At 40.0% G+C, this 57,671-nt stretch carries 46 protein-coding genes and 2 tRNA genes (1 of these 48 running past the window's edge); 17 read left to right on the plus strand and 31 right to left on the minus strand.

The genetic code is table 11. The features are described from left to right. Window positions 1-174 precede the first annotated feature (174 nt). Complete coding sequence (locus tag H0W62_08835) at window positions 175-354, minus strand: hypothetical protein (GenBank protein MBA3648643.1); 180 nt, start codon at window positions 352-354, stop codon at window positions 175-177. A gap of 218 nt (window positions 355-572) precedes the next feature. Between H0W62_08835 and H0W62_08840 the strand changes: the two genes are divergently transcribed. Further along, window positions 573-1,406 carry a flap endonuclease gene (locus H0W62_08840; GenBank protein MBA3648644.1) on the plus strand — a complete coding sequence of 278 codons (834 nt, stop codon included), beginning with the start codon at window positions 573-575 and terminating at the stop codon, window positions 1,404-1,406. 8 nt (window positions 1,407-1,414) lie between these two features. On the opposite strand, the gene H0W62_08845 is transcribed toward H0W62_08840, so the two are convergent. The 8 genes from H0W62_08845 to H0W62_08880 all read right to left on the minus strand — a co-directional run bounded on the left by H0W62_08845 (window position 1,415) and on the right by H0W62_08880 (window position 13,849). Further along, on the minus strand, window positions 1,415-2,614 hold the full coding sequence (locus H0W62_08845; GenBank protein MBA3648645.1) for a restriction endonuclease subunit S: 1,200 nt from the start codon (window positions 2,612-2,614) through the stop codon (window positions 1,415-1,417). Between the two features lie 12 nt (window positions 2,615-2,626). After that, window positions 2,627-3,097, minus strand: coding sequence for a DUF4411 family protein (locus tag H0W62_08850; GenBank protein ID MBA3648646.1), 471 nt, complete (start codon window positions 3,095-3,097; stop codon window positions 2,627-2,629). Window position 3,098: 1 nt separating this feature from the next. Further along, window positions 3,099-4,283, minus strand: a complete 1,185-nt coding sequence (locus H0W62_08855; GenBank protein MBA3648647.1) for an ImmA/IrrE family metallo-endopeptidase — start codon at window positions 4,281-4,283, stop codon at window positions 3,099-3,101. A 90-nt stretch (window positions 4,284-4,373) separates the two neighbouring features. Further along, complete coding sequence (locus tag H0W62_08860) at window positions 4,374-5,927, minus strand: N-6 DNA methylase (protein ID MBA3648648.1); 1,554 nt, start codon at window positions 5,925-5,927, stop codon at window positions 4,374-4,376. Between the two features lie 80 nt (window positions 5,928-6,007). Next, on the minus strand, window positions 6,008-9,118 hold the full coding sequence (locus H0W62_08865) for a metallophosphoesterase (GenBank protein ID MBA3648649.1): 3,111 nt from the start codon (window positions 9,116-9,118) through the stop codon (window positions 6,008-6,010). A gap of 200 nt (window positions 9,119-9,318) precedes the next feature. Further along, the gene (locus tag H0W62_08870) at window positions 9,319-9,729 is read right to left on the minus strand and encodes a GxxExxY protein (GenBank protein MBA3648650.1); all 411 of its coding nucleotides are present in this window, start codon (window positions 9,727-9,729) and stop codon (window positions 9,319-9,321) included. Between the two features lie 40 nt (window positions 9,730-9,769). Beyond that, window positions 9,770-12,532 carry a DEAD/DEAH box helicase family protein gene (locus H0W62_08875; GenBank protein ID MBA3648651.1) on the minus strand — a complete coding sequence of 921 codons (2,763 nt, stop codon included), beginning with the start codon at window positions 12,530-12,532 and terminating at the stop codon, window positions 9,770-9,772. Window positions 12,533-12,619: 87 nt separating this feature from the next. Then, window positions 12,620-13,849: an ammonium transporter gene (locus tag H0W62_08880; GenBank protein ID MBA3648652.1), complete on the minus strand. Its 1,230-nt coding sequence runs from the start codon at window positions 13,847-13,849 to the stop codon at window positions 12,620-12,622. Between the two features lie 256 nt (window positions 13,850-14,105). Here H0W62_08880 and H0W62_08885 point away from each other — a divergent pair, with 256 nt between their 5' ends. The 3 genes from H0W62_08885 (at window position 14,106) to H0W62_08895 (ending at window position 16,537) form a co-directional block, all read left to right on the plus strand. Further along, window positions 14,106-14,279: a hypothetical protein gene (locus tag H0W62_08885; GenBank protein MBA3648653.1), complete on the plus strand. Its 174-nt coding sequence runs from the start codon at window positions 14,106-14,108 to the stop codon at window positions 14,277-14,279. 189 nt (window positions 14,280-14,468) lie between these two features. Continuing rightward, window positions 14,469-15,125, plus strand: a complete 657-nt coding sequence (locus tag H0W62_08890; protein MBA3648654.1) for a hypothetical protein — start codon at window positions 14,469-14,471, stop codon at window positions 15,123-15,125. Window positions 15,126-15,277: 152 nt separating this feature from the next. Next, a complete protein-coding gene (locus H0W62_08895) occupies window positions 15,278-16,537 on the plus strand; it encodes an aspartyl protease family protein (protein ID MBA3648655.1) in 1,260 nt (419 codons plus the stop codon). 21 nt (window positions 16,538-16,558) lie between these two features. On the opposite strand, the gene H0W62_08900 is transcribed toward H0W62_08895, so the two are convergent. Continuing rightward, entirely contained in the window at window positions 16,559-17,956 is a 1,398-nt protein-coding gene (locus H0W62_08900; protein MBA3648656.1) for a bifunctional folylpolyglutamate synthase/dihydrofolate synthase, read from the minus strand. Window positions 17,957-18,050: 94 nt separating this feature from the next. Here H0W62_08900 and porQ point away from each other — a divergent pair, with 94 nt between their 5' ends. From porQ to H0W62_08915, 3 genes are all read left to right on the plus strand, one after another. Then, on the plus strand, window positions 18,051-19,115 hold the full coding sequence (gene porQ, locus H0W62_08905) for a type IX secretion system protein PorQ (GenBank protein ID MBA3648657.1): 1,065 nt from the start codon (window positions 18,051-18,053) through the stop codon (window positions 19,113-19,115). 86 nt (window positions 19,116-19,201) lie between these two features. After that, a complete protein-coding gene (locus H0W62_08910) occupies window positions 19,202-19,891 on the plus strand; it encodes a (d)CMP kinase (GenBank protein MBA3648658.1) in 690 nt (229 codons plus the stop codon). Between the two features lie 52 nt (window positions 19,892-19,943). Further along, window positions 19,944-20,837 carry a 4-hydroxy-3-methylbut-2-enyl diphosphate reductase gene (locus H0W62_08915; GenBank protein MBA3648659.1) on the plus strand — a complete coding sequence of 298 codons (894 nt, stop codon included), beginning with the start codon at window positions 19,944-19,946 and terminating at the stop codon, window positions 20,835-20,837. A 302-nt stretch (window positions 20,838-21,139) separates the two neighbouring features. Here H0W62_08915 and H0W62_08920 read toward each other — a convergent pair whose 3' ends face one another. The 7 genes from H0W62_08920 to H0W62_08950 all read right to left on the minus strand — a co-directional run bounded on the left by H0W62_08920 (window position 21,140) and on the right by H0W62_08950 (window position 27,133). After that, a complete protein-coding gene (locus tag H0W62_08920; GenBank protein MBA3648660.1) occupies window positions 21,140-21,733 on the minus strand; it encodes a peptide deformylase in 594 nt (197 codons plus the stop codon). Further along, window positions 21,730-22,146 carry a Holliday junction resolvase RuvX gene (ruvX, locus tag H0W62_08925; GenBank protein MBA3648661.1) on the minus strand — a complete coding sequence of 139 codons (417 nt, stop codon included), beginning with the start codon at window positions 22,144-22,146 and terminating at the stop codon, window positions 21,730-21,732. The genes H0W62_08920 and ruvX overlap by 4 nt, the downstream gene beginning before the upstream one ends. Before the next feature lie 69 nt (window positions 22,147-22,215). Then, complete coding sequence (locus H0W62_08930) at window positions 22,216-23,067, minus strand: UbiA family prenyltransferase (GenBank protein ID MBA3648662.1); 852 nt, start codon at window positions 23,065-23,067, stop codon at window positions 22,216-22,218. Further along, window positions 23,064-23,573, minus strand: a complete 510-nt coding sequence (locus H0W62_08935; protein MBA3648663.1) for a DUF1573 domain-containing protein — start codon at window positions 23,571-23,573, stop codon at window positions 23,064-23,066. The genes H0W62_08930 and H0W62_08935 overlap by 4 nt, the downstream gene beginning before the upstream one ends. 228 nt (window positions 23,574-23,801) lie before the next feature. Then, window positions 23,802-25,250, minus strand: coding sequence for a T9SS type A sorting domain-containing protein (locus tag H0W62_08940; GenBank protein ID MBA3648664.1), 1,449 nt, complete (start codon window positions 25,248-25,250; stop codon window positions 23,802-23,804). Between the two features lie 84 nt (window positions 25,251-25,334). Continuing rightward, window positions 25,335-25,742, minus strand: a complete 408-nt coding sequence (locus tag H0W62_08945) for an EVE domain-containing protein (protein MBA3648665.1) — start codon at window positions 25,740-25,742, stop codon at window positions 25,335-25,337. A 218-nt stretch (window positions 25,743-25,960) separates the two neighbouring features. Continuing rightward, the gene (locus H0W62_08950; protein MBA3648666.1) at window positions 25,961-27,133 is read right to left on the minus strand and encodes an N-acetylmuramoyl-L-alanine amidase; all 1,173 of its coding nucleotides are present in this window, start codon (window positions 27,131-27,133) and stop codon (window positions 25,961-25,963) included. A gap of 194 nt (window positions 27,134-27,327) precedes the next feature. Here H0W62_08950 and H0W62_08955 point away from each other — a divergent pair, with 194 nt between their 5' ends. Beyond that, window positions 27,328-29,781 (plus strand): LPS-assembly protein LptD, encoded by a 2,454-nt coding sequence (locus H0W62_08955; GenBank protein MBA3648667.1) that lies wholly within the window; start codon window positions 27,328-27,330, stop codon window positions 29,779-29,781. 152 nt (window positions 29,782-29,933) lie between these two features. Here H0W62_08955 and H0W62_08960 read toward each other — a convergent pair whose 3' ends face one another. Together H0W62_08960 and H0W62_08965 are read right to left on the minus strand one after the other, a co-directional pair. Beyond that, a complete protein-coding gene (locus H0W62_08960; protein ID MBA3648668.1) occupies window positions 29,934-31,427 on the minus strand; it encodes a tetratricopeptide repeat protein in 1,494 nt (497 codons plus the stop codon). Between the two features lie 396 nt (window positions 31,428-31,823). Continuing rightward, entirely contained in the window at window positions 31,824-32,552 is a 729-nt protein-coding gene (locus tag H0W62_08965; GenBank protein MBA3648669.1) for a DUF4197 domain-containing protein, read from the minus strand. 110 nt (window positions 32,553-32,662) lie between these two features. On the opposite strand from H0W62_08965, the gene H0W62_08970 reads away from it, so the two are divergent. Further along, a complete protein-coding gene (locus tag H0W62_08970; protein MBA3648670.1) occupies window positions 32,663-33,904 on the plus strand; it encodes a competence/damage-inducible protein A in 1,242 nt (413 codons plus the stop codon). Between the two features lie 475 nt (window positions 33,905-34,379). Here the strand turns inward: H0W62_08970 and H0W62_08975 are convergent, their stop codons facing one another. Then, a complete protein-coding gene (locus tag H0W62_08975) occupies window positions 34,380-34,619 on the minus strand; it encodes a hypothetical protein (protein MBA3648671.1) in 240 nt (79 codons plus the stop codon). A 214-nt stretch (window positions 34,620-34,833) separates the two neighbouring features. Here H0W62_08975 and trmD point away from each other — a divergent pair, with 214 nt between their 5' ends. Further along, on the plus strand, window positions 34,834-35,508 hold the full coding sequence (trmD, locus tag H0W62_08980; protein ID MBA3648672.1) for a tRNA (guanosine(37)-N1)-methyltransferase TrmD: 675 nt from the start codon (window positions 34,834-34,836) through the stop codon (window positions 35,506-35,508). A gap of 38 nt (window positions 35,509-35,546) precedes the next feature. Here the strand turns inward: trmD and H0W62_08985 are convergent, their stop codons facing one another. Further along, window positions 35,547-37,406, minus strand: a complete 1,860-nt coding sequence (locus H0W62_08985; protein ID MBA3648673.1) for an ATP-binding cassette domain-containing protein — start codon at window positions 37,404-37,406, stop codon at window positions 35,547-35,549. 189 nt (window positions 37,407-37,595) lie between these two features. Between H0W62_08985 and H0W62_08990 the strand changes: the two genes are divergently transcribed. After that, window positions 37,596-39,146 carry a DUF3943 domain-containing protein gene (locus H0W62_08990; protein MBA3648674.1) on the plus strand — a complete coding sequence of 517 codons (1,551 nt, stop codon included), beginning with the start codon at window positions 37,596-37,598 and terminating at the stop codon, window positions 39,144-39,146. Between the two features lie 126 nt (window positions 39,147-39,272). After that, window positions 39,273-39,707 carry a hypothetical protein gene (locus H0W62_08995; protein MBA3648675.1) on the plus strand — a complete coding sequence of 145 codons (435 nt, stop codon included), beginning with the start codon at window positions 39,273-39,275 and terminating at the stop codon, window positions 39,705-39,707. Window positions 39,708-39,749: 42 nt separating this feature from the next. Here H0W62_08995 and H0W62_09000 read toward each other — a convergent pair whose 3' ends face one another. Together H0W62_09000 and H0W62_09005 are read right to left on the minus strand one after the other, a co-directional pair. Continuing rightward, a complete protein-coding gene (locus H0W62_09000; protein MBA3648676.1) occupies window positions 39,750-40,736 on the minus strand; it encodes a pyruvate dehydrogenase complex E1 component subunit beta in 987 nt (328 codons plus the stop codon). Window positions 40,737-40,810: 74 nt separating this feature from the next. Next, window positions 40,811-41,656: a hypothetical protein gene (locus H0W62_09005; protein MBA3648677.1), complete on the minus strand. Its 846-nt coding sequence runs from the start codon at window positions 41,654-41,656 to the stop codon at window positions 40,811-40,813. Between the two features lie 155 nt (window positions 41,657-41,811). Here H0W62_09005 and H0W62_09010 point away from each other — a divergent pair, with 155 nt between their 5' ends. Then, window positions 41,812-42,792, plus strand: a complete 981-nt coding sequence (locus H0W62_09010) for a sugar kinase (protein MBA3648678.1) — start codon at window positions 41,812-41,814, stop codon at window positions 42,790-42,792. 25 nt (window positions 42,793-42,817) lie between these two features. Here the strand turns inward: H0W62_09010 and H0W62_09015 are convergent, their stop codons facing one another. The 5 genes from H0W62_09015 to H0W62_09035 form a co-directional block, all read right to left on the minus strand. Next, the gene (locus tag H0W62_09015) at window positions 42,818-43,837 is read right to left on the minus strand and encodes an aspartate-semialdehyde dehydrogenase (GenBank protein MBA3648679.1); all 1,020 of its coding nucleotides are present in this window, start codon (window positions 43,835-43,837) and stop codon (window positions 42,818-42,820) included. Between the two features lie 65 nt (window positions 43,838-43,902). Further along, entirely contained in the window at window positions 43,903-45,498 is a 1,596-nt protein-coding gene (locus tag H0W62_09020) for a T9SS type A sorting domain-containing protein (GenBank protein MBA3648680.1), read from the minus strand. A gap of 579 nt (window positions 45,499-46,077) precedes the next feature. Further along, the gene (gene fusA / locus H0W62_09025) at window positions 46,078-48,186 is read right to left on the minus strand and encodes an elongation factor G (protein ID MBA3648681.1); all 2,109 of its coding nucleotides are present in this window, start codon (window positions 48,184-48,186) and stop codon (window positions 46,078-46,080) included. A gap of 18 nt (window positions 48,187-48,204) precedes the next feature. Then, on the minus strand, window positions 48,205-48,672 hold the full coding sequence (gene rpsG / locus H0W62_09030) for a 30S ribosomal protein S7 (GenBank protein ID MBA3648682.1): 468 nt from the start codon (window positions 48,670-48,672) through the stop codon (window positions 48,205-48,207). Window positions 48,673-48,778: 106 nt separating this feature from the next. Then, on the minus strand, window positions 48,779-49,171 hold the full coding sequence (locus H0W62_09035; GenBank protein ID MBA3648683.1) for a 30S ribosomal protein S12: 393 nt from the start codon (window positions 49,169-49,171) through the stop codon (window positions 48,779-48,781). Between the two features lie 260 nt (window positions 49,172-49,431). Here H0W62_09035 and H0W62_09040 point away from each other — a divergent pair, with 260 nt between their 5' ends. Continuing rightward, window positions 49,432-51,654 carry a sulfatase-like hydrolase/transferase gene (locus tag H0W62_09040; GenBank protein MBA3648684.1) on the plus strand — a complete coding sequence of 741 codons (2,223 nt, stop codon included), beginning with the start codon at window positions 49,432-49,434 and terminating at the stop codon, window positions 51,652-51,654. A gap of 99 nt (window positions 51,655-51,753) precedes the next feature. Further along, the gene (locus H0W62_09045) at window positions 51,754-53,046 is read left to right on the plus strand and encodes an aminopeptidase P N-terminal domain-containing protein (GenBank protein MBA3648685.1); all 1,293 of its coding nucleotides are present in this window, start codon (window positions 51,754-51,756) and stop codon (window positions 53,044-53,046) included. A gap of 34 nt (window positions 53,047-53,080) precedes the next feature. Here H0W62_09045 and H0W62_09050 read toward each other — a convergent pair whose 3' ends face one another. From H0W62_09050 to H0W62_09060, 3 genes are all read right to left on the minus strand, one after another. After that, window positions 53,081-53,872, minus strand: a complete 792-nt coding sequence (locus H0W62_09050) for a sugar nucleotide-binding protein (GenBank protein MBA3648686.1) — start codon at window positions 53,870-53,872, stop codon at window positions 53,081-53,083. 519 nt (window positions 53,873-54,391) lie between these two features. Further along, window positions 54,392-54,465 (minus strand) — tRNA-Ala (locus H0W62_09055). A gap of 59 nt (window positions 54,466-54,524) precedes the next feature. Continuing rightward, window positions 54,525-54,598: transfer RNA gene (locus tag H0W62_09060), tRNA-Ile, on the minus strand. Between the two features lie 189 nt (window positions 54,599-54,787). Between H0W62_09060 and H0W62_09065 the strand changes: the two genes are divergently transcribed. Together H0W62_09065 and H0W62_09070 are read left to right on the plus strand one after the other, a co-directional pair. Next, entirely contained in the window at window positions 54,788-55,855 is a 1,068-nt protein-coding gene (locus tag H0W62_09065; protein ID MBA3648687.1) for an endonuclease/exonuclease/phosphatase family protein, read from the plus strand. Between the two features lie 116 nt (window positions 55,856-55,971). Continuing rightward, on the plus strand, window positions 55,972-57,671 hold the 5' portion of the coding sequence (locus tag H0W62_09070) for a 2-oxoacid:acceptor oxidoreductase subunit alpha (protein MBA3648688.1). The gene runs 139 nt beyond the window's last position; only the first 1,700 of its 1,839 coding nucleotides appear in the window; it begins with the start codon at window positions 55,972-55,974; its stop codon lies off the right edge, out of view.

Consider the following 57,671-nt stretch of genomic DNA (forward strand, 5'->3'; position numbering starts at 1 on the left):
GCTGCAATCAGGTTACAGAATTATCAACAATTTTGTATTTAATTAACAAAAGAAAAAGTAGCAAAAAGAAAAATAATAATTGCAAAGTGATTGAAAATATCACTTTGCAAATCTAAAGGTTGGTCTTTGAAAAGCGATGTGTGTTTGGAAGACCAACAACTGAAGTGTAAGTGGTTACTTGCTGTTGGTCTGGCTCGTCTTCAATCTTCGTGCAAAGACCAATAGCGGCGAAAAACTTCCGCTGTTTACTTGAGCTTTTCGATGCGCTGCCAAGGAAGCGATCTTTTTATTAGCAATCTTCATGAGTTGTTGAGTTACAGCCTGCAAGCCCGCTTTTCCTTTTTCTCCTTTCAAAAGATTTCCCTTCTTTGCATGAGATACAGAGTATGAAAGGAAGACGAGTAATAAAATTCACTTCTGATCGTGTTAATCCTCGAATTCTGAGAAGCGCGGTTCAGACATTTACTCAAAGTACCTTTGCATTCAACTCTGAAACAAGTTCTCCAACTCCCTACGCAAAGCTGCGAATGGATTCGAAAGCCACCGCAGTAATTAAATACCTTTGAAATTGCATGATCATTCATTTGATTGATGGAACCTACGAGCTATTCAGGCACTTTTATGGTCAGCGTCGTTTTAACAAGGGTAAAGACAAGCAATTCGGTGCGCTGTCGGGTGTATTGAATGGAGTGTTGCAGATGTTCGAGGATGGCGCAACACATGCAGGTGTGGCCACCGATCACGTAATCGAATCATTTCGTAATAAACTTTGGCCTGGCTATAAAACCGGTGAAGGAATTGAGCCCGTTTTGTTGAATCAATTCCATCCATTGGAAGAAGCTCTATCGTCGATGGGTGTTGAAGTATGGCCAATGACAGAACTGGAGGCCGATGATGCGCTGGCATCAGCCGCGAACCTAACGGCCTCCGATCCGCGCGTTCAGAAAGTTTGCATCTGGACTCCTGACAAGGACCTTGCACAATGCGTTGACGATGATCAAGTGGTGCTGATGGATCGAAGGGCAAATAAGATCCTGAATGCAGATGCAGTACGCAAAAAATTCGGGGTGAGCCCCAAGCTGATTCCAGACCTACTCGCCCTCATCGGCGATACTGCGGATGGTTATCCGGGTATCCCCGGAATTGGAAAGATTGGCGCAGCCAGATTGCTGAACCAATATGGTCCTATCGAAGCTTTTCCTGCGGACATATTGGGGATACAAAGTAAAAAAGCTTTGCTCTTCAAGCAACTCGCTACCTTGAGAACCGATGCCGCGCTGTTTAGCGACCTTGATCAGCTGCAATGGCATGGCCCTAAATCATCTTTTGCCGCACTCGCGACCAGGCTTGGGGAACACCGCTTACTCAATCGGGCTATTGCTGTCGCTGAAAAAGTGAACTGGTAATTCACTTCTCACCCAAAATACCTCTGCATCAAACTCCCAAACAAATTCTCCAACTCCCGCTCACTCTCGCGCTGTTTTGTGCGCAACTTTTCTACCTGCTCTACCAGCGTTGCAAATTTTTGTTGCTCGGTGAGTGGAGGAAGAATAATTTTGAAACTCTTGATCTGTTCAAATGTAAATGCCTGTCTTGTTGCTCCAGAATTTTGTGAGAGGATTGAACTTTGGAACGTCGGTATGCTGATTTGAAAAGATAAAAATACAGGGAGGATTTTATTTTTCTTGACTCTGATAATGCAAACATGTTGGTTCACATTAGCCGAATCATCTATCCCTTCAAAAAATGAAACGCGGCCAATTGATGCACCAGTAATATTCAGTAAAACATCTTCTTTCTTTAGCCAAGTTCTTTTCATGTTGCTGTGAATCTCATCAGAAATGAATGCGACATTTGAATAATCAAATCTGTTCATCAATACGTTTTGACTCCTTATGAAAGTAATTCCCGAGTCTTTATAAACTGCGGCACCACCTAAAGGAGTTGAGCCACTCGATACTTTTGTAGAAATATCTCCAACCTCTTCTACTTCCCATTCCTTCTCATTCTTCACCGGATCACCAAACATTTCAAGAAAAGCAGATTGAAGAAATTGCTCAGTGAGTTGGTTTGCTAGTTTGCGTTTTTGGCGTGCTGAATCGGTTTGCTCTAAGATGAAGGCGATTTTTTGCTGTTCTGAAATTGGAAGAATAGGAATTGGTTGCTTTGCAAAATCCCTCATATTGAGATTTCTAAGGCCTGATGTTGTATTTGAAATCTTTTGTAAGAAATCTTTTGCCCTGGGAGAATTCAAATAGTAAAATAAGATCTCTGGAAGAATAATCTTCTTGTTTGCTCTCAATCTTTGAGTAAAATTTGAAAACAAAAAAGTCTTTCCATTAGGATTCATAAACAAGCAGCTCTTTCCAATAAGCTGAGGACTTCCGCTTGATTTCGTAATCAATATATCTCCATTATCAAGTGTGTATTCATTAACTTTCTTCGGAGATATTTTTCGGAAAGCAATGTCATCAAGAGTCAACCTTCCATCTTGGATATTTGATGAACGCAAAATGGGATAATCATTTTCATCTCCATTGTCTCCCCAAGTTCCCGATTGATTCAGTAGTAAAACTTCTGAAAGCTCTTTCTCTTTAAATCTGTTGAATTGCATTCTGAAATCTCTTTATTTAAATTCCCATTTTTCTCTTACAAACAATTCCGGTAACCTTACACAAACAATTTTCATTTTTCGTGCAATTGTTGGCAGCATGCGGTGCGGGAGTTCTTGTTGAATGATAATGAGCTTGCGATGGTGCGCACAAGCTATTACAAAGGGATCGGCAGCAGGGCGCATTCCTGTGGGATCAATCCATCCTTCGTTATTATCCATCAATTCGCGAATCATCTGCAACTCTTCAGGAGAGTGTTCAATAAACATTTTCTTGTGCTTTTCAACCCAATCAAGAAGCCAATCACTTCCACGCATAATTTCGTTGTATACTTCACGAACTGAAATAATTTCAAATTTTTCGCACGCTGTATTGAGCCGATTCCAAACACCACCAAACACTTCAGGAGGATAATCCTTTTTTAAATCAATAAGAGCGCTACTGTCAAGCACATATCTCCAAGGCGATTCAAAAAGGTCGTCCATGCTAAGCTTGAATCCGTTGGATTATTTTCGGTAGGTGATCAAGCTTCACATCCAGGTAATCAGCAATCTCACTATAAGTAAGAATTCCTTTTTCTACTCCACTCATTACATCGTTAATAAACTTCTTTCCCTTCTCTCGATAAACTGTATCTGCAGGTGAGATGATAACCTTTCTGCCTTCCTCTTTTACCTTTTTTAACAGGGCTTGTTTGCGACCAAATAGTTCTGCATTCCATTTTCCTTTCTTGCTGAAATAAAAACTCTTGGTAGCTAATCGCAGATCAACCAACTTGCGAAGAATAACTTCCTTACTCACCTTATATTTTCTTGCAAATTTTTCAAGGTCTTCTTCGCTCCATTCCTTCTGAGATTGTATATTAAAATTGATATCATGTTTAAACACTTCTTCAGGAATCAAGAAAGAAGCAGCAAACTGGTTACAGAAATCCTCAATGTCTTTATATCTCCCACTCAGATTTTTCGATTCTTTATCTCGAAATATTCCACCACTGTTAAAAAGAATGTGACACACTTCATGAAACAAGCTGAAAATGCGACCATTCTTTGCATCTTTTAAATTAAGAATGACTAGGGGAAAATCATCAGTAAGCGAAAAAGCCCGGGCTTCTTCAAAAGGCATATCTAATTGAAAAACATAAATGCCCAAGCCCTCAACCATTTCTCTAAAATTGTTGAATGCATAATCCACTTTCCATTTACTTTGTTCCTCGATTGTTAAACCGATAAAATTTCTAAACCGTGCGGCTGCACTTACGGGGTTATCGCGAAGTGTAACATTGAAATTCAGATAAGGTGGTCGCTCCTTTTCATCTTTATGCAAATCACGAACAAGGTTTTGGAGATGCCTTGCTTTGCGAATCACCAACTTCAATTCAGAGGAAAGGTTTTTTATTTCTCTGCTACTTAGGTTTCTAAAATCCTGATCAATCGGTTTCTCTTTCGGGGGCCTAGATAAAAATAAAATGGCCAGTGGTCTCTTATAAGCTTTATAAGCAAGATTCTCTAACTGCACATATGAAGGTGTTTCAATTCCTTTTTCCCAACGTTTCACTTTCACTTCATCAACTCCAATACTGCGAGCACAATCTTCAACTGAAAGACCTGCTGAATTACGTGCCCAAAACAAAACTTCAGGAGCAATTTTTAAAGGAAGTGCTTTTGACATCGCCGCAAAGTTCTTAATTGAAGTTGAATGATTGTAATGTGGTCAAAGAAGAAAATCTAAGTAACAATAATTTTGAAAACTGCATGGGAATTATTTCGTCTTCTCTTTTATCTGCTTCACTGCATACAGTATTTCTTCTTCCATCACCATAATACGATCCATCAACACATCCGGTTGCTCATATTTCATGGGTTTATGCTCAACAGGTTTGTAGCGAGAAATACTGAGGTCATATTTGTTCTTGCGTATCTCATCAGCATCAACAATCACCAAGCGCTTGTCATCCCGAACTTGTTTCGGGATCTCCTTCGATTTAGTAGATGCTGAAACAAGTTCAGCATACCGCGAGACGATTGAAGGAATATCATTGGCTTCCGTCTTCTGCCGTTTATCGTCGAGTGAGAAACCATCGGCTTGCATGTCGTAAAACCAAACGGTGTCTGTTACGCCTCCTTTGGTGAAGAGCAGCACTGCCGTGCTCACGCCTGCATACGGTTTGAACACACCGCTCGGCATGGAGATGATTCCATCGAGGCGACATTTGTCCATCAGAATTTTACGCGCATCTACGTGCGCATTGCTGGAGCCGAAGAGCACACCATCGGGAACAATCACGGCAGCTCTTCCGCCGGTGACGAGTAAATCATAAATCAATTCCACATACAGCAACTCTGTTTTCTTCGTCTTCACATTGAAGCGCGTGTTCACATCGCTGGCATCAATGCTTCCTTTGAACGGAGGATTGGCAAGGACCACATCATACAATCCTTTTTCATTAAATTGCTTGCTCAGCGTATCGGTATAGCGGAAATTCGGATTGTCCACGCCGTGCAACATCAGGTTCATCGCTCCCATGCGCACCATCGTGGTATCAAAATCATAGCCGCTGATGGCATGACTCTTCAGAAACTCATGCAGTTTTTTATTCGCAATCTTGTCGCCAATAAGGTTGTGCGCTTTGCCTTCTTCATCGTAGGTGAGCACATCAGCGCTCGTATTCATTTCGAGGATGCGTTCATAGGCAGACACTAAGAAACCGGCTGTGCCCGCCGCAGGATCGCAAATGCGTTCTCCTATTTTCGGGTCAATCAGTTTCACCATCATGCGGATGATGTGACGCGGTGTGCGGAACTGTCCGTTCTTGCCTGCGGTGGTGAGCTGCATGAGCAGGTATTCGTACAGGTCGCCCTGCACATCAATGTTCTGCTCGCTGATGTGCATGTCGTCAATGATCTTCACGGCTTCCTGCAACAGCGAAGCGCGCGGAATCACAAACACTGCATCCTGCATGTGCTGGGTGAATGAACTGGTTTCACTGCCGAGGTTGCGTAGAAAATCAAACACCACATCGCGCACATGCCTCAGCATTTCTTCGCCGGGCAATTGACTCCAGTAACTCCAACGGCATTTCGCCCCTAAATCCCCTGAAGGGGACTTTCCATTCTGTATCTTAAAAACACTATTGAACGGAGTGCTCCTCCGCTTCGCACTCGCTGCATTTGCATTGTCTCTGTCTTCGAGGCGCTTGAGGAAAATCAGGTAGCTCATCTGCTCAATCGCCGTAAGCGGATTGCTGATGCCTCCGCTCCAGAATTTATCCCAGAGTGAATCTACTTGTGAGCGGAGTTGTGGGGAGGTGAGCATGAGTGATTTTATGTTCGGGAAAATAAAAACTGTAATGACTCACAGAATTTTACTGAGTGACTGTAGTTAATCAAGAAATGTCAAACTGTTGGCTTGTCTTTTTTCTGTGTTGATGTTGCATCAATTCTTCTTTGCTTACTCATAGGAATTTCAAGGAAGGATAGGATGCGTTGTTTGTTTTCTACGCTTGTCGGGAAAAGATAAAGGTAGTTTATAACCATGCGTTTCATTATCTGTAATGGCAATGGATATTTTGTAAAATCATCTTTCAAGTTTCTCATTTCGGAATTTGGAAAACTTTTGAAGTAGTCTAACTTGATCGAGAAGTCAATCAATTTTGCTGAATTGTAATTATTCTTATGCAAGACTTCTTCATAACTGTTTTCAAGGTTTTGTGTTCCCAAAGAATCGGAAACCTTTTTGATAAAGTTGTAAGAGATTTGATTGCAGATGCCGAATAAAATTTTCCGGGAAACACCTTCAATTTTGTCCTTGTCGTGAATATGTTTTTCGTCAATGAGGTTCACGATTTGATTAACAAAAAAGTCGGTATTATTCTCAATGACAGTGAAAAAAATATTGAGTGTTCGCAACCCAACTAAGTATGCTTCTTCAACTAAGTCAATGATGACGGGGTTCGTCATTTTTCCGTAATTATTTTTCAGAATTTGTCCCAAGACTTCGATTGTTTTGAAGGCTGAATTGAGTTGCGACACAATATCAAGTTCAGAAATGTCCTCATCTAAATCTGCAACTTGAGAGAGGTCTTTCTGAATTTCCTTTAGTTCCTCTTTGTCTTGTTCATCATTTTGTTTGTTTACTTCCTCTCTGTGTTCTTCAATGGATTGGGATTCAAATACCAGTTGCGGAAGTTTGTCTGCAAGTTTATTGATTGCCTGTGTATCGTCTTGCAGTTTACAAGGTGAAAGCTCATGGAATAATTCCTTGGCATTTTTCAAAATCTCGGTGAGCAAAAATTTGTCTTTAGAGTGGTGTGTCAAGAACAACAAAACATTTGCAAACTCTGTTCTGTAAATTCTTTTGCAAAGGGCTGAAATAGTTTTTCTAGTTTCTTCTACGTCAATACTGTCAGCTAGATGTTTTGAAACAAAGAAGTAATAAATGTAGAGGTATTTGAATTCATACACGTCTACATACACTTCCATAATGTTTGCCGTGCACAAGTTCCTGAGAATCTCGTCAAGGTTTGGAGTGATAGTAAATAATTTTCTGTATTCAACATCAAATTTTTTCAGTTCAGCATAATCAATTGAACGAATTTTATTTTTAAAAAACCAATAGGATAACTCACTCAGATAGTTGTTGTAGCTTGTGATTTCATCCTGACTCTTTAATGAATTGCCAAATGCCTTTGAAATTAAGAATTGATAGTAATGTCCGAATGTGCTTGCAGTAAGGTCAGCAGGATTTCCTAATTCTATCGCCTGTAGAATTGTCAATAGAAAAATCGGGTAATTAGGAACAAGATTTTTTCCGGTTACAGTCCTGATAATTATTTCTGCCTGATTCAGTTTGTTTATCCGTTCTTCATCCGTAATTGTTTCCAGTAATCCAAGTGTAATCCATTTGTTTATGAGCTTACTTTTTAGAACATGACTGAATTCACGGATTTCATAAACTCCGAAAGATGAAAACAAATCTTCATTAACTGCTTCATCAGTTATTATGTCCTCAATGGACATAAGTTCATTTCCGGAAATAATAAGGTTTGGAAAATTCTTTATTAAGTTTGAAAGCAATCTTCCTTTGTATTTTGCATTGATGTTTACTTTATCAAAGTCGTCAATGATGATGACAAGTTTTGTTCTATCAAGTTGAACGAAATCTTCTTTCTCAGTAGTAGTATACTGATTGAAAAAATGTTGAAGTGCGATTTTATTAAAGTCGTTAATGATTGTTGTTTTCAATCGGTGCCCGTCAATCAGAACAGGAACAAAACCCTTGGAGTGTAAATGAGAAAAAGTAACTTTCAGTAAAGAAGATTTCCCGATGTTTTCAGCCCCGCTTAAAAGCAAGCGAATATCCTTGCTCAAAGATTTGATTAAGGTTTCAGAATCAATGGTAGTGACTGTAACTTCTTTTTCACTGTCGGCTGTATAGTCAATTACTTCAAGTCGTGGGAACGTGAAAATGTCAGAAAGCTTTATTTGAACTCTTGGGTGTGCGAAGTTTGCACCCGCATCATTTAGGGTAACAAAAAATTCTTTTTTCAACTCGTAAGTGTTTTTGATTTTTAAAACACCTCTTTCGTATGAAGTCCATGCATCAGAAGATTCGTTAGCGTATTTATCTCCGTGCCATTTGTAATTGCTAATTTGAAATTTGTTTGTCTTTAAGTCAAAGTTCACAAGATTGAAACCGCTATGTTTGGGTTCTCCGGTTTCCTGTAACACATCGCCTTCCACATTATAGATGATGTTGTCTTCCAAATCTGAGATTGCTGATTTGGTATGTTCGTGTTCATGTCCTGTGAAATAAAAGTCAGAAGTTTTTTCAATGTGGAACTTGAACTCTTTTCTGTTTTCAGGTTTGAGCCAATGCAGAGGATGATGAAAGCAAGTGATAAACAAGTCAGCTTTTTCTTTGAAAAGCTCTTCGTCAAAACCTCCGATGGGAAAGACCATTTTACCCGGTAGTTCGTGTCGCTGTGAGATATAGGCGGTGTTGTAGCAATAAATGATAATTGTTTTTTCAACTGTAGTGAATTTGAAAATGTTCAACAACTTACTTGAGTGAATCTTGTTGTCGCTTGAAGTTACTTGGTCGGCAAACTCAAAATAATTTTCCTGTGCTCGTGTTAAAATATCAATCACACTTTCGTCAATGGACTCCTCACCCGTTTGATGAATAAGTTTGATTAATCCCTCTCTTGATTTGTTGTCTTGTTCAGGTAAGACACAATCATGATTGCCGGGCAGAGGAATGATGTTAATTGGTTTAGTGGAATATTTTTCTAATGAGGATCTGACTCTGCCTAAGAAGTCAGAAGCTATCTTAAATTCTTCTTTACTTGCTGTGTTTGTTAAGTCCCCTGAGATTGTCAGGAAAACCAACTGTGAATCTTTGCAATTATTTGAAAGAGCAGAAACAAGTTGTTGCTCCTTTTCTAAAAGAGAATTATCGTCTTTTGTAAAGTGAATATCGGACAGTTGTATGAATAAAATATTCATTGCACTAAGGGTTTAAATTGTCTTTTTAAAGGTAGTATATAAGGACGCACCCATATTTCGAAAGCTTTTATGCTACAAGTCTTTTCGTCAACTCAATAATTTCCTTCACATCATCATTGGTAAAAAGTTTCTCCACTGCATTCATCCCGAAGTTTGAGAAAGGGGTGTCAGAACTGTGATGTATATGATTGATGTGATGTTCATGATGCCGCTGTAGCCGGTTTGAACTTCTTATTCTCCAGTCGGTGAAACTCAAGCTTCACATTTCCAAAATTGATGAGCAACCCGATTTGAAGATTATATGCCTCCAGATAATTGATTGCCTGCGCGAGATTCACCGAATCCAACACCGTGATGGCTTTCAACTCAACACTCACCACTCCTTCCACAAGGAAATCAACTCGGCGCGTTCCTATCTGAATGTCTTTGTAAAAGATTGACATTTCATACTCTCTTGAAAATTCAATTCCCTGCAAATTCATTTCGTAAGCGAGCGCCCGTTGATAGATGACTTCCTGAAATCCGTTACCAAGAGCATTGTGTACTTCCATCGCACATCCAATGATTTTGCCTGTCAGCTCCGAGTGTTTGTATTCGTTTTTTGTTATCATGTTTTAATCATTTTCATCCCACCCATCACAGTTCAGACAATCAAGCAACCAATCTTTTCGTCAACTCCATTATTTCATTCACATCTTCAACAGTAAATAATCTATCAACTGCGTTGATGCCAAAGTTAGAGAACGGCGCATTGTAGAGATCATCCAATTCCAGTTTTCGTGTTTGCAGAAACACACTCTGCACCGTGCGCAAAAATTTTGTCTGGTCGGCATTGTAATGATGTTCGAGAATGAAGGCATCAAATGCTTTGCGTACAATCTGCTCGTACGTGGGTAATGTTTCCAGCTTTAGCAAATGCTTTAAGAAATCCACCAAGCTTCCTACGCGCACGCCAAATGCTTTCAGCATGTTGTCATCGGTGAGATCGAGATCATCGGTGCTGAGTTCTGTTTCCAGTGTTTGCTCCAGTGCAATCAGGTCATCGAGTTTTACCTCTTCACCTTTTTTCAATCGCTGAATAGTCGGGTGCTGCTGTGCGAGCTGCTCAATCTTTTCTTCAATGCGCCGGCGGTATTCTTCCACCATCACTTTCTGTCCTTCCTTCTTGACAATAACCCATTTGCGCGAGTCAATGATGTCATCCAATCCGAGTTCAATGATCAAGCTTCTCTTTTCGCGCTTGTATTTCATCAATGGCGCAAGAGCGGTTTTTGCTTCATCAATATTTTTCAACGTCGGGCGCTCCCAAAACTTAGTAGAGAGAATTGCTTCTTTGTAAGCAATTCTTTCTTTCACTTGCTGCAAATTGGAAGGAAGCAGATCAACATCTTCACGGATGGAGTTAATGATAGCTGCTGCATCTTTCTGTTGTAACAATGCAAGACCAGCACGTTCCATTTTAGAAGTGAAGAATGCTTCGGCGAGATTTACTCCGGTAACAAATCGCAGCAGCGGCGCCACTTTCATTCGGAGGAATTCAATCTTCTGTGAGTTAATGTAATTCCAGAAATCATCATTCCATGCTTCGCGCACATCTTTCAAATGTTTTTTCACCGTGAAGGAGTCGAGTGGAATCTTTGCAATGTCAACGCGGAGTTCCTGCACGATGTATTTAAAATCCTCACCGCCTTGATCACCGATTAAAATGTTCAGCTTGTTCAGGCGGCTGTTGAAGATAGTAACAAGAACAGGAATTTGCGCTGTGGTCTTGTCATCCTTCGGCATCATGTTGAAGTGCTCGAAGTTTTCCCAGAAGTCAACGATGAGAAAATTGTCTTTGCCGTTGTCGGGTAGCCACTCCAGGTGTCTGCACGCTTCAAAACTTCGCGTGCCTCTGCCGATCATCTGCCAGAATTTGATTTGCGAATTCACCGGCTTCATGAATGCAAGGTTCATCACTTCGGGAATATCCACGCCGGTGTCGAGCATGTCAACAGAAATAGCGATGCGCGGGAAATCCTGTTTCTTGAATTGATCGAGTAAATCTTTTGCGCGTTCTGTTTTGGAATCAATCACGCGGGCAAGCAATCCTTTGTGCTCCGGGTACATGTCATTGAATGCTTCCTGCAAGCGCATCGCATGCTTGTGCGTGACGGCAAACACAATTGTCTTCGCAGGCAATTGTCCGCTTGCATCTTTGTAACACACATCCATGAATTCTTCCCACTGCCGAATCAGTGTGTCGTGATTCGTTACTTTCTTTTCGAGATCGGTTCCTTCGAAGTTGATGTCTTCAGGATCAATGCCGCGCTCTCGCAATGACTCCTGATCTTCTTCACTCAAATCAATTCCGCGAATTCCTTTGCGCTGAAATTTTGTTTGCGCCGCATACACATTGTAATCTGCGAGGTATCCGTCTTTCACCGCCTTGTCATAGGTGTACAGGAATGTCGGCATGGGTCCGTCACACTCGAAGAAGCGAAACGTGTCGCGGTCAATGAAGTTGGCGGGTGTTGCAGTGAGTCCGATCTGCACGGCATCGAAATAGGCAAGCACATCGGTGAACTTGTTGTAGATGCTGCGATGACATTCATCGGAGATGATGAGATCAAAATCTGCGGGAGAAAATTTTTCATAGCACAACTCCAGTGTTTGCAGGGTGCTTACATACACGCGCGCATTGCGGTCAATGTTGTAGGTGTAAATGCGGGCACGCGCTTCATTCGGCAGATGCACTTTGAATCCTTCACTCAATGCCTGCTCTACCAAACTATCGCGATCAGCGAGGAACAAAACTTTCTGTGCTTGTCGAGCGCGAAGAAAAACATCAATCAATGCCATGATGGTCCTGGTCTTTCCTGTACCCGTCGCCATCACCAATAATGCTTTTCTCTTTTTTCTTTTCTTAATCGTTTCACCGATTCTTCGAATTGCTTCTACCTGGTATGAACGATTTACAATAGAATCTTTGATGGTGATTTCATTGAGCGGAAGTTTATTTTGCTCTAGGAAGAGAAGGCGCTCTAAATTTTCTCTCGTAAAAAATCCGGCGACGAATCTTTCGGGATGTGTTTCAGAATCCCAGAACCAAATGTCTTCACCGTTCGTCATGAACGCAAATGGTCGGAAGGTTTGTTTTGCTGCGATCTTCGTTACATACTGCAGCACTTGTTCTTTTCCTACACGCGCATCACGGCGTGTGTTTTTCGCTTCAATCACTCCAAGCACTTCTCCATTCGCCCGGAACAAACAGTAATCGGTCACACCATTTATTGGAGAAGCATCATAACCTTCAACAGGGACTTCGAAACTTATTTGAGTTCGGTCAGCAAGATTCCATTTCGCCTTTTTTAATTGCGGGTCAATGAGGTTGTAGCGAACCTCTGCTTCGTTGAGCTGTGAAAAGTCAATCATTTAATGAAGAAATCAAGTGCTTTTACTAGCATCATCTTTACGTTTTATAAACATTGATTCTACTAAAAACTTATCTCTAAATATGGTTTAAATTACCCCTTCGTCATACGCTATCTCACCGTGTATCGCTGCATCGAGGCCAGTATCTTCATCCTCCCCGGAAACACGCACACGGGTTACCAGGTTAATGGCTGCAAGCATGCAGTAGGTAAAGATGAAGGCATAGACCGCAGAGCCGATGGCTGCGGCCACCTGCTTGATGAAGAAGGTTGCATTCCCTGCCATAAGTCCCTGAGCGCCAGCAGGATTAACTGCTGTAGTTGCAAATATTCCCAGCATAATTATTCCAACGACTCCGCCCATGCCATGCACACCCCAGACGTCGAGCGCATCGTCCCAGCCAACGCGGTTTTTAATATGGACTGCCAGGTAACAGATCATGCCTGATGCAATACCAATAATCACCGCCGAGCTTAGGGAAACATAACCTGCAGCAGGCGTTATGGTGGCAAGTCCTGCCACGGCGCCGGTCAGCAACCCTACAAATTTCGGTTTCTTTGAGGTAGACCATTCGATGATCAGCCACGTGATTGCTGCAAAGGAAGCCGCAACATCTGTGTTTAAAAATGCCAGTCCCGTAATGGCATTTACATCAAGCGCGCTGCCTGCATTAAAGCCATACCATCCGAACCAGAGCAGCCCTGTACCGAGCGCAATAAGCGGAATGCTGTTGGGCTTGTTCTCCGTGTTCCTTCTCTTCCCAACATAAATAACAGAGGCTAATGCAGCGAATCCGGCAATGGCATGTACAACGATGCCTCCTGCAAAATCAAGCACACCCCATTTAGCGAGCAGCCCTCCACCCCAGATCATATGCACAAAAGGATAATAAACGAGCAGCTGCCACATGACCAGGAAGATAAGATATGCCTTAAATGTAACGCGGTTTATGAAGGCGCCGGTGATGAGCGCAGGCGTGATGATTGCAAACATCATCTGGTACGCCATGAAGACAAACTCCGGAAGTTTTGGATTTCCTGAAAAGGCAGAATTCAAAGTAACTCCTGCCATCATTGCCTTATCGAGGTTACCAATAATTCCTCCTTCCCCGCCACTGAAGCACAGGGAGTAACCGACAAAATACCAGAGGATGGTAGTGATGCCCATGGAGACGAAGCTCTGGATCATAATGCCGAGGATGTTTCTCTTACCGGCGAGACCTCCGTAAAAGAATGCGAGTCCGGGTGTCATCAGCATTACGAGGCTGGTTGCTAAGAGCATGAAGCCGGTGATGCCACTGTCGAATGTTGTTTGCATGAGCGTAAAGTTTAGAGTTTGGAGTTTTAGGTTATGCAACAGATGCCTTAAATGGAGATGAATATATATATAATCAGAAATTTTCCTGATTTCTTTTTGCACAGGTATTTTAAGCTATCCTTTCTTTAAAAAGAATTGCTTCCAAACAGTTTTCGAAGATTTTAACTGAATAGTCTAAATGTTTTTGATTACAGAGCATTAATTTGATTTTCAGTTGTTCACAATTGGAAGTTAACCGAATAGAAAATCGACAGCAATGAAAAGTATGGTGGTCCACCTGGTCTCAGTGGTAATATTATTCAATCCTAAAACACCTATCAGTCAAACTTCATATGATAAAGAAATTATTGCCGGTCACATACCTGATTTCAAACAGTGTACGCAGGCGAAACAATATCTTTCCATTAATAAAAACAATGAGGTTTCATAAGAAGCGGCTATAAAGCAGGATCGATTTATTCTACTGCCGCTATTTCTAAAGATGTAATAATCATCAGCAGTGCAGATGGATGGCTCTATTGTTTAAAAAGACTATAGCGGTATTTTCTAATCAGTATATCATCTTATCCGCATCTTTATTATATCGCAATATTTAAATACTTTACAGAAAAGATTGTGCATGAAAAAGTTTCTTAGGAATAATGGGCTTTCATTGGTGTTCCTGGTGCTTTTTGTTTTAGCAATGGCTGGACAATCTTATACCGGGTTAAAACAGTATAACAGCGAATTGCAGGAAACGGGCAGGCAGCAGGTTAAACTTCTTGAATACTTTAGTTCTGGTCACTTCTTTGAATCAACATTTGAGAATTGGGAGAGTGAATTTTTGCAGATGGGTTTATTTGTTGTCCTAAGCATTTTTCTGTATCAAAAAGGATCTTCGGAATCGAAGGATCCGGATAAAGACGAAGATGTAAATCGGGAGCCAAATCCCCTGCGAAAGAACGTTCCCTGGCCGGTAAAGAAAGGTGGATTAATACTTTACGTGTATACGTATTCACTTTCCATCACCTTTTTTCTCTTTTTTGTCTTGTCGTTTTTGTTACACTGGTATGGAAGCATGACGGACTATAATGAGGAACAGGCATTTAAAGGTTCGCAAACGCAAAGTGCATGGCAATACCTCGGCAACTCGAAGTTATGGTTCGAATCTTTTCAAAACTGGCAAAGTGAATTCTTATCTATATTAGGCATTGTTATCTTTTCTATTTTTCTAAGGCAAAAGGGTTCTCCACAGTCCAAGCCTATAGATGCGCCCAATAGTGAAACGGGCGACTAATATGGTAGTGATTCCGGCACTTCCATAATTGATAATTTGGGAATAAGCTGAACTTCCGGAGAAAAAAAATGAAGCGTTTAATCGAAAGGATTTTGAATGCAACGAATCTTTTCGGACTTTCATCCATGTAAGGAACTCTTACAAACCATCCCGTGGCAGTGTGCAGATTCTTCCATGTATATCACTCGTTTGTTTGCAGATTTTTATTTTCTGTACTGCTGATCTTTTTTATCCATGGAGCAACTGCTCAAACCTATTTTCAATTTTCATCTAACACACACAGAGCCACCATACCCTTTAAATTCTACCGTAACCTTATCATTGTTCCGGTTATAGTAAACGGGCACGGTCCTTACAATTTTGTGCTTGATTCCGGCGTCGGCATATCTACCATTACAGATCCAGATCTGATTGGTGAGCTGAATCTGCAACTTGGTAAAAAAATTACTATACGCGGACTCGGTGATCAGCAGCCAGCAGTTGCTTATTTAAGCTCGGGAATTATAGTTGCCATGCAATCGGTACAAAGCTTTCCCTTTACTATGGCGGTGTTTGAAAAAGATCCTTTTTTCCTTTCTACCTATCTTGGTATAAAGGTGGAGGGTATTCTGGGTTTTGAATTCTTTAACAGCTTTTCTGTTAAAATCAATTACCTCAACAAAACAATATCGCTTTTCCCGCCAGGTAATTATAATCCGCCAGGAGGCTATACTGCCGTTCCGATAACCCTGCAGCTGAATAAGCCATTTATAAAGGCTGTTTGTGAGATTAACGAAAACCAAAATGTTCCTATCGATCTATTGGTAGATATTGGGGCAGGCTTTCCTCTTTCATTAGAAAAAAAATCAGATTCCCGCATTACGGTTCCTGCCCTGCATATTGAAACTCAGCTGGGCATGGGATTAAGCGGGATTATCCATGGCAGCCTGGCGAGAATACAGAAGCTGGAGATAGCAGGATTTAAATTTAAAAACATAGTAACCTCCTTTCCCGATTTTGGAGACTGGCAAAATACCTCTGAAACGGGTGATAGAAATGGAAGCATCGGAAACTTTTTACTCAGGAGATTTACGGTGGTGTTTGATTATCAGAATTCCAAACTTTATCTCAAGCCGAATTCACAATACCGTGCAGCATTTGTTTATGATCGTACAGGAATTGAATTAGTTGGTGGAGGGGATGATTATTCCAGCTTTGTGGTGTCCAATGTAAAGCAGAATTCACCTGCTTCAGAAGCAGGCATACACGAGGATGATATTGTACTGGAAGTTAACTTTCAGCCGGTAAAAAATTTTGATTTGGGTGGGATTGACCATATTCTCAGTGATCCCGGATCCAAAGGCGTTTGGCTAAAGTTGAGACGAGGTGAAGAAGATATCTATGTGCTCATTAAAATGAGAGACCTTATCTGATTCCTTATGAAAATGCAGGGCTTAAATCACTTCAGCAACCACATACGTACTGCCTCCTGCATAGATAAGATCTTCTTCTACCGCATTTTTTTTTGCAGCTTCAAACGCCACTGAAACGGAAGGATAACTATCACCTTGCAGGCCACTTTCATTTGCAGCCTGGCGTAATGATTCTGCATCAAGCCCCCGGGGAATATCGGGGCAACAAAAATAGTAATGCGCTTCTTTAGGAAAAAGAACAAGGATTTTCGAAAGGGCCTTTTCTTTCACAAAACCTAAGACCAGATGCAGGTTTTTCACCGGATAAGTTTTTAACTGCTGCATTGCATATTGCAGGCCTGCCTCATTGTGCGCCACATCGGCTATTATAAGAGGATGCTCCGAAAGGATATCCCACCTGCCCCGCAAGCCTGTGAGCTTTTTAACGTTGGCCAATCCCTGGTAAAGATCATCATCAGAAATAGTAAAGTCAATCTGCTGTAATAGCTCAACTGTCTGCAACACGGTAACCACATTTTTTTCCTGGTAATAGCCGGTTAAGTCGAGCTCAAATATTTTCGAAAATGAGTCATCATATTTTTTTATAAGATTCAATTTCAATTTTTCATTATTTGAAGAAGTCCGGATAAATTCAGCATGCGTAATAGCATAATTTTGATCTGCAAAAAAGATTGCTGCGTTACGTTCAATTGCCGTGTCGAGGAATACGCCGGCTGCACTTTTAATTTTGTTTTTTTCTGAAGTGCTTTCCACTGATTGAATGATATTTCCTGAAATTTCTTTTTCTAATTCTTTCTCCGGTCCAATTTTATCTGTTTGAGATTCGCCTATAACTACCGGGATATTTTTTTTTATAATTCCTGCTTTTTCAACAGCAATCTTTTCTATGGTGTCGCCAAGGAGATCCATGTGATCATAGCTGATGTTTGTAATCACTGAGACCAGAGGGAAAATCACATTGGTAGAATCGAGGCGACCGCCCAAGCCTGTTTCTATTACAGCAATATCCACCTTTTCTTCAGCGAAATATTTAAATGCCAGTCCAACGCTCCATTCGAAAAATGAACAACCGATCTTAATAACGTCATTGCGATATTGCTCAACAAAGTCTATCACGGTTCCTTCGGGGATCATGATGCCATTAATACGGATCCGTTCGCGAAAATCTTTCAAATGCGGAGAAGTGTACAACCCTGTTTTATAGCCACTCTGCTGAAGAATAGCAGCTAACATATGCGAAACGGAACCTTTGCCATTGGTGCCGGCAATGTGAATGCTCTTGAATTTATTTTCCGGATTGCCCAGCAAATCACACAGCAAAAGAGTATTGGTTAAATCCTTTTTATACGCAGCAGCCCCTATGCGTGAAAACATGGGCAGTTGCTGATATAAGAACTGGACGGCCTCTTCGTAATTCATCTTTTTTCCTGATTGCTGCAAAAGTATATTTTTGGTGTGATCAAAATATTAGGTTCTCATTTGCGTTTTCTCACCACCTCTGTCAACTGTATTCGTGCACAAAACATTTACTCTTGTTTTCCTGGCTATTTGTTTTTCATTGTCTGGACCCTTTTCTTTTGGGCAAACTGGTGGCCAGCACGTTTTTCAATTCCTTAACCTTTCACCTTCGGCACGGATTACTGCAATGGGCGGAAACTTTATTTCGCTGATGGATGATGATCCTTCGCTGGCTTTTCAAAATCCTGCCTTGCTGAATCCTTCGATGAATAACCATCTTTCGCTTAATACCGTAGATTACATTTCGGATATCAACTATGGCTATGCCGGCTTTGTGCATTCATTTGATACGATAAAAACCACCTTTAACGCCGGGATTCAATATATACATTACGGAAGCTTTAACAGTACGGATGCTGTTGGGAACACATCGGGCACATTTAACGGATCAGAATATGCAATATCTATAGGTGCCGGCCGCGAGTATACGGAAAGGTTTTATTATGGAGCTAGCATTACATTTATTACTTCGCATCTTGAATCTTATACGTCAAATGGCGCAGCACTTACTCTCGCAGGAGCTTACCACGATGCTGAAAATGGACTAACTGCGTCTGTTCTTTTTAAAAATGTGGGAACACAATTTAAAAGTTATATTCCGGGCAACCATGAACCATTGCCTTTTGACATAGAAGCGGGAATTTCAAAACGGCTTATTCATACTCCGTTTTTATTTTCCCTGGTATTTCATGATTTGCAAAAATTTGATATACGATATAATGACCCGAATGAGCTGCCCGGCACCACTATAGTGCTTGATTCTTCCCGGCAGGTAAAAAGCAAAAACTATATTGCTGATAAAATTTTTCTCCATTGCATATTTGGTGCAGAAATTTATGTGGGTAAAAATGTCCGGCTTAATCTTTCTTACAACCACCAGAGAAGGCAGGAGCTCGCATATGAGCTTCATAAAGGACTTTCAGGATTTAGTTTTGGGGCAAACGTGCGCATCAACCGTTTTAACATTGGATATGGAAGATCTATTTATAATGATGCAAGCGGGATCAATCATTTAACCGTTGGAATCAACTTCGATGATTGGTTCGGAAAGAAAATGTAGCATTATAATGATCCGCAGTTTTTCTGCAGGTTGAAAGCGGTTTATTAATTTTCAGATTTCCTTCCGGCTATTTTTATTTTTGTCCTATGCCGAAAAACATCATTATCACTATCGATGGCGTATCATCCAGCGGAAAAAGTACATTGGCAAAACAATTAGCGGCATTATTGCGCTACCGCTATATTGATTCGGGGGCCTTCTACCGCGCGGTCACTGTGTTTTTCCATGCTAACAAGATTGATCAGAAACATGCGGCTTCTGTGAAACAGGCATTGCATGAAATACAGATTTCCTTTGAATATGATTCGGGAAAGAATCAATCAATAACATATTTAAATCACAGGGATGTAGAATCTGAAATCAGGAGTATGAAAATATCTAACCTGGTGAGTGAAGTGAGTACCCTGGCAGATGTACGCAGATTTATTGTTGCTGAATTGCAATCGCTGGGAGATGAAAAGGGAATAGTAATGGATGGAAGAGATATTGGAACCGTTGTTTTTCCTAAAGCAGAATTGAAGATTTTTATGACGGCTGAGGAAACCGTGCGCAGTAAGAGGCGTTTTAGCGAAATGAAAAGCAAAGGCCTAGAGGTTACCAAAAACGAGATTAAGCAAAACCTTTCCGGCAGGGATTTGTTAGACAGTAAAAGAGAAATTGCACCATTAAAAAGGGCTGATGACGCATTGATTCTTGATAGCACGCATATGACCGAAAAAGAACAGCTGAACTTTGCGCTGACTCATGCTCTTTATATAATTAATGGAAAGCATTAAACAGGATCTTTTATAAAACCATTAATAAAAAAATGCCATTTACCTTTGCACTATGAACGTAACCATTGATCCGGATAGTGGTTTCTGCTTTGGAGTAATATATGCCATTCAAATGGCAGAAGATGAGCTGGACTCGGGCAGCGAGTTGTATTGCCTTGGTGATATTGTGCACAATGATCTAGAAGTTAACCGGCTAACAGCAAAGGGACTCAAAATAATAGATCACGAACAGTTTAAGGATCTGAGGGATTGCAAGGTTCTGATCCGGGCGCATGGTGAGCCGCCGGAGACTTATATTACAGCTATGGAAAATAATATCGAGCTGGTAGATGCTTCTTGCCCTGTAGTCTTGAAATTACAAAACCGGGTGAAGCTGTCCTATGATAAAATGTTTGGCGAGGATACTCAGTTGGTGATTTATGGAATCCCCGGACATGCAGAAGTAGTGGGATTAATGGGTCAAACCGATCAGCAGGCCATTCTTATTACGGTTGAAGACGACCTCGCGAAGATCGATTTTTCAAAGCCGATCGTATTTTTCTCACAAACCACTAAGAGTACTGAGAAATTTTATTACTTCAAATCATTGATTGAGGAACGGGCACGGGAAAAAGGCAATTTAAATGTAAAGGCAAATGACACTATTTGCAGACAGGTCTCCAACCGTGAGCCGCAATTACAAAAATTTGCCGCTGAACATGATGTTATTATATTTATAAGTGGAAAAAAAAGCTCAAATGGCAAAGTGCTGTACAATGTTTGCAAAGAAATAAATCCTCATTCGTATTTTATTTCGGAAGAAAATGAAATTGAGGAACAGTGGTTTGAAAGTGCGCGATCAGTTGGTATATGCGGGGCTACATCTACTCCCCGGTGGCTTATGGAAAAGGTAGCAGAAACTATACAAATCCGGTATTCCCATGAAAAAACATTATCGCCTTCATAATTTTGGAAAAGTCGGTAAAGGCACCATAAATCCAGCAGGAAAATTTTATGGCATTGTTCAAATCCAAACTGAATCAGTTGCCATTACCGACGTTTCTTGATCAAATGAAGAATTTACATTGCTTTATTATAAAATTTCATTCAATAAGAAATTCATAAAGAGTATCATTAATCGTTTAAAAACACTATAAAGATAAAGTACCCGGCAGCCAATGTCAATACCTGAAAATACCCGATTTATATAGCGTAAATCTTAGTAGCCATTTTTTGGGAATATTCCCATCAGGGATTTGTAGATACATTTTATTTCCTGACGGGAAACTTCATTTTATAATCTACATCCACCATTCCCCGGGATATGTTTTCAAGCTTTTTTTTAAGCAACCGCCTTTTCAACGGTTTTAAATGATCCGTAAAAAGGATTCCATCGATGTGATCATATTCATGCTGAATTACCCTCCCGGTAAATCCATCAAATGTCTGGCGGTGGCTTACAAAATTTTCATCAAAAAACTCAAGCGTAATTTCGTCTGGTCTCTCAATGTCTTCACGAATTTGAGGAATACTTAAGCAGCCCTCGTTATAAAGCCACGGCTCACCGTCTTTGTGAACCGTTTTTGCATTAATAAAAACCTGCCTTGCGCCTGCCTCACCCTTAAAATCGTTCTCCGACTGATCCTTTTGCTCCGCAAGACGTTTTAGTATCTGAATGCTGTCAACAATAAATAAGCGAATAGATTTGCCAACCTGTGGCGCTGCAAGGCCTACACCGTTTGCGTGATACATGGTTTCGAACATATCTTCAATAAAAGGCTGAAGACCCGTGTAATGCTTATCTATCTCAGCGGCCTTCTTCCTAAGCAACGGATCACCATACGCTATAATGGGTATTATCATTTCTTAATGGTCTGTAAATAACTCTGTAACAGTATAACCGCGCTTACCTTATCCAACAGTGATTTATCCCGTCGCGCTTTTTTATTTTTTCCGGCGGCTAATATAGTCTGTTGCGCCATTTTGGATGTAAACCGCTCGTCTATTCTTTTTACAGGAATAAAGGGAAATCTTTTTTTTAAAGCTTCTATGAATTTATTTATAGTAGCTGACACTTGTGATGGCGTATTGTTTAAATTTTTAGGATCACCAACTACAAAGCATTCCACGTTCTGCTGCTCTAAATATTTTTCCAGATACGGCAGTAAGATATCCGTGGACACCGTATCCAGGGGGGTTGCAATAATTTGCAAAGGATCAGTAACCGCGAGACCAGTTCTTTTTACTCCGTAATCGATAGCCAGTATGCGCGACAAATTAAGTAAAGGATGCTGTTAATGATTGTTTGGAAATTAAATTCTATCCAGGCACTCAGGTGTGGATTTTCAGAAAAAATCGATAAGAGTAAATACTGAAAAAATTACGCTTGCCAATCCATTGGTGGTAAAGAAAGCAACATTTACCTTACTTAGATCATTCGGCTTAACAAGTGAGTGCTGGTATATAAGTAATGCAATAAAAAAACCTACCCCAATCCAATACCAAATCCCCATTGCACCAAGGACTCCAATCGCAACTAAACAGCTAATACACAATATATGCACTATTGATGATAGCAATAATGCATTTTTTTTCCCAATGCTAACAGGTACCGAATGTAAATGCTGCTCCCGGTCAAACGATTCATCCTGCAATGCATAAATGATGTCGAAGCCACTAACCCAGCATAACACTGCTGCTCCAAACAGCACCGGCAATAAACTGAATGTTCCTGTAACCGCCAGGTAAGATCCAACCGGAGCAAGAGACAATCCCAATCCCAATATAAAATGTGAAAATGATGTGAATCGCTTCGTATAACTATATCCCAGGATTACTGCAAGAGCAACTGGTGAGAGCATAAAGCACAAGCTGTTTATATTCCACGCGCTGATCATAAAGCCCCCGCAGCAAAACAAAACAAATAATAAGGCTGATCTTTTTGAAATTATTCCGGCAGGAAGTTCTCTGCCAGTTGTGCGGGGATTTTTTTTGTCAATGTCAGAATCAACAAGTCGGTTAAACCCCATAGCAGCACTTCTTGCAAAGACCATACATGCAATAACGAGGATAAATTCTCTTAAATAAAATGGATGGCCTTCGTGCCAGGTCGCGAAAAAAAATCCAATGATGGCAAAAGGCATGGCAAAAATCGTATGACTGAACTTAACCAGTGACAAATAATTTTTAACAATCATTTAGGCAGAACATTAGCATTAATGTTGAGAACAGAAACCGGTGGATTAGCGTTCGACGAGACCGTTATATTTTTATTCTGAAGACCCTGTTTCCCGGCAGTTGTAAACTGCACTTGCACTACTCCTTTCGCACCCGGTGCTATTGGTTCTTTGGGATAAGATGGTACTGTACAGCCACAAGAAGCTTTAGCACTTTGAATAATCAATGGTACTGTTCCGGTATTCATAAATTCAAAACCATGCCTTACTACATCCCCCTGCTGAATAGTGCCAAAATCGAACTGAGTCTCAGAAAATTGAATGGTAGTGGCAAGCGTGTCTACATCAGGTTCTGTGTTTGGTTCGGTGGAAGCGGAATGCTTCACCGAACCAGGAAGACCGGCCAGGGTATCCTGGGAATGCAACATATTTTTTTTTTCAATAAGATTTACTACATCAATAATGGTTATAACAAATACGCAAAGAGTGATAATAACCAGGGAATACGTTTTGATGTGCTCCTTCATAATGCACTTGATATTTCACTGTAAAAATAGATCGTTTTGAAAATACCATATGAGATTATTATTATCAGTAATACCGTTCCTGAAAATTATACAGACCAACTGAGTAATTACAGCAACAAACTTCCTTTAATAACACGCGATACTTATGAAAAGGATGATTTTTCCAATCTAATGTGCATCAAGACATTCAATTAAATTATCCTTACAGTAGATTTTTTCAATTAAAATTTACTCGAGAATGATTTTTCCTCTATCTATTACCTCATCCTTTCTTATAAGGGAGTAGAGATAGGTTCCAGCCGGCAGTTGGTTACGGTAGAAAATTATATTTGCTGAAGTAATACCACTTATCCTTTTTACTTCCTCTCCATTAAGGGCACTTATAATAATTGTCATTAGAGCACCGGTGCCTGATACCTTAATGATTGCATTGTTTTTTATAGGGTTTGGAAAAATCGAAACTGTATGATTCCCATTTATTGCACCAATTCCTGAAACCACATTTCCCTCTGCATCTGTTTTTATAAAATAAACATCAGACCAGCCTTCACCAAAGCTCACTGTTCTCCCGGCAATCACCAATCCCTCATCGGAGCTTTCAATCACACTGTTTCCGTTATCATCATTTAGCCCTCCAAATATTTTTTCCCACAACTTATTTCCATTTGCATCAGTTTTAACCAGGTAAGCATCGCCCACTGAATCTCCGGCAGGGATAAGGGTTCCAGTCATGATATAACCGCCGTCGCTTGTTTCGTTTACACTATTACCCCTGTCATTACCTTCACCTCCGAACGTTCTGGTCCACTCCACATCTCCCACTGCATCTGCTTTAGCCAAATAACAATCACCTTTTCCGTTTCCATAGCTGAAAGTTACACCAGTCATGATGAAGCCACCGTCTGTCGTTACATGCATTGACCACATATCATCATTTGCAATACCCCCTATTGTTTTAGTCCATAAAACATTTCCATCAAAATCTGCTTTTACCAGGAAAAAATCGTTGTCACCAGCCCCATAACTGTTAGTGGTTGCTCCAAGAACAATATTTCCGTCATGAGTAAGAGCAATAAATTTTCCGTAATCATCAGCACTTCCGCCAATAGTTTTAGTCCACGTTAGATTCCCTCCGGCATCTGTTCTGATAAGGAAGATATCTCTTCCGGCGGCACCAAAATTTTCGGTGAACCCGGTCATAATAAAATCTCCATTGGGCAATTCTGCTTCACCATATACCACGTCATCGCCGATACCACCATAGGTGTGTTCCCACAGTTCCCTGCCATTCGCATCCGTCCTTATTACATAACCATCACAATCACCGGCACCAAAGCTTTTCGTGTGACCGGTAATAAGCATTCCTCCATCGCTGGTGTTATGAATTTTATATCCGTAATCATCCATAGAACCACCAAATGTTTTGCACCAAACGGTATCACCAGCTGCATTTGTTTTTACCAGGAAAACGTCTTCTCCCCCAGCTCCTCTTGAATAGGTAATGCCTGTAAGGACAAAGCCGCCATCGGGGCTTTGAACTACTGATTGAGCCCAATCTTCATTGGTGCCACCAATAGTTTTTGCAAACTCACTGGATTGAGCCACGAGAGAAAAAGCGGAAAAAAGGATCATCAGTAAAGGGATAATCTTCCGTAGAGTAGTGTATACATGATTCATGTGATGAGGTTTTTGAATAATAAAAACGCCAAATATCTTATACTTGTTGCTTTAAAGTGGAACATTAAAAAGTGAGCATTGACGCTATGATGTACCCAGATCTTCCACTTTTCTAAACTCTGCTTCAGTAACAGGCATCACTGAAAGCCTGGAAATTTTAATCAGCACCATATCTTTCAGCTCTTTTACGGTTTTTATTTCCTGCAGGGAAACAAGTCGTTTAAATTTTTTATTAACCACCATCTCAATAGCTACCCAGGCTTCTTCTTCTGAGGAAGGGTCAGGAAAAAATTCACGGGAAACCTTAGCAGTACCCACCACAGCACTTTCTTTGCCACTATGATAAAATAATATGGGATCCCCCTTCTTCATTTCGCGCAGGTGATTGCGTGCAGCATAACTCCTTACCCCTGTCCACTCCGTTTTTTTATCTTTAGAAAACTCCTGCCATCCGTACGTCTCCGGGTCTGATTTTACAAGCCAGTGATTCATATCTTTTTTCATAAAAATAAAATTTTAAAAAGAAGTGATTTTACTTTACTGATACCGCAAGCACAAGTCGTAACAATGTCCGTAAAAAACTTAAGTTAAATTATTAAGTATGGGATCGAGGAAGGTAATTGACTCCAAATGAAAACACTTGAAGAAACACTAATGTCCTTCGCTTGAATTATTCAACACTAGCGTGCAAATCATTTTTTGTCAAGTAATTACTGGCTCACGGGGATTCGCTTTGAATTCCTGTAAGAAACAATAAAGGCACTTTTAAACCCTTTTTTTCGAAGCTGCAAAAGACGAGCCTGACAATCAGCCATGTTTAAATACTTACCTACAACATACCGGTTATATCCGGAATCTGACTTATCATTAGTAATATCTTTAATAGAAGCGTATGGCGCGCTCTTTAAATTGATGGGCTTTGCTGAAGCAACGATCTGAACTTTATAATAAGTTAACGCCGGATGATAGCTGGTACTGCCATTGGAAGCGGTTGTGTTAGTACTGGTTTTTAGTGAATCAGCAGATGAAAATAAATCAGTTTTAATATCTAAATCAGCTGTCAACACCGAATCAGGATAAGTTCTTGCAAGAAAATCGCCACTACCTTCCACCTCTGCTTTGTAATCGCCAATAGCCTTTAAAACAGAACGCGCAATTTTATTTTGTCCATCCTGTGAAGTAAGATAATTTTCTTCCGTGCGATTGGTGAGAAAGCCCGTCTCCACCAGTATGGAAGGCATGGTAGTGCGCCACAACACCAGGAATCCTGCCTGCTTCACACCACGAATCACCCGGCCGTCTTTACGAAATTCGTCTTCTACTTTGGAAGCTATATCAATGCTCTGCTGCAAATGGGCATTTTGATTCATGGTAAGAATTATAAAGCCCTCAGGCGAATTCGGATCGAATCCATCATAGTTTTGCTGGTAATCGTTCTCAAGCAATATCACATCATTCTCACGCTTGGATACTTCCAGGTTATCTACAGATTTGTGAAGTCCCATAAGCCACGTTTCAGTTCCAAACGCAGCTGTATTCCGGTTTGCATTGCAGTGGATGGAAACAAAGAGATCGGCATTATTCCGGTTTGCAATGTTTGCACGTTCGTACAGCTCAATAAATTCATCAGTGCTTCTGGTGTAAATCACTTTTACATTAGGATAAACCTTATGAACCAGAGCCCCAAGCTTTAAAACAATTGCCAGGGTAACATCCTTTTCATTAGAATGTGCTCCTCTGCATCCGGAATCATGGCCACCATGGCCTGCGTCCAGCACAATGGTTTTAATTTTATAGACAGAATCCCGGTGTATGCTTTGGGCCTGAGTGCTGCAATACGCTGTTAATAACAACAATAGGATAAGCAATAGCGTTTTTAACATGCAAGCTGATTAAAGTAGTTTTGTACTACAATTTTGACGAACGCAAATTTACTCAGCATATTTTTTTGAAACGGAAATATTGCCTTTTTACTTTCCCCATCCTTCTGTTGATAGTTTTTTCTTTCTATACAGCAGGGGCACGTACATGCAAGGACGGTATATCAATATTTCCACCGGATACCTTACCAAAAAAAATGTTACCCAACGATACTTCAAAAGCAAATCTGACTGACAGTTTACATCTTAAGATGTCTGATAATGGACTTGATGCCCCGGTTAAATACCATGCGCAGGATACTATTTATATGGACTATAAAAATCAAAAGGTTATTCTGCTCAATAAAGCAACCGTGGATTACAGAGATATAGGGCTGAAGGGCGATTCCATTGTTTTCGATTGGGGTAAAAACCAGGTTTATTCAGAGGGCAGGAAAGATTCTTCCGGAAAGGAATCTGGTTTGCCTTCCTTTAATGAAGCTGATCGAACCTTTAATGCAAAAGAGATAGCCTATAATTTCAGAACGAAAAAAGGTAAGATAAGCGAGGTGATGACTGAAGAAGGCGAAGGTTTTATTCACAGTGAAACTGTTAAGCGTCTTCCGGATAATGTCTTTTACGGTATTGGAAACAGGTACACAACCTGCGACCGTGTCGATCCGGATTTTTATATTGCAGCGTCGAAAATAAAGGTGATTCCGGGTAAGTCTATTGTAACGGGGCCGGCACATTTGGTGATTGAAGATGTACCTACTCCCCTTTTTCTTCCCTTCGGGATTTTTCCCTTAAACGAAAAAAGAAAATCAGGCTTGATTATTCCGTCTTATGGATACAGTGATTTGAGGGGTTTCTATTTAAGCAGGGGCGGTTATTATTTTGGCATCAGCGACCACGTTGACCTTGCAGTTACAGGTGATATATATTCCAGGGGAAGCTATGTAATAAATGCTGCCACCCGGTTTGCTGAACGTTATAAGTTTTCAAGTAATCTGAACATTACCTACGGCAATACCCGCACCCTGGAAGCGGAAACTGATAAGTACTTATCTCAAAAGGAATTTGAAGTACGCGGAAGCTTTAACCAGGATGCTAAAGCATTACCAAATAACACACGGTTCAGTGCTAATCTGGCATTTGCTACTTCGGGATTCAACAGGAACTATTCCAACACTCCCGAAAATTTTTTTAATAACACTTATTCATCTTCCATTTCATTTCAGCAAAGTATTCCTTATACCCCTTTTAATTATTCTGTTTCTCTTACTCATTCACAAAGTACCCAGACCCATATCGTAAACGTGACATTACCGACCTTCCTGTTTAATATGTCCAGTATTAATCCGTTTAAGAGGAAAGAAGCACTGGGCCGGTTGAAGTGGTATGAGAATATTGCGGTAAGCTACTCTTTTAATGCAAGCAACCAGGTAACGGGGATTGATTCTCTTTTCTTTACACCTCAAACATTCGATCGCATCAGAACAGGTGCCCTTCATAACATTACGGTTCAGGCACCTTTTTCCACACTTAAATACATAACTGTATCTCCGTCTTTTAATTATGCAGAAACATGGTCTATGCAGACTGTTCGTGCTTTCTGGAATCCGGAATTAATGCAGATTACCTACGATACCATTCAGGGATTTGCAGCTGCACGCAATTTTAATATAGGAGTTTCAGCCACAACTCACGTATATGGAATTTTGAATTTTAGCCATGGGAAAATCAGAGCAATCCGTCATGTAATAACGCCCCAGGTTGGATTCACCTATCGGCCTGATTTTGGAGATCCCCGATGGAATGCTTATAAAACAGTACAATTGAATGATGCAGGCCAAACAACCAGGTACTCCATTTTTCAAAGCAGCATTTACGCCGGTCCTCCGCAGGGAAAACTAGGAAGCATTAGTTTTTCCATTGGAAATAATCTGGAGATGAAGGTTTTTTCGAAGAAGGACACGGTTACCCAGTTGAAAAAGATAAAACTGCTTGATGCATTAAGTATACGGTCGTCCTACAATCTGGCGGTCGATACGCTGCGCCTTGCACCAATAAATATTTCCGGCAGAACTTCTTTTACAGATAAAATCAATATGAATTTTGGACTGACTTTCGATCCTTATGCATCCGATTCCCTGAACCGCCGTATTAATACCTTTACCTTGAAAGATGACCATAAATTAGCACGTCTCACCAATGCATTTATCGGAATTAATGCCTCTTTCAGTTCGCCTCAAAGTTCTTCAGTAGTTCAAAAAGCTACACCGGAACAATTGGATTATATTAAAAATTCAGGAAATGACTATGTAGATTTCAATGTACCGTGGAGGTTGACTCCTAACTATACATTAGCCCTTAATAGAGTAAGGACGTTTGGAAGAGATACTACCATTCTAACACAGACATTGGGTGTAAGCGGAGAATTGAACCTGACTGAAAAATGGAAGATATCGTGGAATACCAGCTATGATTTTATTGCACATAAGTTCTCTACCATCTTCCTGGATGTCTACCGCGATCTTCACTGCTGGCAAATGCATTTGAGCGTGATACCTTCTGGTTATCGCTCAGGCTTTACCTTTGACCTACATGTGAAAGCAAGCGTATTACAGGATCTGAAGCTGCATAAGCAAAATAACTGGTACGATTATTAAATATTATTTGAATAAATCGTTGAATACCAAATTTATGGCTCCCTTTTCAACATAACTGTAGCCAGGCAAACTCACCGCATCATTTTTTAACGCAAAAAATTTTTCACTAGGGGTGAAATAAATAATAAAGTAAAAACTTTGTGTTACAGGTTTTACATCGCCCTTGCTTTATTCTTCACTTCATTCCTGATAAGAGCATAGTCAATGCCATTAAAGTTATACTCTGACACTTCTTTATATTGAGCATTCGCCTGATCTTTATTACCAGCGGCCTCATTAGCCACAGCCAGCCAATACTTATTATATACTGAAAGATTCGGATTGCTTTCCTGAAAATGGTTCACAGCATCTCCATAATTCTTTTGCTTCATAGCTATGTATCCCAGGGAAAAGTGATAAAAATTAAGTTTATTGGGATCAGTGATTGGCTCTAAAGTTTTTTTACACTGTTCCGCTTTGGCTTTAGCATCCTCGTAATTTCCCTCCATGGCAGCCAATAGTGATTGTAAGTACTCGTCTGTTGCCTGATTCTGAATTTTTGCTTCCTGTGTTCCAATATCATTCGCAGCCTGCGTATTAAGAGGGGTTACTATCGTCATCAACTCATTCAATTGATTAACGTCTCCATAATGTATTGCTATGCGTTCGCAATCCCCGAGATAAGCCAGTTTTTCACTGCTGATCTTAGCATTTAGTTCTCCTGATGAATCTATTTTGGTGGCCTGTTCCATTAACCATTTTAATGCTGTATTATGATCACCCCTGTATAAATAGGTATAAGCAGTGTATTGGTTTGCAGCCGTTTTTGATAAGTCATGATTGCCCCCATCCATATAGTTTTGCCTCGCTTCATCATAATTACCCATGAAAGTATTGGCGTGGCCCATTTTATAATATGCCTCAGGGGAACCGGGATCAAGACTGACTGCCTTTGAATAGGCATCTCTTGCCTTTTGAAGATCATTCTGCGCACGGTAGCAATCACCCAATGCTATTTTAGCACCAGGACTAGAGGGAGCTATTAAGACTGCCTTTAAGGCATACATTTCGGCTTTCTTAAAATCTTTGGGATCAAGAAACAGATAGGAGTTAGAAAGTGCACTATATCCGCTAACCGAATTGGAATCGAGGTTCACCGCTTTTTGAAAACACTCTCTAGCATTAGTAGCATCATTCCCTACAAAGTAGGTAAATCCTAAATCAACCTGTGCCCGTGGGGCATCCGGAAAACTGTCGGCAATTGTCTTTGTAATTTGAAGACGTTTATTCCAGTCGCTGGTTAAAAAAGTTTCGTATAAATCGCAGTACCATTTTTCCCAGTTGCTTGTGCCATTAATATTGGCTTTGGCTTTACTTATATCATCAGCAAATTCCTGGTTTGATACATCGGTGTTGGATTTCATAAGATACCCTACAGCGAGCTTAGGATCCTGTTCAATAGCCTTGATAAAAAAAGTCCGTGCCTTCTGTCCCTCACCCTGATCGAATAAGGTCATTCCCTGCCGGAAAGATGCCATTGCTTCTTTGGAGCTCGTAGTAACAGGAATATCAGTAATTTTTATCCTCTGTTGTTTTTGAGCACAACTTAAGATGGTTGCAGTTATAGCCAGGCTGACAAACAGCAAGTAAACTTTTGGGGGTTTCATGATGAAGTGTTTTAAAAGGTTTCCTGATTGTGCATTGGAAAAGCAATAACGAAAATTAGCAAATCATTTTAATATTAAAAATTTTTGCCTATTGTTCTCAAGGTGGTGAACCCATGCTTTATTGCGTAACCTATACTATTTTTCGTGAAAAATACTCCTCGGAGATAGAGTATCTACTAGATCCAACCTGCATCGACTAACCGGCTTCCCTTTATGATTATCAATGATTATTTGCTCTTTGCAAGTACTTCAATCGTTAAATATTTTACACCCTTGCCAGCTACTTTTAGCTTAGGGCTTAATGTTACCAACGCTTAGAGGAATTTCCTTAATTTGTCAGTTCCCTTTTGTGGTAGTTGCGAAATACTATTATTTTATAAATAAATAGGAGAATCGCTACTGATGGCCAAAAACCGTTTTAATAATATCGTTAGCAGTACCAGCCGGATCTTTCCTGATCTTCGCTTCTTCCTGGGCCATGGTATTAAATAATCCATCCAGTGCCTTTTGTGTTACATAAGCGGTAAGGTCCGCATTAACAGGCTTCACAAAAGGCAGCTTATTATAGGTAGTAAATACATCGCCCCAGTATTTTGTAGCATCAGTACTGTCCAATGCATTTTTAATTACGGGAGAATATTGCGCAGAAAGCTGGGAAGTAGTTGTCTTTTTTAAATATTCTGTTGCCGCATTATTGCTGCCTTTTAAAATACCAACGGCATCAGAGAAAGACATGCTTTTAACGGCATTCATAAATATAGGAGCTGCATCTTTCGAAGCCTTTTCTGCTGCACGGTTCATACTTAAAATTGCTTTATCCACCTGATCTCCAAATCCGATTGCGCGAAGCTTGGATTCCACGTTTTGGGCTTCGGGAGGCATTAAAATTTTGATTAGCTGATTACCAAAAAATCCATCCTTAAGATTCAATAAATTTGCGCTTTTAGCAGCGCTCAGCAATAGAGCTTCTTTTAATCCGGAAACAATTTGTTCATTGCTTAATCCGAATGCACCGCCGTTTTTTTGTGAAGTATTAGGAAGAGAAATACTTGGAAGCTGTATCTGCGCGCAGGAGGAACAGGCTATGGCAATGATGATAAAAAATATTGAAAACTGCTTGATCATAAAATAATTTTCAGTGGAAATAACAAAACCGTGCCAAACGAAAAATACTTTCATACAATGCAATTTGTTTATTCACAGAGAGAACCAAATAATCATTAACATTATAATTTATGGATGCGACAATTATTACGATTGGCGATGAGCTTTTAATCGGCCAGGTAATAGATACCAATTCATCATGGATAAGTGAAGCGCTTAATAATATAGGGATTTGGGTTAAAAGACGTATTGCAGTTGGAGATGATCATAATGAAATTATTTCAGTACTGGATGGAGCAAAAAACATTAGCGATGTAATATTGATAACAGGTGGTTTGGGACCTACAAAAGATGATATTACAAAAGAAGTATTGTGCGACTATTTTGGAGGCAAAATGATATTTAATGAAGCCATTTTTGTAATGGTAAAAGCCATTTTTGACCGGCTTCAGAGGCCAATGCTGGAGAGCAATCGCCGACAGGCAGAAATACCGGACAACTGCATCCCAATTAAAAATTATAATGGTACTGCGCCGGGGATGTGGTTTGAAAGTGAAAGCAAAATTTTTATTTCTATGCCTGGCGTTCCATTCGAAATGAAAGCCATGATGAGGGAGTCGGTGATCCCCGGGTTAAAAGACCGTTTTCAGCTGCCGGTTATTGTTCATAAAACCATTCACATTATCGGCATCGGAGAATCTTTTCTTGCCGAAAAAATAAGGGATATTGAAAATAATTTTTCCGAAAGCGTCAGGCTTGCTTACCTGCCCAATCTTACGCAGGTACGGCTAAGGATTACAGCTAGAGGTAAAGTCAAAAGTGAATTGGTGGAGCAAGTGGACGAGATTACCAAAAGAATAGAAGAAAGAATTGGTATTTATATATGGGGATATGATGATGATGCACTCGAAAAGAAAATCGGATCCCTATTATTACAGAGGGGACACACGGTATGCACTGCCGAAAGTTGCACAGGAGGATTAATTGCATCTATGATCGCTTCTGTACCGGGCGCCTCAGCATATTACACTGGAAGTATAGTGAGTTATTCAAATGAAATTAAAAGGGATGTTTTAAATGTGGCCGACGAAACGCTCCTGAAATATGGAGCGGTAAGTGAGCAGGCCGTTCAGGAAATGGTACAGGGTGCGCTGCAAAAATTAAAGTCTGACTATGCCATTGCAGTATCGGGTATTGCAGGGCCATCTGGGGGTACAGAAGATAGGCCCGTAGGCACCGTCTGGATAGCAGTAGGAAATAAAGAAAATACAATTGCCGCAAGCTTTCTGTTTCCCGGCGATCGCATGCGGAATATTCAGCGTTCGGCAATAAGTGCCTTAGACATGCTGAGAAAATTCATTTTATCATCCTGAAAAAGCCAATATCTTCCAACAATAATTTTCCTGTGGAAGTTACTCCTAATTCTAACATTAATCTTTATGCTTCTTAAAAAGTAATTAGAGACCATTGCCCCCCATTGGTGGAAAAACAAAACAATAAAATACATACGAAGTTATCGGAATATGGCACTTCCTTAAGAAGCAAAAACATACAATAGGCGGGATATTTTTGCCACTGCTGTATGAGGAAAAGATGTAGTAACCTTTACTTTTTCTGTAATTACTGCGGATTACGGAATATAGAAAATAGCACCTACCATCTAATCCTTCTAGCCGGAAAATCCTGCTTTCATTTCAAAAGGAAGAGGAGGCACCGGAAAAGGAGCTAAGAATGATAATAAAAAAGAGAATAGAAATATTTCATACCGGGCTATGGATGAAATTATTTCACAAATTTCCTTTAGCTATATTAGACACTATAACTGCAGTTATTACTCTTTGCTTAAACTCAATCGTGCCCTTGAGTTTTAACAATCTTATTATAAACTCCGAATAGAAGAAAGGGTGCTGCCCATTGACCAATGAATAAGGCGGTGTGTCTGTTGCCCATTATCTGCAAACTGAGCGAAACACCCATAGACGCCAGGGCAGCCCATAAAAATACATCAGAAGGTATTTGTGCGGTTTTATCTTCTATAGTTTTTGCTACTTCACCTTCCTGGTATTTAGAATTGTTATTTGTATCCATTTTATAGTTTTTAGTTATTTGAGATCACAATTTATTTGCCAGCAGAGATTACCTGCGGAGTTTATTTACATCTTATTTTTATGGGAATGTATTCTCCCATGTTTCCCCTTATTGTTTCCGGCATTCCACATTTTTTAGCCATCTATATCTTGTATATGAAGGTTAATTGTATTTGGATTTGTTTCACTGTTATACTTTTAGCTGTTATTATACTATGAGATTTGACGTTATCACAATACACCCTGAACTTCTGATAGGTCCATTCGACCATTCTATACTAAAGCGTGCTCAGGAAAAACAATTATTGGAGGTAGTTGTTCATAATCTGCGTGATTTTACTGTAGATAAGCATAAGCAGGTGGACGATTACCAGTATGGAGGAGGGGCAGGTATGGTGATGACAGTCGAACCCGTAGCCCGGTGTATTGAATCATTAAAATCAGAGCGCAATTATGATGATGTTATTTATATGTCTCCCGATGGCCATCTGGTAAATCAAGGTATTATCAATAAGCTTTCGCTTTGTGAAAATATTATTATTCTGTGTGGTCACTATAAAGGTGTAGACCAGCGAATCAGGGATCATTTTATTACCAGGGAAATATCCATCGGTAATTATGTTCTAAGCGGTGGAGAGCTTCCTGCAGCAGTCTTAATAGATGCGGTTGGAAGATTGCTTCCCGGAGTTCTAAATGATGAATCATCGGCTCTGTTTGATTCATTCCAGGATAATTTATTAGCGCCACCTGTTTATACCCGCCCCGAAGAATTTAATGGATGGAAAGTTCCGGACGTTTTGCTTTCAGGTAACCTCAAAAAAATCGAGGAGTGGCGATACCAGGAATCTTTAAAACGTACTAAAGAGCAGCGTCCGGATATGCTTGAATAAATGAATGATCAAAGTAAAAGAAACAAATTCCGAAATAGTTATACGCTGAATTCAAATTGCATTTCATTCAGCCTTCGGTAAATACCCTTTCTGTTCATCATTAAATCTTCGTGTTTGCCTGTCTCCACTACTATACCTTTTTCCAGCACTATAATTTTATCCGCATTGCGGATAGTGGAAAGGCGGTGTGCAATAATAAAAGAAGTACGGTTTTTCATCAGCTGCTCCAGTGCTTCCTGAACCAATTGCTCACTTTCACTATCCAAGCTGCTGGTGGCTTCATCAAGGATCAGTATAGCAGGATCTTTTAAGATGGCGCGTGCAATGGCAATGCGTTGCCGCTGGCCCCCCGAAAGCTTCACTCCGCGTTCTCCAACTATGGTTTCGTATCCCTCCGGAAAACGGTTAACAAATTCATCAGCATTTGCCTTTTGTGCTGCAGTTAGTATTTCCTTATCAGGCGCGCCGGGTTTACCGTAGGCTATATTTTCACGTATGCTTCCTCCAAATAAAATTATGTCCTGGGGAACAAATGCAATTTGCCTTCGCAACTGGCTTAAAGGAAATGCAGATGCAGGCCTTTCATCGAAAACTATTCTTCCTTCGCCGGGCTCATAGAAACGCATTAACAGGGATGCAATCGTACTTTTTCCTGCACCACTGGAGCCTACAATAGCCACCACTTCACCCGGTTCTGCCGTAAGAGAAATATTTTTCAATACAGTAATATCAGGCCTTGAAGGGTAAGAAAATTTAACACGGTCAAAACGGACTTGCCCCTGCAAAAGGTAAAAGGGATCAATCTCCTCATTTTCTAAATCCACTTCTTCCCCATTATCGCGTAGGATTTCCCTGACACTATGGGTAGCACCCAACGTTTTCTGCAACTGGCTGAACATATCTGCAAAACCTGCAAAGGTTCCTCCCACAAAAACAGAGAAGATGACAAACATGGTCAGCAAACCTGTTGTTAACTCTCCGTCTTTTATCATATTGGCTCCATACCACATTACAAACGCTATAGTCCCAAAGACACTAAAGATCATAAATGATATAAAGGCACCCCGGAACCGTGCATTCCTGATAGCCGTTTCCACCACTGAAAGAATGCTTTTTGTATAACGGTTTATTTCGAAGTATTCACTTGTAAAAGCTTTGACTATTGAAATACCCTGGAAAGTTTCCTGCACAATAGTTCCGCTTTCCGCCAGCTGATCCTGGGCTCTTTTAGACATCTTCCTGATTCGCTTGCCAAAAAAAACAGCGAGAATCGCAATTACCGGTACCACCGATAGCATTACAAGTGCCAGTTTTGTACTAATAAGAAAAATAAACAGCAGGCCAATAAGAAGTGTAAAAATTCCCCTTAGAAACTCTGCAAGTGTAAACGATAGCGCATCCTGAATCTGAGAAAGGTCTGAAGAAATACGGCTGCTCAGTTCACCTACCCGTTTTTCAGTAAAAAAACTCATAGGCATGCTTAATAATTTTTTATATACATCCCTTCGCATATCTGCCAATGATTTTTCTCCAACTTCCGTAAGCAGGTATACCCGCATAAAAGAAAATATCATCTGTACCGAAAGCTGTATAAAGATGAGAAAAATGATGGTGTTCAAACTCCAGCTGATCTGCTGTATGTTAAAACCAAAACTTTGAATAACAGATGTATTAGCGGAAAGGGATGAAGAGCCTGGTGAAGCGGCATCTATCATTTTTCCAATAAGGAATGGGAATATACTTGTTGAAAAAGCTGAAAAAGCAATAAATACCAACCCCAGAATAAACTTCCATTTGTAGGGCTTTAAATATTTGAAAAGAATTAATGCTTCCTTCAAATTTTCACGCGTGATCTTTACTTTAGACGACTCGGGAATATTGTTTAATTTTTCTGCCATATATTTTCAGAAACAGGTCGAAAAGCCGATCAGGAATAATCAATTTCAATATTAAGACGTGACCGTAAAACATAAATTGTAAAATTACGGATAAGTATGCAGCGAAATAACCCGTACAAGAAATCGCTTATATCTTAACCATATCAACGAAGGATGCAGAATAATGAGTTGTGTAATAATGAAAAAAACGTGACAAAATTTATTTCTGCAGGTATTTTAATGTTGGTGCTTTTTACAGTGACTTCTGTTTATGGACAATCACAAACGTGTACCGATACTTTCAGTAAACGTTTAGAATTATTCAGAAAAGCTACAAATACAGCAAACGGCAACGCGGCATTTTCATGGAAGAGCTCCGGTTTTACCACATCACATAAAGCATCACCCGTTTCTTTTCCGAACGATACCTTACCGCTTCCCCAATATAACCCTTTACGCGATGATGATCCGCTGTATAACAGACGCTACCCGCTGTGGATTCCTATAGCAGAAGTACCGTTAACCAATGGCTTAATATGGTCCTTTGACAGGTATATTTTTAACGATAAGTTCGCATATATAAACGGTGAAACAATCAAAAACAATTTTAAAAATGGATGGGAATGGGATACAGACGACTTCCCTACTAATTTTTCGCTGCATCCTTACACGGGAAGTATTTATTATAATGCAGCGCGATCTAATGGATACAATTTTTATCAGTCCGTTCCCTTTGTTTTGGGGGGCAGCCTTATGTGGGAGTTGTTTATGGAAAATACAAAGCCATCTTACAACGATTTAATAAATACCACAGTAAGCGGGATATTCCTTGGTGAAGTGATTTACCGTCTGAGCTCAAGCATCCTGGATGACCGTAAAACAGGGAAGGCAAGATTGATAAGAGAAATTGCCTGCGCCGTAATTGACCCGGCAAGGGGCTTTAACCGGGTTATACAGGGAAAAGCTTCGCGGGTTACAATGCAGGATGTATACCAGAAAGAACCTCTTTTTCTAACAATTGCAGGTGGCTTACGTCAGGTAAATAATGGAACCAACATAACAACCGGAGCAATAAGCGCTTTGCTAGATTTCGATTTTATTTATGGGAATCCATTTGAATTAAGATTGAGAAAACCTTTTGACTTTTTTCACCTGCGAACCGATTTAAACTTTGGAAATACAAAAGCAATAGTTAATAATGTGATTGGAGAAGGATTTTTATTTGGTACAAATACCAATGATAAAAATAAGATGAAAATGCTGGTTGGGGCCTTTCAGCATTATGATTATTGGAATACCGACAGCTTTGAAATCGGAACAATAGGATTTGGAGGAGGTGTCGTTTCGAGGATGGCCATTTTTAAAAATTGCCGTTTTCAAAATCAACTTTATCTGGCACTGGTACCTTTGGGAGCAAGCAATTCACGGAAAGTACAGAAAGGGGATATTAATTTTGACTATAAAAACTATACTTTTTCCGGAGGGGCGCAAATAAAATTTCAAAGCAATTTGAATTTTGGCCATGGCCAGCTAGCAGCTGCATATTACCTCTACTGGCTTCATACATTCGTCGGTAGACAGGGAAATAATTTGTTGGGGATCTTCCAGCCAAGTATTAGAATCAAGCTTTATCACACTCTGAATGTCGGCTATGAATATCTATGGTATCTCAGGGATGATTATCGCAAGAATGCCCGTACCCTGCACGTGCGCACAGGAGAACAGCGCCTTTTCTTACTTTTCGACTTTGAGAATTTTTAATCCAATTGAGATTCCGACAGCTGGTTTCTGAATCCTTGTAATAAAAACTGATAACTATTGTGATTAGTAGCCGGGAACAAAGGCATTGTTTTTGAAAGTCAGGCTGTGAAACTAAACAAATCGATAATGAAAAAATTTCTTTTAGTAGTTATGCTTGCTGCAGGTATGCATTCCTTATTTGCACAGGTAAATCCAACTGTTCCGGGTGATAGTGTACCCATGTCCGTCAATAAAGCCTTTTTGGAAAAATACCCGGATGTGAAGGGAATGGCCTGGCATAGAACGGCTCAGGGATACCGGGCAGGTTTTAAAAGCCCGGACAATATGGATCAGTTCGCAGACTATGATTCAACAGGTAAAATGATCAGTGAAAATTTAGAAATGAAAAAAGAGAGTCTTCCGGCTAGTGCGATAGATTATATTTCTAAAAACCTTCCGGATCAGCAATACGGAAAAATATACCAGGTTACTAAGCCTGACGGTCTGAAAAATTATGTAGTTAATGTGGGCGGAAAATGGTTACTTTTTGATGCACAGGGAAGCTTTGTTCCTTCGAAATAATTTTTATCACATAAGTACAGGCATAAAACTATTTATGCCTGTTTAGTTTAAATAAAGTGCTTCTTTAACCACTTTAATTACTTTTTCCTGATTTGGTAAAAATGCCTGAACAAAAGGAGGAGCATAAGCTAGAGATGTATCTAATGTTGTGATGCGTTTTATTGGTGCATCGAGATAATCAAAAGCGTGCTTCTGAATTTGAAATGCAAGTTCAGAAGTTACAGATCCAAAAGGCCATGCTTCTTCAAGGATTACCAATCTGTTAGTTTTCCTGACTGAATTAACAACTGTACTGTAGTCCAGGGGCCGTATGGTTCTTAAATCAATTACTTCCGCTTCTATATTTTCCTTGCCCAATTCCTCCGCGGCAGCCAGAGCTACCTTTATCATCTTATTATACGATACGATAGTTACGTCTTTTCCTTCACGTACCACATTTGCCTTACCGATCGGAATTAAATATTCTTCTTCCGGAACTTCTCCCACGTCACCGTACATCACTTCCGATTCAAAGAAACAGACCGGATCATCGTCTCGAATCGCACTCTTTAATAGTCCCTTTGCATCGTAAGGATTCGATACCGAAATCACTTTTAATCCAGGTACGTTTGCCATCCAGTTTTCGAAGCTTTGAGAATGCTGAGCACCCAACTGTCCTGCGGATGCAGAAGGACCCCGGAAAACCATTGGGATGTTAAACTGACCACCTGACATAGAAAGAATTTTTGCTGCGGAATTTACCAGCTGATCAAAGGCAAGCACAGCGAAATTCCAGGTCATAAATTCAATAACAGGCCTTGTTCCATTCATAGCTGCTCCTACACCTATACCTGCGAATCCCAATTCAGAAATTGGTGTATCAATAACACGGCCCGGTCCGAATTCATCAAGCATACCCTGGCTTACCTTATAGGCACCATTATATTCAGCAACTTCCTCCCCCATTAAAAAAACCTTCGGATCGCGGCGCATCTCTTCAATTAAAGCCTCCCGCAATGCCTGGCGAAAAGGGATTTTCCTCGTTTCCATGTTCCATCTAAATTTCGGTAAATATAATTCGAATCTGAGAAGTTACCCCTGAAGCCAGGCTTACAGGAATAAATTCAGATCTGGTTATTATGGTATAAAACCAACTCATCAATCGGAGACTTGATGATAGAGCCAATTTGCAGTTTATAGATCTCTGCTTTTTCCTGTATAATTGAACGGCAGGCACCTGCAACAGAACCGGAAAAGTTGATAGAATACTGATGGACATTGTGATACCGTATGATTACCTGGTCAAATAGTTCTGCAATGGCAGAATAAACAATTTGCTTTATCATGCTATTCTCTGTATTCTCCAGTGCGAAGTGGGCAAATTGCGCCAGAAAGCGATTTGGATGCGTATCATGGTACAAGTGGTTCAATGTTTCATCCCGGGTGTATTGATATTTACTTACAAACTTGATTTCCATATTAGCCGAAAACAAGCCGCGCAACCAGCTGCGCAATAATAAGCGACCTATATGGGCCCCACTGCCTTCATCTCCCAGAACATAACCAAGTGAATCGATGCTATCGATAATATTTTCTCCATCGTAAAAACCGCTTCCCGAACCGGTGCCTAGAATAATTACAAATCCCTGTTTTCGGTGAAGCAATGCCCTGCAGGCACCAAGCAAATCGGTTTCCACAAAAATTTCAGCGTGCGGAAAAGACCTTTTTAATGCTGCTTTAATTTTTAATTTATTCTCCATTGCACCGCATCCGGCTCCATAAAAGTAAATATGGCGGATAGTTAAACCGGGCAGCAAAGGAATTACCTGATTAAAGATGGTTTGACAGATTTCTTCTTCGGTAAGAAAATAAGGATTTAATCCCGTAGTTTGAACGGAGTACAAATGCTCCCCATCAATTAACCGCCAATCACATTTGGTAGATCCAGCATCTACTATTATCTGGCTCATTCTTGATCTTAATATTCGTCTATTAAAAATAAAGTAGGTCCAGGATAATCAAACAAGTATTTTAATATATCCTGAATCAAAACCCGTGACTGCATAATCTGAAAATTTTTACAACTTGCGCAAAATTAATCACTACCTGTAGTTTATAATACTGTATGACGTTATTACAATCTCTTCAAAAAACTTTTTTACCATCAGCGCCAAAGCCATCATCCTTAATAGTAGTCGGAACAGTCGCTTTTGACTCTATTGAAACTCCATTTGGAAAATCAGAGCGCATTATTGGAGGTGCAGCAACCTATATTTCGCTCGCTGCTTCGTATTTTATAAAAAACATTCAGCTTGTTTCTGTAGTCGGGGGTGATTTTCCCAGGCAGGAAATTGCAGCAATGAATGCACGCGGGATTCAGACAGAAGGACTACAGATTAAAGAAAATGAAAAATCCTTTTTCTGGAAAGGATCGTATCATCTTGACATGAATACTCGTGATACACTGGTAACAGATTTAAATGTTCTGGCAACCTTTGATCCTGTAGTTCCGGATAGTTACCAAAATAGTGATTTTTTAATGCTAGGGAATTTGACTCCATCTATACAGATATCTGTAATAAACAGGCTAAAAAAGCGTCCTAAATTAATTGTGCTTGATACCATGAATTTTTGGATCGAACATAACCGGCAAGAACTTTTTGAAGTATTTACTATGATTGATGTACTTACTATTAACGATGCGGAGGCGCGCGAGTTGAGCGGCGAATATTCGTTAGTTAAAGCAGCAAGAAAGATACTGGACATGGGCCCTAAATATCTTATAATTAAAAAAGGGGAACACGGTGCGTTACTCTTCCATGAGAACAATGTATTCTTTGCTCCCGCACTACCATTGGAAGAAGTATTTGACCCAACCGGGGCCGGAGATGCGTTCGCAGGTGGGTTTATCGGCTACCTGTCCCGTACAAATGATATTTCTTACGACAATATGAAACGCTCAATTATTTATGGTTCTGCAATGGCGTCTTTTTGTGTCGAGAAATTTGGAACCGAGCGGCTGACGGACTTAACGGAAGAAGATATTGAAGAACGTGTGCAGGATTTCGTAGACCTGGTACAGTTCGATATTTCCCTTGTAGAATAACGTGTTTTATATTACAAGCACGCAGTCAGGCAATATTTTCGACTGCTTTATTTACTCTTATTAAATTTTTTGAAAGAAGATATTCAGCAATTTGTACTGCATTTGTTGCAGCGCCTTTCCGAAGATTATCAGCCACTATCCAGCAATTCAATGTATTTGGTTGGGAAATATCACGGCGTATTCTTCCTACAAATACATCATCCTTGCCTTCGGCAGAAACCGGCATTGGATAAAAGTTATTTGGAGGATTGTCCTGGACTATTACTCCGGGTGAATTCGACAAAATAGAATATACTTCATTCAACTCAAAATCATTTTCGAATTCAACATTTACGCTTTCAGAGTGGCCACCAATTACTGGAATCCGAACTGCTGTAGCGGATATTTGGATCTGAGGTGCCCTCATAATTTTCCGCGTTTCATTCACCATCTTTATCTCTTCCCTGGTATAATCATTTTCGACGAATACATCGATGTGGGGAAAGCAATTCATATCGATCTGATGAGGGTATACTGACTTGTCTTTATTTCCACTGCGCTCCTGCAGAAGTTGTTTTACAGCTTTAAAACCAGTGCCGGTTACCGATTGATAGGTGGAAACAACAATTCTTTTTATAGAATACTTTTTATGAAGAGGATTGAGCACCAACACCATTTGAATCGTAGAGCAGTTGGGGTTTGCAATAATCTTATTATTTTCAGTTAAAATATCGCCATTGATTTCCGGAACAATCAAAGGAATATCAAGATCCATTCTCCACCAGGATGAATTATCTATCACAGTGGTTCCTGAAGAAGCAAAAACTGGTGCCCATTCTTTCGATACTGCTGAACCTGCTGAAAATAAAGCAATGTCAGGGTGTTTTTGAACAGCTTCTTTAATTTCAACAAGGATGTGTTTCGATCCGCCAAATGTAATTTCCTTTCCTGCAGATCGCTCTGATGCAACGGGAATTAATTCAACCATAGAAAAATCTCTTTCCTCCAGTACTTTTAGCATGGTGGTTCCAACTAAACCTGTTGCGCCGATTACTGCAATCTTCATCTTAAGTTTTAGGAGTAAAATTCTTTAAAAGATTTGATACTGCTGCTCCTACCTTTCAAGTATATCTATTTTATCAAAAACATCTTCCGGATTGCTTCCTGGTTATTGCAGATCAGTTGCATAGAATAAATTCCTGGCGGGAGTGTTGAAAGATCAAGTGATTTATCATTAGAGCCTTCCTTTATCCACTCATCAGCGTAAACAACTCTTCCTGTCATATCATATATTTTCAGTATGATGGGACTGCTGCTGCCTGAAGTTACTGCTATCTTGATTTGCCCGTTATTAGGGTTGGGAAATATAGAGAAATTAAACTGAGAAGGATCTTCTAATAAAGATTCTTTTTCGGACAGTGTTGTAAACTCAAACCGTGCAGAAAAGGAAGAATGGGCTGTATCACATTTAGAACCCACCATCCAGGAATATGTGGTGCCGGCAGATAACCCTTTTAATGTTTTGCTGTTGATTGCAGAATGCGCCTTCTGCCAACCATTGGTGTTTTTTACTTTGTAGTAAATACGGTATCCTGTAGGCATGGTGGAGGAATCCTTCCAGGAAACCGTAGCGGAAGAAGCAGTAATCTCACTGACCTGACCTTTATACGGTGTAGTACATAGATTCTCGGTGATAGTATAGTCCAGGTAAGCAGCGCCATTTAAACTATCGTTAATTCCAGTAAACCACCCTCCCACATATAAGTCACCTAAATAGCTGACATTACTAAAAATTGCTCCAGCACCTCCCCAATTCAAATCACTCCACTCAATTCCATCCCAAACCATTATAGGTTGTTTCAAATCTCCGGAAACATATAAAACTCCATTGGCGCTATAAACCACATTGACTTCTACAGTACGAATTCTGGCAAGAGTATCCCAAGTATAACCTGACCATGTGGCAAGGCTGTGCGCTTCTATCTCACCCGCCTGTTTAAAATCACCGCCAACAATCAACTCATTTTGAAATGTATCCAATGCATCGACATAAGCACCATAGTCATCATTAGGAATAATAACCCCACTGCTTAGCGAATGCCATTTTATTCCATCCCATCTCGCTATATTATTTACAACGCTATCTCCTGCTTTTTCAAATCTTCCACCGGCAATTAAATTTCCATTATAGTTATAGATTCTCTTCACATTAGGATCAGCTCCTTGGCTAATACCATCTCCCAATGCATGCCATTCAAAAACACTGTCAAACCGGGCAATGTGATTGACTGTTACATCTTTGTTTTCGTTGTAAGAAGTATTAAAATAACCTCCCGCATATAAGATATCTTTCCAAACGCCAAGTGTATTCACAGTACCGCTAAAAGACCCTACAATTACAAACCGGTCATCTTGAATATAACCTACTAAACCATCATCCAACGCTGCATAAATTTTTCCATGGTAGTACTTAAGATCATTCACCGCATGTGGTAATTCCGCAGTGGTATGCCATGCAGTGCCATCCCAAACAGCAAGGTTTTCCACATTCAAATCATCACCGACACGCACAAAATCACCACCTACATATAAAAGGTTCGATTGAGAGTCTACACACAATGCATTCACAAAACCATTTACTCCATCTCCCAAAGGTCGCCAGACCTGTGCGGACAATTTCTGCATCATCACGATAATCATCAGGTAAAAAGACAATTGATGTTTCATTATTTTAGAATTAAAAGCGGTTTGGAAAATACGCTATCATTTTTCACGATAAGAATACATATAAAAGATACAGACAAAATATAATGAATTCATCAAATAATGGCATTAGCATGCCGGACTGACAATACAGCAACGGCCGAACTGCATATCAACATCACATAATTCTTTAAAAGATTTGATACTGCTTGAAATAAAAAACCCTGCGTAGAAGCAGGGCCAAAAGTGAGACTAAGGTTTTTACAGTACCTCAACGAGGATTTTAAATACAAAAAACAAAAAGATGCCGGCTACAAGCCAGGCTCCGATCTCTTCAATTAATTTAGTGTTTGTTTTCATGATAACGGCGTTTAATAATATTAAGAGCAACTTAAAGTTGATAAACCTTCATTAAGAAAGTATAAAAAGTTTTGCACATATAAATTAACGTAACCATTCTTTGAAATATATGCACTATCAGCGTTAATCAAATCTTTTACAGTATAAAGACAAAAAAGTTAAATTAAGGTTTAATCCAGGCTATAAAATGAAACGCCGCCATCTATTTAAGATAGCAGCGTTTTACTTACGTTTTGTCTCTTACTATGCTTCTGCTTTCACTTTTCCTTTTGCCTTTGATACCACTTCTTCAGTGATTGCAGCAGGAGATGGGGCATAGTGGGAAAATTCCATAATAGAAGTAGCACGTCCCGAAGTAATGGTTCTTAATTGAGTTACATAGCCAAACATTTCGGAAAGCGGAACCTTTGCCTTAATAACCTGGGCATTGGCTTTCATCTCCATTGACTCCAGATGACCACGGCGGCGGTTTAAATCACCTACCACATCACCGGTGTATTCTTCAGGGCTCACAATCTCCACTTTCATAATAGGTTCAAGCAAAATAGGATTTGCCTTTGAGCACGATTCACGGTACGCATATTTCGCACAAAGCTCAAATGCCATCTGGTCAGAATCCACGTTGTGGTAGCTGCCATCATACAGTCTCACTTTTAAATCATCAACAGGAAACCCTGCCAATACACCAGCTGCCATAGCAGACTTAAATCCTTTTTCCACTGCCGGAACAAACTCGCGGGGAATGGCGCCGCCGAAAATATCATTGATAAATACCAATCCTTTTTCACCCTCACCCACCGGACCTACCTCTACATGGATGTCTGCAAATTTACCACGTCCCCCTGTCTGCTTTTTAAAGAGTTCACGGTGCTTAACTGTTTTAGTAATGGTTTCTTTATAAGCAACCTGGGGAGCACCCTGGTTGCACTCCACTTTAAATTCACGCTTCAACCGGTCTACAATAATCTCAAGGTGAAGCTCTCCCATTCCACTAATAATGGTTTGGCTTGTTTCATCATCAACTCTTACTTTAAATGTCGGGTCTTCTTCCGCAAGCTTTGCCAGAGCATTTCCTAATTTATCCACGTCTGCCTGTGTTTTCGCCTCAACAGCAATAGAAATAACAGGATCAGGGAATTTAATGCTCTCAAGTGTGATAGGATGTTTTTCATCACACAGCGTATCTCCGGTTCTTATTTCTTTAAAGCCCACAGCAGCTCCTATGTCTCCGGCTTCAATACTATCAACCGGATTCTGCTTGTTTGCATGCATTTGAAAAATACGCGAGATGCGCTCTTTTTTTCCGGTGCGGGTATTTAAAACATACGATCCTGCATTTAGTGTTCCGGCATATACTCTGAAAAATGCGAGCCGGCCCACAAAAGGATCTGTCATAATCTTAAAGGCAAGAGCAGTGAAGGGCTCCTTTGAATCCGGCTTGCGGCTTTCTTCTTCTTCTGTATCCGGGTTTATCCCTTTAACCGGTTCAATATCAACAGGTGATGGCAAATAAGCAATTACAGAATCAAGCATTGCCTGCACTCCTTTATTCTTAAAAGAGGAGCCACATAGCATTGGGATGATGGCAATATCTATCGTTGCCTTTCGGATGGCAGCCATCATTTCATCCACAGTAATCGAATTCGAATCTTCGAAATATTTCTCAAGAATACTATCGTCGTATTCAGCTACTGCTTCCACCATTTTAGTGCGATATTCTGCAACTAATTCTTTCATATCCTCAGGAATAGGAATCTCTTTGTACGTCATGCCCATCCCTGCTTCATCCCAGATGATGGCTTTATTAAGCACCAGATCCACCACTCCTTTAAAAGAATCTTCTTCCCCAATAGGCAATTGAAGCGGAACAGGGTTGGCACCGAGCTTTTCTTTTACCTGTTTTACCACATCTAAAAAATCTGCACCACTTCGGTCCATTTTGTTTACGAAACCAATTCGTGGAACTTTATACCGGTTAGCCTGGCGCCATACTGTTTCAGACTGTGGTTCTACTCCGCTTACGGCACAAAATAGGGCAACAACGCCATCGAGCACACGCAGTGACCGTTCCACCTCTACCGTGAAATCTACGTGACCGGGAGTATCAATAATATTGATCTTGTATTCCTTGTCTTTGTATTTCCAAAAACATCGCGTAGCGGCAGAAGTAATTGTAATTCCACGCTCCTTTTCCTGCACCATCCAGTCCATAGTCGCAGCACCGTCGTGCACCTCTCCGATTTTATGCGATACACCGGTATAGTATAGTATACGTTCTGTAGTTGTTGTTTTGCCCGCATCTATGTGCGCAGCTATCCCGATATTTCGGGTAACTCTTAAATCCTGAGCCATAATATTTTTTTGGAATGATTAAACTCTGAAATGAGCAAATGCCTTATTAGCCTCTGCCATTTTGTGAGTGTCTTCTTTTTTCTTGAACGCAGATCCTTCACCTTTTGAAGCAGCAATGGACTCGGCAGCCAGCTTATCAGCCATCGATTTTCCATTACGGTCAGATGCATATTGTATCAGCCACTTCATTGCTAAAGCCGTTTTCCTGCCAGCCCGAACTTCTGCCGGAATTTGAAAAGTAGCTCCGCCTATACGACGGCTGCGGACTTCTACCGAAGGCATCAGGTTTTCCACCGCTTTTTTCCAGATAGCGTAACCATCCTCTTTGGTAGATTCAGCAATTCTATCTACAGTATCATAAAATATCTTATAGGATAGTGTCTTTTTTCCGCGCTCCATTAATGTATTCACAAAACGGGTAACCAGTTCATCATTAAACTTAGGATCTGGTATCAGGGGACGTTTTTTTGCTTTTGTTTTTCTCATGGTAAAAAATCAGAAAAAGAAATGTTATATTTTACTTCAAATTGAAATTGAGGAAATAAAGTTCAGTTGAAATTCAACCAGTCTATATAGGTATACAAACCAGTAATTATTTTTTAGCCGCAGCACCCGCCTTCGGCCTTTTGGTTCCATATTTTGACCGGCTTTTTTTACGGTCATTTACACCAGCCGTATCCAATGCTCCCCTTACAATATGGTATCGGACACCTGGAAGATCTTTTACCCTGCCTCCGCGAATAAGTACAATAGAGTGTTCCTGTAAATTATGTCCTTCACCTGGGATGTAAGAAATTACTTCTATTCCATTCGTAAGACGAACCTTTGCTACCTTCCGTAAAGCAGAATTGGGTTTCTTTGGTGTGGTAGTATACACACGGGTGCAGACACCTCTTTTTTGGGGTGAACTGTTCAAAGCTCTTGACTTGCTCTTGGCCTTTATAATCGTTCTTCCTTTCCGTACTAATTGCTGAATGGTTGGCATTTGATACTGCTATTATTTAAGAGGCGCAAAAGTAGAACAAATTTGCAGTAATTGCAAGCTATCTCCTTAGCAATTAGCTCATTTTAAAAGCCATACATACTATATTGTTTTCATTAACCATTAAAATACCCTGTACAATCATTTTTATTTTCAAGCTACTTTTAAAGTAATATTAGGTAGACCAATGTGAAAAGCCTGTTGCGCTTGTATTCCAGCGCTTCGAATACTAACATTTGTATATTTGCTTAAAGACTCTTGGTATGAAAATAATTTTCCTTCTTATTGCAATTTCCTTTTTTTTCATCTTTCCTTTTTATTCTAATGCAGCCTGTAACCTGACTGCTCCAAAGGTTACCGTTATAAATGTAACGGCATGTGAAATAGCCATATCATGGAAACCCGTTATGAATGCTGCTTACTATAAAGTGCGGATTAAAAAAACAGGAGACAATAAGTGGGGAGCGAATGTTAAAGTGGGCGATGCTACCAATTATACTTTTAGCGGGCTTGAAGCCAATGCGGAGTATACGACACAGGTAACTCCGTTTTGCAGTAATGACAGCAAAGGACCACTAACACATACCAAGGTGACAACACAGTTCTGTTCCCTTCCTGAAAATGTGGAAGTAACCGATATCAGTAATAAATCGGCTACTGTAATATGGAATGTTTGCGGAGGTGGCGCTAATTCGCAGGTCCGATATCGTGTTAAAGGCAATACAGACTGGAAAGTTGTAAAGGCGCAAAGCAGCACTTCCGTGAAGTTAACCGGATTAAACAAATCAATGGTTTACCAGTATGGGGTGAACACGTGTAACGATGAATCATTATGGACACCTACTTCCACTTTTAAAACTTTAGATACTGCCTTCTGGAAACCAAATATTTTAGTAATATATCTTGATGACAGCCGGTATGATCCGTTTGCACCAAATGGAGGTCCGTCCTTTTATAAATCACCCGGAATCAATCGTATCGCTAATGAAGGCGTACGGTTTGTATATGCTTTTCCTGCCACTTCACTTTGCTCACCAAGTCGTGCCTCAATAATGACCGGGTTGTATCCGCATCACCATGGAGTTATCAGCAATGCAACGGTTAAAAATTTAGGACACGTAACTGCAGCTGAGATTCTTCACGGACAAGGATATTATACAGGATTTGTAGGTAAATATGGCTTTGAGCAGTTCCCCGATGTGGATGGTTATGATTACTACTGCGAATCCTCAACTGACCAATACTGGGATGCAAAGTACGATTACAATGGAGATTTCAATGTTGTTATTCCGGGCCATAAGACTGACGTTATTACCAGCAAATCACTCGAATTTTTAAATGCTGTTCCTGCCGGGAAAAAATTTTTATTGTATGTAGCTCATAAAGCTCCCCATGTTCCTTTGGACCCGAGAACACAGGATCTTGGTATTTATGCCGATAAAAAAATGCCTTTCCCAAACAATTTTGAAAAGTGGGAGAAGAATATTCCTTCCGAATACTACGAGTGCAGTAATGTAAATAAGGATAGTGAAGGATTAAATAATCAGCTGGAATCCTATTACGAGATGCTCGCAGGTGCAGAAGCCAGTATCGATACCATTCTTACTACGCTGGATAGAAAGGGAATATTGGACAGTACCCTGGTAATTTTTTCCAGTGATAATGGATTAATGATCGGTGAGCATGGATTAGGAGGAAAAGAAATTGCTACGGAAGAATCCATCAGATTACCAATGTTTCTCCGCTATCCGAAATGGTTTGTTCCGGGAACTGTTGTGAACGATGAAATGGCTATGAACATTGACATTGCACCTACTATTCTTGATGCAGCAGGAATTCCGGATACTTTTAAAATGGATGGTATCTCAATGCGTGGATTGGTAGATCATACCAGTCATAGGAAAGAGTTGCTGTACGAATATTTTTACAGGGGAAGTTGCAATCCCACAATTACTGCAGTGAGGGATTTCAACTATAAATATATTGATAGCAGATGTACTTCCACCGTAGAAGAATTTTATGACCTGGTTAATGATCCTAAAGAAAATCTTAACTTAATTAATTCTTCCAACTACGGCTCTGAGATTCAAAAATACCGGGATAAAATGGATTCATTAAAGCAAGTGTATGGTTATATATTATTGGCGGATACTATTGAGCCCTGCAAAATGTATCATAAAGATGAGAGCATTATAAAATTCCGGGATAATCAAGAATATGTTTTTCCCGATTTTACAGCGAAAATCTATCCCAATCCTGGAAGCCAGCAATTAACTATCGAGCTTCACTTAAATGAAGCTCCCAAAGCGGCTATCACTATTTATGATTTGTACTCAATACCTGTTATGAAGAAAGATATCAATGGCGGAGAAGATATAGATTACAAAGTAACTTTTGAGTTATCATCTTTGCCTGCCGGTGTTTATTTCATTGGTATCGATTGTGGCAGCGAAAGGAAGCTTTTTCGATATCTTAAGATAGATTAAACGTCATTGGCTTTTACTTATTAATATTTTTGACTGATTCCCGAAAAAGAAAGAGGAAAATGATCTCTCTTTCTATCTTTGGCTACGATCTTTATAAGTATGAAATATCCACCATTGCCAAAAAAAGTTTTTATTGAAAACAGGAAAAAGTTTTCACAACAGCTTTTACCAAATTCCATAGCTATTTTTTTATCGAATGATGAAATGCCGAAGAGCGGTGATTCCACTTTTCCATTTCGTCAAAATGCCGATCTCTTTTATCTATCTGGTATAGATCAGGAAGATACTATGCTGCTGTTATATCCTGATTGCGCTCTGGAAGAATACCGGGAAACGCTTTTACTACGTCGGACAAACGAAGTAATTGCGGTTTGGGAAGGGCACAAATATACTATTGAGGAAGCCCGGGAGCAGTCCGGCATTCAGCAGGTAATGTGGATCGATGAATTAGAAACTATACTGCATATGCTGATGGTATATGCAGACCATGTGTACCTGGATTCTAACGAAAATTACAGAGCCCATCCCCAGGTGAATGACAAGAATTTACGATTTACACACCAGTTGATGGATCGTTTCCCTTTGCATCAATACCATCGGAGTGCACAAATTTTATTACCTCTTCGCCAGATTAAATCTGAAACAGAGATCAATCTCATTAAGGAAGCAATAAGAATAACTGCGGCTGCATTCGACCGTGTTCTTAAGTTCGTCAGACCCGGTGTTACTGAATACGAAATTGAGGCTGAAATAACACATGAATTTTTAAGGAACCGTTCAACCGGCCATGCTTTTAGCCCCATTATTGCAAGCGGGAAAAACACCTGCGTGCTTCACTATGTTGATAATAATCAAACCTGCAACGATGGTGATTTGCTATTGCTTGATTATGGTGCTGATTATGCTAATTATGCTGCCGATCTAACCCGCACTATTCCGGTAAATGGAAAATTCAATGTACGCCAAAAGGACGTTTACAATGCAGTCTTAAGAGTCCAGCAAGAGGCTACAAAAATGCTCAGACCCGGCACTATTATTCATCAGTACCATGATGAGGTTGGAAAGATCATGGAAAAAGAATTGATTGGCCTCGGATTACTGAAGAAAGAGGAGGTTGAACAGCAGGATAAAATGAAACCTCTTTATAAGAAATATTTTATGCATGGCACCTCTCATCATTTAGGATTAGATGTACACGATTTTGGCTCCCGTTTTCACGCCCTGCAACCAGGAATGGTATTCACGTGTGAACCGGGAATCTATATTCCGGAAGAAAAGATTGGAATAAGGCTTGAGAACGACGTATTGGTTACCGAAGGTGATCCAATAGATTTAATGTCTATGATTCCGGTGGGAGCTGAAGAGATCGAAGCACTAATGCAGAAGAGATAGCATAATCTCAGTAATAATATTTCTTTTCGTTTCATTAAACAAGCGACCTCAATTCCAGGCGGTTACTTAATGGTAACATGCTTAAACGTTCATCTGTCATTCGCGTATCAATATGATTTTCCTCTACAGGAATAACTTTCCAATGGTTCCCATGTGACCTGTTCAATGCAATTACAATTTCGTAGAAATTCCATCCTCTGTTAGAATCTATCATATACATGCCGGGATCAAATTTTAATCCTATTTCAATTAATTTCCCGCAGGTATCCTGCAGAAAGGAACATGCGGGCAGCCAATTAATGTTAGCACGTACTTCATCAAACTTTTCTATTTGTTGATTAATGTAATCGATCATATTATTTGATCCCGAATCATTGCCTATTTGCCATCCCAAACGAACTATTATTGCATCCGGATTTTGATATACAATTCTTTCTTCTGCCTTTCTCTTTTCAAAACCATACCCTGCTTCTGCATCCGGTATTGAAGTTGCAGTGAACGGGCCAGCAGTATAATTTGAAAAAACCAGATTGGTACTTGTAAAAATAAATTGAATATTTAAAATGCGATAAATCCATGCAAGTTCACCGGGCCATTCATAATTTACTTTCCAAGTCTCATTTTGCGTTCCCGTTGGCTTAGATGCTATGGCTAGATGATAGATCATATCCGGGTTAACAGCTTTCACAAAATCCTCCATGATTTGGTAATCATTTATTGAAACCTCTTGACGGTCCCACGTTATTACTTCAATATGATTTGCTCTAAGCTGTTCACATAAAATGGAACCTACCGTGCCGCGTGAACCCGTTACCAAAGCTTTCACAAAGAGATTTTTATACGAAAATATTTATTTGAACACTATGGGAACGATAATAATAATTTGGCGACGATCAGTTAAAAAAAATTGGTAACCTACACTCCGATGCAGCTTGGATTTCAGTTACCAACTTCTTGTTCACCCTAAAACTAAAACAAGAAGAATTTTTGAATCAGTATATACGATTCAATAATCATAATGATGTGATACTTGGTTTTGGTGTCTTGCTTTAAACAATTGCTCTTAAAAACTATTGAAAATTTATTTTACAAAGGTGAGTTTAAAAGTGTATCATCGATCATTTTCGATGTTAAAGTTTTCTTAAAGTAGATTGACTCTAAAAAATAATAAAGCTACCCAATACATGAAAATTTCACTGTGGCGGTGAACCAAGTCGAACCGATGACTTTCTGTTGCAATCTCGCCGTTTGTGGGCTAGCTAACTGAGCTACTATCAACTCAGAAGTTACATCCGTTACATAAAAAAATTAAAGCGCTACAACATTGTAACGCTTTAACTTGAAGTGGAGGTGAACGGAGTCGAACCGATGACCCTCTGCTTGCAAAGCAGATGCTCTAGCCAACTGAGCTACACCCCCATTTATTTTTATCAATTTTAATATGCTTTGCCGGCAATCCCTGTATTTTTTTTATTGTGTAGGCCCGGGCAGAGTTGAACTGCCGACCTCTACATTATCAGTGTAGCGCTCTAACCAACTGAGCTACGAGCCTATAATTCCGCCTGGGCTTTACATAAACTAAAAGAACAAAAAATATTAATGCGTTTAAGCTGATTAAACGCAAGTGCGCAAAAGTAAAATTTTTCCTGAAATGAAATTACCTTTTAATTATTACATTGATCGTTAGGTAAAGGATTTAAATTGAATTTTCATTTACAATCTTCAGATACTTAGCCAATAGATGAAAAATTTTTTTTTATATACGGGTATGGCATACCTGGTATTGTCCTGTCTATTACTCTATGAAACCCATTTTATTTTTCCGGATAGCGACATAAATAATGGCAAGACATCACCTCATCTTTTCATAAGTTTCTATAATGTGGAAAATCTTTTTGATACTGTTGATGCCCCCGGGATTGATGATGCAGAATTTCTTCCCGAAGGAAAACATGAATGGAACACTAGAAAATACAGCACCAAGCTAACTCATATTGCGAGTGTAATTAAAAGTATGAATGAAGGTCAGGGAGCGGATATCGTGGGTTTAGCAGAAGTTGAAAATATGGGAGTGGTAAAGGATTTAATCGCTGATCCTCAATTAAAAGCTCTGAAATATGGAATTGTCCATCATGAATCACCTGATACACGCGGAATTGATGTGGCAATGATCTACAAAAAGAATTGCCTTCGGGTAACAGGCACGAGATTTTTTCATGTCAATATCAGTAAATACGATGACAAGCCCACAAGAGATATTGTAATGGTAGAAGGCATCGACATTAAAGATGATACACTCCTCTTTTTTCTTAACCACTGGTCGTCAAGGAGAGGAGGAATAAAAGAAACCGAGCCAAAGAGACGGGCGGCAGCAATGGTTTTGAAAAAAGCAATAGATTCCATTGAGTTTTATCATCCTTATTCAAAAATAATTGTGATGGGAGATTTTAATGAAAATCCTACTGACCCTGCTATTACCGGGATACTTCATGCCACTAAATTTCCTGATTTCACTTCGTCAAATTCTCTATACAACGCCGCTAACAATTTCAATTGGAGAACAGGTGAAGGCACGGAATGGTATCACGGAGATTGGAGCCGTTTTATTCAGATAATTTTTTCAACCTCAGTTATAAAAAACCAATTGGATCTGAACGGAAAATTTAATGACATCCATATTTTTAAACCGCCATGGCTTATGATTGAAGATACCTTTTATCATCAATTAGTTCCATACCGGACCTTTGAAGATGGAAAACCAATTGGATACAGTGATCATCTTCCGGTTTATTCACAGCTTGATTTATAGCTTTGCCTGTTGGAATGATATTGTAATTTTGGTTGTTTAGATGTAAAATTTAGAAACAATTAATTCCATATTCGGAATGGCAATGATTTTAGTCTGCTTGAAGAAATTTAAATTATATGGGTGTTGAAACAAAAATCTTAGAGGAAGTAGTAATAAAATTTGCGGGGGATTCAGGTGATGGCATGCAATTAACCGGTGGTCAATTCACTAATACATCGGCATTGTTTGGAAATGATTTAGGAACCTTCCCCGATTTCCCGGCAGAAATACGGGCTCCGCAGGGAACACTTGCCGGTGTATCCGGCTATCAGCTAAATTTTGGCAGTAAGGAAATCTTCACACCTGGCGACTTGTGTGATGTATTAATTGCAATGAATTCAGCTGCTCTTAAAGTGAACCTGAGCAATCTGAAAAGTGATGGAATCATCATCGCCAATATATCAGGTTTTGATGTAAAAAACCTAAAGCTTGCCGGGTATGATAAAAGCCCGATTGACGATGGGTCGCTGGAAGGGTTCAACCTTATAAAGATGGATGTTACAAAGCTTACACGCGATGCTATAGAAGATATTCCATTGGGCGTAAAGGAAAAAGACCGCTGTAAAAATATGTTTGTGCTGGGTTTTTTGTATTGGATGTTCGATAGGCCCATGGAAAATACAATCAATTTTATTCAATCTAAGTTTTCAAATAATGAAGATGTGCGTGAAGCCAATTTACGTGTATTAAAAGCTGGATATCATTACGGTGATACCACCGAAACTTTTACTACCCGTTTTCATGTGGAAAAGGCAAAGATGGAACCTGGCACCTACCGCAATATCATGGGAAACCAGGCTGTGGCTATAGGACTGGTAGCTGCATCGCAAAGATCAGGATTACCTCTATTCCTGGGCTCTTATCCAATTACTCCAGCCTCAGATATCCTGCATGAATTAGCAAAGTATAAAAACTTTGGAGTCAGAACATTCCAGGCGGAAGATGAAATTGCTGCCATATGTTCCTGTATTGGAGCTTCATTCGGGGGATCATTAGCAATTACTACTACGTCCGGGCCAGGCATGGCTTTAAAAGCTGAGGCCATGGGATTAGCGGTTATGCTTGAAATTCCACTAATTATCTGTAACATACAAAGAGGCGGACCATCCACAGGGTTGCCAACAAAAACAGAACAATCAGATCTAATGCAAGCCATTTATGGCAGAAATGGTGAATGTCCAATGCCTGTAATTGCAGCAAAATCACCTGCGGATTGTTTCGATGCAGTCTTTGAAGCCTGTAAAATTTCCGTTCAGCACATGACTCCAGTAATTTTTTTAAGCGATGGTTATATTGCAAATGGAGCCGAACCCTGGAAGTTTCCGCTGACAAGTCAACTGGATGAAATTAAAGCGGAGTTTGCGAAACCGTTAGAAAATAATGAAAAATTTCTACCCTATCAGCGGGATGAAAAACTTTCACGGCCCTGGGCTGTTCCCGGAACCAAAGGACTGGAACACCGGATTGGAGGTTTGGAAAAGGAAAATATTACCGGTAATATTTCTTATGAAGCACAAAATCATGAATTCATGGTGAAGCTGCGCGAAGAAAAAGTTAACCGGATTTCGGATTATATTCCCTTACAGGAGTTAGACAATGGTCCTGAAAAAGGCGAACTTCTTGTTGTAGGATGGGGAGGTACATACGGTGCCATTAAAGCCGCTGTTAAGGAATTATTAACCGAAGGCTATAAAGTTTCTCATATTCACCTCCGGCATTTAAAGCCGTTTCCTAAGAATCTCGGTGAGATCCTTAATAATTTTGAAAAGGTGATGAT

The organism is Chitinophagales bacterium (genome assembly GCA_013816805.1).
Classification (GTDB): Bacteria; Bacteroidota; Bacteroidia; order Chitinophagales; family UBA10324; genus MGR-bin340.

Excerpts from the sequence above, each read along its gene's own strand:
- H0W62_08840 (MBA3648644.1), top strand. The coding sequence starts at position 573 with ATGATCATTCATTTGATTGATGGAACCTACGAGCTATTCAGGCACTTT.
- H0W62_08845 (MBA3648645.1), bottom strand. The coding sequence starts at position 2,614 with ATGCAATTCAACAGATTTAAAGAGAAAGAGCTTTCAGAAGTTTTACTA.
- H0W62_08850 (MBA3648646.1), bottom strand. The coding sequence starts at position 3,097 with ATGGACGACCTTTTTGAATCGCCTTGGAGATATGTGCTTGACAGTAGC.
- H0W62_08855 (MBA3648647.1), bottom strand. The coding sequence starts at position 4,283 with ATGTCAAAAGCACTTCCTTTAAAAATTGCTCCTGAAGTTTTGTTTTGG.
- H0W62_08860 (MBA3648648.1), bottom strand. The coding sequence starts at position 5,927 with ATGCTCACCTCCCCACAACTCCGCTCACAAGTAGATTCACTCTGGGAT.
- H0W62_08865 (MBA3648649.1), bottom strand. The coding sequence starts at position 9,118 with ATGAATATTTTATTCATACAACTGTCCGATATTCACTTTACAAAAGAC.
- H0W62_08870 (MBA3648650.1), bottom strand. The coding sequence starts at position 9,729 with ATGATAACAAAAAACGAATACAAACACTCGGAGCTGACAGGCAAAATC.
- H0W62_08875 (MBA3648651.1), bottom strand. The coding sequence starts at position 12,532 with ATGATTGACTTTTCACAGCTCAACGAAGCAGAGGTTCGCTACAACCTC.
- H0W62_08880 (MBA3648652.1), bottom strand. The coding sequence starts at position 13,849 with ATGCAAACAACATTCGACAGTGGCATCACCGGCTTCATGCTCTTAGCA.
- H0W62_08885 (MBA3648653.1), top strand. The coding sequence starts at position 14,106 with ATGAAAAGTATGGTGGTCCACCTGGTCTCAGTGGTAATATTATTCAAT.
- H0W62_08890 (MBA3648654.1), top strand. The coding sequence starts at position 14,469 with ATGAAAAAGTTTCTTAGGAATAATGGGCTTTCATTGGTGTTCCTGGTG.
- H0W62_08900 (MBA3648656.1), bottom strand. The coding sequence starts at position 17,956 with ATGAATTACGAAGAGGCCGTCCAGTTCTTATATCAGCAACTGCCCATG.
- H0W62_08910 (MBA3648658.1), top strand. The coding sequence starts at position 19,202 with ATGCCGAAAAACATCATTATCACTATCGATGGCGTATCATCCAGCGGA.
- H0W62_08915 (MBA3648659.1), top strand. The coding sequence starts at position 19,944 with ATGAACGTAACCATTGATCCGGATAGTGGTTTCTGCTTTGGAGTAATA.
- H0W62_08920 (MBA3648660.1), bottom strand. The coding sequence starts at position 21,733 with ATGATAATACCCATTATAGCGTATGGTGATCCGTTGCTTAGGAAGAAG.
- H0W62_08930 (MBA3648662.1), bottom strand. The coding sequence starts at position 23,067 with ATGATTGTTAAAAATTATTTGTCACTGGTTAAGTTCAGTCATACGATT.
- H0W62_08935 (MBA3648663.1), bottom strand. The coding sequence starts at position 23,573 with ATGAAGGAGCACATCAAAACGTATTCCCTGGTTATTATCACTCTTTGC.
- H0W62_08940 (MBA3648664.1), bottom strand. The coding sequence starts at position 25,250 with ATGAATCATGTATACACTACTCTACGGAAGATTATCCCTTTACTGATG.
- H0W62_08945 (MBA3648665.1), bottom strand. The coding sequence starts at position 25,742 with ATGAATCACTGGCTTGTAAAATCAGACCCGGAGACGTACGGATGGCAG.
- H0W62_08950 (MBA3648666.1), bottom strand. The coding sequence starts at position 27,133 with ATGTTAAAAACGCTATTGCTTATCCTATTGTTGTTATTAACAGCGTAT.
- H0W62_08955 (MBA3648667.1), top strand. The coding sequence starts at position 27,328 with ATGTTACCCAACGATACTTCAAAAGCAAATCTGACTGACAGTTTACAT.
- H0W62_08960 (MBA3648668.1), bottom strand. The coding sequence starts at position 31,427 with ATGAAACCCCCAAAAGTTTACTTGCTGTTTGTCAGCCTGGCTATAACT.
- H0W62_08965 (MBA3648669.1), bottom strand. The coding sequence starts at position 32,552 with ATGATCAAGCAGTTTTCAATATTTTTTATCATCATTGCCATAGCCTGT.
- H0W62_08970 (MBA3648670.1), top strand. The coding sequence starts at position 32,663 with ATGGATGCGACAATTATTACGATTGGCGATGAGCTTTTAATCGGCCAG.
- H0W62_08975 (MBA3648671.1), bottom strand. The coding sequence starts at position 34,619 with ATGGATACAAATAACAATTCTAAATACCAGGAAGGTGAAGTAGCAAAA.
- trmD (MBA3648672.1), top strand. The coding sequence starts at position 34,834 with ATGAGATTTGACGTTATCACAATACACCCTGAACTTCTGATAGGTCCA.
- H0W62_08985 (MBA3648673.1), bottom strand. The coding sequence starts at position 37,406 with ATGGCAGAAAAATTAAACAATATTCCCGAGTCGTCTAAAGTAAAGATC.
- H0W62_08995 (MBA3648675.1), top strand. The coding sequence starts at position 39,273 with ATGAAAAAATTTCTTTTAGTAGTTATGCTTGCTGCAGGTATGCATTCC.
- H0W62_09000 (MBA3648676.1), bottom strand. The coding sequence starts at position 40,736 with ATGGAAACGAGGAAAATCCCTTTTCGCCAGGCATTGCGGGAGGCTTTA.
- H0W62_09005 (MBA3648677.1), bottom strand. The coding sequence starts at position 41,656 with ATGAGCCAGATAATAGTAGATGCTGGATCTACCAAATGTGATTGGCGG.
- H0W62_09010 (MBA3648678.1), top strand. The coding sequence starts at position 41,812 with ATGACGTTATTACAATCTCTTCAAAAAACTTTTTTACCATCAGCGCCA.
- H0W62_09015 (MBA3648679.1), bottom strand. The coding sequence starts at position 43,837 with ATGAAGATTGCAGTAATCGGCGCAACAGGTTTAGTTGGAACCACCATG.
- H0W62_09020 (MBA3648680.1), bottom strand. The coding sequence starts at position 45,498 with ATGAAACATCAATTGTCTTTTTACCTGATGATTATCGTGATGATGCAG.
- fusA (MBA3648681.1), bottom strand. The coding sequence starts at position 48,186 with ATGGCTCAGGATTTAAGAGTTACCCGAAATATCGGGATAGCTGCGCAC.
- rpsG (MBA3648682.1), bottom strand. The coding sequence starts at position 48,672 with ATGAGAAAAACAAAAGCAAAAAAACGTCCCCTGATACCAGATCCTAAG.
- H0W62_09035 (MBA3648683.1), bottom strand. The coding sequence starts at position 49,171 with ATGCCAACCATTCAGCAATTAGTACGGAAAGGAAGAACGATTATAAAG.
- H0W62_09040 (MBA3648684.1), top strand. The coding sequence starts at position 49,432 with ATGAAAATAATTTTCCTTCTTATTGCAATTTCCTTTTTTTTCATCTTT.
- H0W62_09045 (MBA3648685.1), top strand. The coding sequence starts at position 51,754 with ATGAAATATCCACCATTGCCAAAAAAAGTTTTTATTGAAAACAGGAAA.
- H0W62_09065 (MBA3648687.1), top strand. The coding sequence starts at position 54,788 with ATGAAAAATTTTTTTTTATATACGGGTATGGCATACCTGGTATTGTCC.